Here is a 55,859-nt window from a genome sequence, read left to right as displayed (position 1 = left end):
AGGGCGTCTACGTCCGCTACCTGTCGCGCGGCCTCGCGGACCTCGGCCACGAGGTCGAGGTGTTCTCGGGCCAGCCCTACCCGGAGGAACTCGATCCCCGCGTTCGGCTGACCGAGGTGCCCAGCCTGGATCTGTACCGGGAACCCGATCCGTTCCGGATTCCGTGGCCCAACGAGATCAAGACGTCGATCGACCTGCTCGAGCTGCTGACCACGTGGACGGCGGGCTTCCCCGAACCGCGCACGTTCAGCCTGCGCGCCGCGCGGGTGCTGGCCGAACGTCGCCACGAGTTCGACGTCGTGCACGACAACCAGTGCCTGGGCACCGGGCTCCGCAAGATCGCCGGCCTCGGCCTTCCGGTGGTCGCCACCGTGCATCACCCGATCACCCGCGACAAGGTGGTCGACGTCGCGGCGGCCAAGTGGTGGCGCAAACCGCTGGTGCGACGGTGGTACGGCTTCGCCGAGATGCAGAAGCAGGTGGCCTGCGAGATCCCCGAACTGCTGACCGTGTCGTCGACGTCGGCGGCTGACATCGCCGAGGACTTCGGCGTCGCGCCCAGCCAGCTGCACGTCGTGCCGCTGGGCGTGGACACCGCGATGTTCAAGCCCGCCGAGCGACGGGTGCGCAACCGCATCATCGCGATCGCCAGCGCCGATGTTCCCCTCAAAGGCGTCAGGCACCTGCTGCACGCGGTGGCCCGGCTGCGCGTCGAACGCGATCTCGAACTGCAGCTGGTCGCCAAGCTCGAACCGAACGGTCCCACCGAGAAGCTGATCGCCGAGCTCGGCATTTCCGACATCGTGCACAGCTCCAGCGGGTTGTCCGACAGCGAGCTGGCCGACCTGCTGGCCTCGGCCGAAGTCGCTTGCATCCCATCGCTTTACGAGGGGTTCTCGTTGCCGGCGGTGGAGGCGATGGCCAGCGGCACGCCCATCGTGGCCAGCCGCGCCGGTGCGCTGCCCGAGGTGGTGGGTGCCGACGGCGATTGCGCCCGGCTGGTCAAGCCCGCCGACGTCGACGAATTGACCGCGGTGCTCGGCGAACTGCTCGACTCACCGCGTGAGCTGGCCCGCCTCGGTGCGAACGGACGCAAGCGCGCGGTGGAGGTGTTCAGCTGGCAATCGGTTGCCGCGCAGACGGTTGCGGTCTACGAGATGGCACGCGAACGGGTCGGCGCATGCTGACGGTCGACTTCGACCGGCTCGGCGTCGGCGAGGGCACGAAGGTGATCGACGTGGGTTGCGGCGCGGGCCGGCACAGCTTCGAGGCCTTCCGGCGCGGGGCGGACGTCGTCGCGTTCGACCAGAGCGCCGCCGATCTCAACGACGTCGACGAGATCCTGACAGCCATGCGCGAGCAGGGTGAGGCGCCGCCGACGGCCAAGGCGGAAGCGGTCAAGGGTGACGCGCTCAACCTGCCTTATGCCGACGGCACTTTCGATTGCGTGATCGCCTCGGAGATCCTCGAGCACGTGCCCCAGGACGAGAAGGCGATCGCCGAGCTGGTCCGGGTGCTCAAGCCCGGCGGAACGCTTGCCGTCACGGTGCCGCGGTGGCTCCCCGAGAAGCTCTGCTGGGTGCTGTCCGATGAGTACCACGCCAACGAGGGCGGGCACGTGCGGATCTATCACGCCGACCGGCTGCGCGACAAAGTGCTCGCTCACGGCCTCCGGCTCGAGCACACCCATCATGCGCACGCCTTGCACTCCCCATACTGGTGGCTCAAATGCGCGGTGGGAACCGAGAATTCGGATCACGTCGCGGTGAAGGCCTACCACCGGATGTTGGTGTGGGACATGATGAGCCGCCCGTGGCTGACCAAGACGGCCGAGTCGCTGCTCAACCCGCTGATCGGCAAGAGCGTCGCGTTGTACTTCACGAAACCGGTGGGTGCCGGTGCTGACGCCTAAACTCGACGGCGTCCCAGGCGTTCCCGGGGTGCTGACACCCGAACAGTGCCGTCAGACCGCGAAATCGATTGCCGCTACCCAGGAGTCCTCGGGTGCGCTGCCGTGGTTCGACGGTGGCCACACCGATCCGTGGGATCACATCGAGAACGCGATGGCGCTGACGGTCGCCGGGTTGCTGGAGTCGGCACGCGCGGCGTTCGAGTGGTCGCGCACGCACCAGCGCCGCGACGGATCGTGGCCCATCCAGTTGCGCAACGGTGTCATCGAGGACGCCAACAGCGACAGCAACTTCTGCGCCTACATCGCCACCGGCGTCTGGCACCACGTGCTGGTCACCGGTGACCGCCGTTTCGCGGAGACGATGTGGCCGGTGGTCACCAAGGCGATCGACTTCGTGCTCGGCATGCAGCTCAGTGGCGGTGAGATCGCCTGGGCGAGAAGCCCTTCGGCCATCGAACCCGAGGCCCTGCTGACGGGGTGCGCGAGCATCTACCACAGCATCCGGTGCGCGCTGGCGCTCGCGGACTACTTCGACGACCCGCAGCCGGAATGGGAGGTCGCGGTCGGCAGGCTCGGCCATGCGATCGCCCACCATCCCGAGGCGTTCACGGTGAAGGACCGCTGGTCGATGGAGTGGTACTACCCGGTGCTCACCGGCGCGGTGCGCGGTCCCGCGGCGCGGATGCGGATCGACGAGCGGTGGAACGACTTCGTGGTTCCCGGTCTGGGTATCCGGTGCGTCGACGACCGGCCGTGGGTGACCGGGGCCGAAACCTGTGAACTGGTACTGGCTTTGGATGCGATGGGTGACACGGTGCGGGCCAGGGAGCAGTTCGCAGCGATGCACCATCTGCGTGAGGACGACGGCTCCTACTGGACGGGTCTGGTGTTCGCCGACGGCAAGCGTTGGCCGGAGGAACGTACGACGTGGACCGGCGCGGCGATGATTCTGGCCGCAGACGCGCTGTCGTCGACGTCGGCCGCCAGTAGGATCTTCCGGGGCGCGGACCTTCCGCGCGGGCTCGAAGGCGAGTACGACTGCGAGTGCGCGACCAGCGACCGCTAGTCCAGCGGCTCGCCGGCGACGCCGTCCGTGCGCTCGAGCACCCGCATGGATCCGGTTGCCGAGACCTCGCGAAAATGGTTGGTGTTCAACGCCCGCTGGTAGATGTGGAACGGCGCCTGCCCACCCTCGTCAGGGTTGGGGAACACGTCGTGGATGACGAGCGCCGCGCCCACCTCCACCCATCTGGCCCAGCCGTCGAAATCGCGCTGTGCGGCTTCCTCGGTGTGGCCGCCGTCGATGAACAGGAAGCGCAACGGAGTTCGCCACCCCCGCGCCACCACCGGTGACCGGCCGACGATCGCGACGACGTGGTCGTTGAGGCCCGCGGCGTCGAGCGTGTGCCGAGCCGTCGGCAACGTGTCGAACAGGCCGGTGACGGGATCGACCATCGACTCGTCGTGGTACTCCCAGCCCGGCTGGTGTTCTTCTGAGCCGTGGTGGTGGTCGACGGTGTAGATCACGCCGCCGGTCTGCTGTGCGGCGGCGCCCAGCAGCACGGTGGACTTGCCGCAGTACGTGCCGATCTCGACGCCGATGCCGTCGCCGAGATACTTCACGGCCGCGTCGAACAGGGCCCGGCCCTCGTCGGCGGGCATGAATCCGATGACCTTCTCGGCAAGGGCGAAGAGTTCGTCTGTGGTGCGCATCGGTGACTCAATCTAGTCGCAGCGGATCATTGCTGGTGCAGGGGTGTTGTAGTAGCGTCCGGACATGTGTCCGACACGGCCCTGGAGTCGACTCGGCGCCGTCTGACCGCCAAGCAAGCGGACACCGTCGACCGCCTCGGCCGCGCCGCGGTCGAGCTCCTCAACCGCGAGGGCTTCGCCGGCCTCACGGTGCGACGGGTGGCCGCCGATGCCGGCGTCGGGGCGGCCACCGCCTATACCTACTTCTCCTCGAAGGAACACCTTGTCGCCGAGGTGTTCTGGCGCAGGCTCGCGGCATCTCCACCGGCGGCACACGAGTCCGAGGACCCCGCCGCACGGGTCATCGAGGTGCTGCGCCACATCGCCTTGCTGGTCGCCGACGAGCCCACGTTCGCCGGTGCGGTGACGACGGCGCTGCTGGGTCGCGACCCCGACGTCGAGGTGCTGCGGCTGCGCATCGGCCGCGAGATCCGAGACCGGCTGGCCGCGGCCTTGGGCGCCGACACGGATCCCGACGTCATCGACACGCTGGAGATGCTGTACTCCGGTGCGCTGGTGCGCGCGGGCATGGGATATGCGTCGTACACCGAAATCGCGGAGCGACTGGAGAAATCGGCGCGGCTGATTCTGAACTGACCCTCAGCGCGAGCCGAGGATCGCCACCGACGCGGTGATCGCCGGCTCGATGATGCCGCCCAGGTCGTGGCCGTCCTCGACGAAGAGGGCGGTCAGCTCGCGCAGGCCGCCAAGGATGATGAGCGCCAACGGACGCGATATCGGAGTCAGCGAAGCGCGTTCGAAGCCCGGCGTGCTGCTGATGTCGACCAGCATGTCGGTGAAATTCTCCATGGCCTCGCGATGCAGCGGATGTGCGACAGCGCCCAGTGCCGGCGCCTCGCGAATCCACGCCAGCGTGATGGCCGGTCGCGCCGCGATGTGGTCGACGTAGGCGGTCACCGCCGAGCGGATCTGGGCGCGCCAGTCGGCATCGGGGTCCGCCGCTGCGCGCACCCCGGCGATCATCGTCTCGTTGTTGCGCCGCAGCAGCTCGATCAAACACTCCTCTTTGCTCGCGAACTGTTCGTAGAACGTGCGCTTGGAGGTTCTCGCCTGCCGCACGATGTCGGCGACGGTGGTGTCGCGATAGCCGCGTTCGGTGATCGAGGCGGCCATACCGTCGAGCAGACGGTCGCGGAACGCGCCGTCGGCCACGGTATGCGCGCCGTTGTCCAGCGCAGTGGTCATACCGCCTCCTCGACAGCCTTGCGCCTGCTGGTACCAAGCGGTACCGTACTACACGAACCTACGGTACATCGTAGTACCGGGGAACAGGCTGGGAGCGTCATGAGCGAAGCTTTGGTCGTCGATAAGCCCACACCCGCAGCGGCGTCGCCTGCCGCGGTCAACCTGCCGCCGAAGGCGCGGATTCCCAAGCCGCTGCTGGGTCTCGCGTTCGCGGTTTCCCGGCGCTGGACCGTCGCCCAGTTCGCCCGCCTCCATGGCCCGGTCTTCACCATGAACGTCCCGGTCTTCGGCCGCACGGTCGTCGTCGGCGACCCGCAGCTGGCCAAGCAGATGTTCATGGCCAACACCGACGACGTCGGCAACATCCAACCCAACCTGTCGCGCGTGCTGGGCCCCGGTTCGGTGTTCGCGCTCGACGGGTCCGAACACCGGCGCCGGCGGCGGCTGCTGACACCACCGTTCCACGGCAAGAGCGTCAAGAACTACGAGGCGATCTTCGAAGAGGAGACCCTGCGCGAATCGGCGAACTGGCCCGAGGGTCAGGCGTTTCCGACCCTGGAACCGATGATGCGTATCACCCTCAATGCCATCCTGCGTGCGGTGTTCGGCGCCGATGGTGAGCAGTTGGACGACCTGCGGCGCATCATCCCGCCGTGGGTGACGCTCGGTTCGCGGCTGGCGTCGTTGCCCGCACCGTCACGTACATACGGAAGGTTCAGTCCGTGGGGGCGGCTGGCCGAGTACCGCAGGCGATACGACGAGGCCATCGACAAGCTGATCGACCGGGTCACGGCCGACCCAGGGTTCGACGAGCGGACCGACGTTCTTGCGCTGTTGCTCGGCAGCACCTATGAGGACGGTAGCGCCATGTCCCGCAAGGACATCGGCGACGAACTGCTGACCCTCCTTGCGGCCGGACACGAGACCACGGCCTCGACCCTGGCCTGGGCGTTCGAGCGGATCACCCGCCATCCCGACGTCCTTGCCAAGCTGGTGTCCGAGGCGGAGACCGACGGCAACGATTATCGGCAGGCCGTGCTCGCGGAGGTGCAGCGGTCGCGCACGGTGATCGACTTCGCGGGTAGACACGTCTACTCGCCCACCTTCGAGCTGGGTGAATGGGTTGTCCCACAGGGCTATACGATGCTGGCGAGCATCTCGCTGATGCACGACAGGGCCGCTGAGTTTCCCGACCCCGAGCGCTTCGACCCCCAGCGCTTCCTCGACGAGCGACCGCCGACCTTCGCCTTCATCCCGTTCGGCGGAGGCACCCGCCGCTGCGTCGGCGCCGTGTTCGCCAACGTCGAGATGGATGTGGTGCTGCGGACTGTATTGCGCCAGTTTGTGATCGACACCACCGCGGCGCCTGCGGAGAAGACGCACTCGCGCGGCGTGGCTTACACCCCGAAGGACGGCGGCCGCATCGTGGTGCACCGCCGCAAGACACCGCTCGCGCAGGAGGAGTGAAGGAACCGATGACCAACGCCACCGCCGCCGACCAGCAAGCACCGGTCACGCCAGGCAAGTTGCCGCCGGCGGTACCGCTGCCCAAACCCGTTCAGATGGTGCTGATGGCGGGATTCCGCCGCTGGTTTCTCGGCAAAGCGCTTCAGCGATACGGTCCGGTGTTCGCGATCAACGTGCCGTTCTTCGGTCGCAGTGTGGTGATCGCCGATCCGGCGCTGATCCGCACCGTGTACCTGGCGAGCACCGACGACCTGATCAACGTGCAGCCGAACCTGTCCCGGATCTTCGGCCCCGGTTCGGTTTTCGCGCTCGACGGCGTCGAGCACCGCAAGCGCCGCAAGCTGCTCGCACCGCCGTTTCACGGCCAGAGCATCAAGAACTACGAGAAGATCATCGAGGAGGAGACGCTCCGCGAGACCGCGACCTGGCCAGAGGGCGTCGAGTTCGCGACGCTCGAACCGATGAACCGGATCACGCTGAATGTCATTCTGCGCACCGTGTTCGGGGCCGATGGCGCCGAACTGGACTATCTGCGCGAGATCATCCCGCCGTGGGCCAAACTCGGTTCGCGCATGGCGACGTTGCCCGAGCCGCCGTTCAAGACCGGTCCCTACAGCCCGTGGGGCCGACTGGAGACGTTCCGGCGCAACTTCGACCGGACCGTGTTCGCGTTGATCGACAAAGCCGAGGCCGACCCCGCCCGCGAGGAGCGCACCGACATCCTGGCGCTGCTACTGGGCAGCACCTACGAGGACGGCACCCCGATGTCGCACCAGGACATCTCCGACGAGCTGATCACCCTCCTGGGTGCCGGCCACGAAACGACCGCGTCGACGCTGGGTTGGGCATTCGAACGGTTGCGCCGCCATCCCGCGGTGCTGGCCAAACTGGTCGAGGAGAACGACGCCGGCGGCAACGAGTACCGCCAGGCCTTCATCAACGAGTTGCAGCGCAACCGGACCGTCATCGACTTCTCCGGACGCCACGTGCTGGCACCGCATTTCGACGCCGGCGAGTGGCGGATCCCCCACGGCTACACCGTGATGGTCGCGCTGGCGAACATGCACGTCAACCCGGACGTGTTCCCCGACCCCGAACGCTTCGATCCCGACCGGTTCCTGGGTAAGCGTCCGCCGACGGCGTGGGTGCCGTTCGGCGGCGGGACGCGCCGGTGCATCGGTGCCGCGTTCGCCAACGTCGAGATGGACGTCGTCCTGCGAACGATCTTGCGCCACTTCGTGATCGAGACCGACGACGCACCCGACGAGAAGGTGCACTTCCGCGGGATCGCGTTCACCCCGAAGGACGGCGGCCGCGTCGTGGTGCGCCACCGCAGCTAGCGCGCTACTGGTTGGCCGTTTCGCGCTTGGGCAGTTTCCAGCCCGGGCGCGGGAAGTGGCAGGTGTAGCCGCTCGGGTACCGCTCCAGGTAATCCTGGTGCTCGGGCTCGGCCTCCCAGAAGTCGGCGGCCGGAGTCACCTCGGTGACGACCTTGCCGGGCCACAGTCCTGACGCGTCGACATCGGCGATGGTGTCCAGCGCGACGCGCTTCTGCTCGTCGTCGAGGTAGAAGATCGCCGACCGGTAGCTGGTGCCGACATCGTTGCCCTGGCGGTTCTTCGTGGTCGGATCGTGGATCTGGAAGAAGAACTCCAGCAGCGTGCGGTAGTCGGTTCGCGCCGGGTCGTAGACGATCTCGATCGCCTCGGCGTGGCCGGGGTGGTTGCGGTATGTGGGGTTGGCGTTCTCGCCGCCGGTGTAGCCGACGCGCGTCGACACCACGCCCGGTTGCCTACGGATCAGATCCTGCATGCCCCAGAAGCAACCGCCCGCCAGGATGGCCGTCTTGTGGTCGCTCATGCTTGCGCCTCCTCATTCACGAACAGCTTCTTGTACTCGCCATACCCTTCGGCCTCGAGGTCGTCGAGGTGGATGAACCTCAGCGAAGCGGAGTTGATGCAGTAGCGCAACCCACCCTCTGCGCGGGGGCCGTCGGTGAAGACGTGGCCGAGGTGGCTGTCGCCGTGCGCCGAGCGCACCTCGGTGCGGACCGTCAGGTGCGAGAAGTCGCGCTTCTCGACGACGTTGGTCGCGTCGATCGGACGCGTGAAGCTGGGCCACCCGGTCCCGCTGTCAAACTTGTCAACCGAGGCGAACAACGGCTCGCCCGAGACCACGTCGACGTAGATGCCCGGCTCGTGGTTGTCCCAGTACTCACCGGTGAAGGGCCGCTCGGTGCCGTTTTTCTGCGTGACCTGGTACTGCTCCGGCGACAACGCGTTCACCGCGGCCGGATTCTTGTTGTATTGCTTTGCCATAGTGCCTGTATAACCACCGAACCGACCGCCATGTTCCAGCCGGCGATTACGGTTGTGTGATGCGCTTGTTCCTCGCTGTGATGGCCGCTGCGTTGGCCCTGTGGGCGGCCCCGGCGGCATCGGCGGAGACGGCGGTGCTGCCCGAACGGCCTGGCTATCCGGGCCTGCTGTTCATCGACAATCCCGCGATCGTCGACCCGCACCCGATGCGCGCCGAGTCATACAACCGTGTCGCGGGCGACCGCGCCGTCGGGGTGCATTTCACCACCGGCACACCGCAGTGTTACGGCGTGCACGCGACCGTGCAGGAGACACCCGAAACCGTCACCGTCGAACTCGTCGGCGGCGCGCTTCCCGAAGCCGCGGGCCGGCCCTGCATCATGATCGCGGTGTCGGGGATCCTCGACGTCCCGCTGCAGAATCCGCTGGGCAGCCGCCAGGTGCTGACCGCGTTCTGACCCTCGACAAGCTCGGTAGAACGTGTTCTAGTTCTGGTGTGACGGGCAGCACCTTCAGCCGCGACGAATTGGCCGCGGCATTCGAACAGTTCGAGGCGACGGTCGACCGCGCCGCACAGACCCGCGACTGGGATCCCTGGGTCGACCAGTACACCGACGACGTCATCTACGTCGAGCACGCGGCGGGCACCATGCGCGGCCGCGAACAGGTGCGCCCCTGGATCTGGAAGACGATGGAGTCGTTTCCCGGTAGCTACATGACGTCGTTCCCGTCGCGGTGGACCGTGATCGACGAGCCGACCGGCCGCATCATCTGCGAGCTGGACAACCCGATGCGCGACCCCGGCGACGGCACCGTCATCAGCGCCACCAACATCTCGATCGTCACCTACGCCGGCGACGGACTGTGGCGACGGCAAGAGGACATCTACAACCCGTTGCGGTTCGTCAAGGCGACGGTCAAATGGTGCCGTAAGGCCGCCGAACTCGGCACCTTGCCGCCTGAGGCCGAGGAGTGGATGAAGCAGTACGGAGGAGGCAAGTGAGCAAGCTGGTCATCGGGGCGAACGGTTTCCTGGGATCCCATGTCACCCGGCAGCTGGTGGCCGCCGGTCACGACGTCCGCGTCATGGTCCGCCCGAACGCGAACACCAAGAGCATTGACGATCTGCCCGTGCAGCGTTTCCTCGGCGACATCTGGTACAACGACACGCTGCGCGCGGCGATGACCGGAGTCGACGACGTGTACTACTGCGTCGTGGACACGCGCGGCTGGCTCAAGGACCCCACGCCGCTGTTCTATACGAACGTCGAAGGCACCCGGAACGTGCTCGAGGTCGCCAAGGACATGCGTCTGCGGCGGTTCGTCTACACCAGCAGCTATGTGACGGTCGGCCGCAGGCGTGGGCACGTGGCGACCGAGGACGACGTGATCGTGGACAAAGGTCTGACGCCGTATGTGCGGTCGCGGGTACAGGCCGAGACGCTGGTGCTGCAATATGCGCGCGAGCACGGCGTGCCCGCAGTGGCGATGTGCGTGTCGACCACCTACGGCGGCGGCGACTGGGGACGCACCCCGCACGGCGCGATCATCGCCGGGGCGGCGTTCGGCAAGCTGCCGTTCGTGATGCGCGGCATCGAGTTGGAGGCCGTGGGTGTCGACGACGCGGCGCGCGCCATGATCCTTGCCGCCGAGCACGGTCGAGTCGGCGAGCGGTACCTGATCTCGGAGAAGATGATCAGCAATGCGGAGGTGGTGCGCATCGCGGCCGAAGCCGCGGGGATGCCTGCGCCGACGAAGTCGCTCCCGCTGCCGGTCTCCTACGCGATGGCCGCCCTGGGCACCGCCAAGGCGCGGGTGACCGGCAAGGACGAGAAGTTCTCGCTCGGCTCGCTGCGGCTGATGCGTGCGGAAGCGCCAGTGGATTGCAGCAAGGCCCGACGCGAATTACGTTGGAGTCCAAGGCCTGTCGAGGAGTCCATCCGCGAGGCCGCCAGGTTCTGGGCGGGGTTGCGGGACGCGCGGCGTACGAGCAAGGCAGGCTAGCCCGCGAGTAGAGATGCCCGACAAGCTTTCCGTCGATTTGTCCGGTGCGCCGCAGACCATGCTTGCGACGTTCTACGCCAAGGCGCTCGACGCCGACCTGCCGAACTCGATCCTGGGTGACCGGTTCGCCAAGGACATCGTTGAGCGCATCGACTATGACTGGTCGAAAACGACGATCACACCGGCCAATTCGGCATCGGTGACCACCCGCAGCGCGCACTTCGACAGGTGGACGCGCCAGTTCCTGGCCGTGCACCCGCGGGCGGTCGTGCTGCACCTGGGATGCGGGCTGGACGCGCGGGCGTTTCGGGTGGACGCCGGTCCCGGGGTCGACTGGTTCGACATCGACTATCCGGAGGTCGCGAGTCTGCGCACGCGACTCTATCCGGACCGCGACCACTACCGGGTGATCGGCGCCTCGGTCACGGATGCCTCGTGGTTGCCCGAAATCCCCTCGGACCGGCCGACTTTGATGATCGCCGAGGGCCTCACCATGTATCTGACGGAATCCGATGGTGCGACGCTGCTGCGGCGGGTGGTCGACGGGTTTCCCTCCGGGGAACTGCAATTCGACGCGTTCAGCCGGCTCGGCATCCGGTCGCAGGTCCTGAACGCGGTGGTGCGGCGCTCGGGGGCGACGCTGCAGTGGGGGGTCGACGGTCCGGACGATATCGCCGAGGCGGTGCCCGGTGTGCGGTTGCTGGCGTGGGTGTCACCGTTCGATTCGCCGACATTCCGCGACGTCGCCTGGTATTACCGGGCGATGGGGCGGGCGATGTCGGCGCTGCCGGCGTTGCGGTACATGGCGCAGTATCACCGCTGGGCGTTCTGAGGAGTTGCACTCGAAACTGAAGCTATGCATGGAAAATGCCGGAAACATCGTGCAGATGTTCAGTTCGGCGGCTAGCGCACCTTGAGTTCGGCGATCACTTCGGCGTACAAGCGTGCCTTGATCGTGCCGAACACCGCGCCGGCTTTGGCGGCCAGCGCATCGGCGCGGGCGACCGCTGCGTCGAGGACGTCACCCTCCCCGGCGGTGGCGGCGACGATTCCGGCCGCGCGGGCGTCCTCGCCGCCGTACCGCCGCGCCGTGGTCATCGCCTCGTGCGCGGTCGCGATCGGCAGGCGGGACCGGATGAGCGCGTTCATCCCGGCGGTGAACGGGATACCGAGGTCGACCTCGGGCAGGCAGAAGAAGCCGCGATCGGCGCGCATGACGATCTGGTCGTGGGCCAGCGCCAGCATCGCTCCGGCAGCGAAGGCGTGCCCTTGCACCGCGGCGATGATCGGCGCCGGGAACGCCAGCACGCGCGCCAACAGCGCGTGCACGTCGGCGAGGTTGGCCTCGGCCGCATCTGGATTGGCAGCCATGAAGTCCAGATCGAGCCCGTTGGAGTAGAACTTGCCGCTGCCTGTGGTGACGACGGCCTTCGGCCCGTCGGCGCCCTCCACCTCGTCGAGTGCCGAGTTCATCGCGGTCAGCCGGTCGGGGTGGAAGCGGTTCTCGTCCTCGCCGAGGGGCAACACGTACACCGCGCCGTGCCGTTCAAGTTGTGCCATCAGCCGATTACACCACCTACTTCGGAACGGACGGCGTACTACCTGAATAAGGCCGACCCGTCGTTGACACACATCGCGGTAGCGGCGCGGTTCGGCGACCGACCGCACTAGCCGGCGTCGGCTCTTAGAACGGTGCAGGATCGACATTACGCGCCCGCTCAGCTTTGATGCGTGCGGCGAATTCGGCCGCGCGAGTGCGTCTTCGCTTCGGCATCTTTGCTTCTCGATCAGGTGCGGGTGGTGGAATATCCGGTGGCGGTGGCAAGTTGGCCGTGGTCGTGTCCCATTCGAAGAACAGCTTGCTACCGGGGTAGGTCGTATAGGTGTGGCCGCTCGGTGCGGTCCAGATGACAGTCCCATCCGGAAGCTGTATGTCGCGCCATCCGTCAGGGCCGCCGCAGAATGTCTTCATCATGTGGTTCTTACGGCACAGGCATTTGAGGTTCGACGGATGCGTGGGTCCCAGGGGCCACGGGGTCGTGTGGTCGAGATCGCAGAGGTCGGCGGGCACGTCGCATCCCGGTGCGCGACAGTACATATCACGCATGCGCACGAATTCGGCCAGCGCCGCTGACGGCTGATACCGCGACTCGGCTTTCGACCCCGGCATTTTTATCGGGCGCACCTTCGCCCCGCGGCTGATCAGCCAGGGCAGTAGGAACGTGGGCAACGCCCCGTGGCCCAGCAGTACTGCAGTGCCACGTTTCTTGGGGCGTAACGCGTCCCCACGGGGTGAGGCGGTGCCGCCTGTGTCGCGGAAGGCAGTGCTGACCGCGTCGCATTCGGTAGCGGGAGCGGCCTCGCCTTCGGTTGTGGCAGCGGCCTCGCCTTTGGTTATGCGAGTGGCATCGTCGATCGCGGCTTGATCGGCGATCACGTGTATGAGGACATTCGACGCCTGCACACCGGCAGCGGCGCATGTCGGCGATCCGCACGCACAAGCCAATTGGTCATGGCCGGCCGCCAACGCACCGACAGCGTCGGCGCGCCGCTCGCCCATACTGCGCGGATCGTCGTCGCACAGCCCCTTCATCATCTCGGCGACGCGCCGTTTGAGGGCGGCCGCGTCCGTGGCCAACAACCGGCCCCACACCGAAGTGGTGCCGGCCGCGTCGTCTTCGTCCCCGAAGTGGAAGTCCCGGGTGCGGGCCGTAGTTTTTGATTTCCGCACGGCGAGCGGGTCGAACCGGTGGACGAGCGCGTCGACCGCATCGTCGAGTCGCCGCTCCGACAGCGGACTCAACCGCGACGCCCGTTGGGCGAGTGCGGTGTCGATGAGTGCCAACGCCTCACGATCCTCGATCAGCGTGGTGCGCCAGGTGATCGTCGAGACGATCCGCGCACTGATACCGCCCTGCTCGAACAAAGCGGCAACCTGTGGCAGCCGCTCGCGCAGCGCCTGCGCGATGCGCATCTGCCCCGAAGCGCGCCGATGACCGACCGTCATCGCCGCGGCCACCTCGGCGGCGACGGCATCCCACGGATCGAACGAGGACCGCTGCCGCTCGTCGTCATCGCAGACCTTGCGCCGGACCAACTCTGCAATGGCCGCGAGCCGGCGTGCGGCGGCTTGCGCCTCCGCACGTGCACCCTCCGCGATGGCGGCGACCACAGCGGCGTCGTCGGCCGCTGCGAAGTCCGATCCGAACATGTGTTCGACTATGCCACCACCCCCCGACACGTCCGGAATTCCGACCGGCACCTCGTGCGTTGGCCATGACATGAGCGATCGACCCGTACTCGAGCCCACCGCGGAGCACCCGATCACCGTCGAGCCGACCGGCAGACACGTCACAGTCCGGGTGAACGGCGAGATCGTCGCCGACACAGATCGGGCGTTGACGCTGCGGGAGTCGACCTATCCGGCGGTGCAGTACATCCCGCACAACGACGTCATCCAAGACAAACTCAGGCCCAGCGACACCCAGACGTACTGCCCGTTCAAGGGCGACGCCAGCTACTACGACCTGGTGACCGGCAGCGGCGCGGTCGTCGAGGACGCCATCTGGACCTACGAGAAGCCCTACCCCGCCGTCGCCCCCATCGCCGGTCACGTCGCGTTCTACCCGGACAAGGCTGAGGTCACCGTCGTTCACGCATAACGCGTAGGCCCGGCATAACCTTGGCCGGTGCACACCTCGGTCAGGGTCGTCTTCGACGGCCCGGTCAGCCCCGCGTTGACCTTGGCGCCGCTGCGGCGTGGCCGAAAGGACCCCTGCTACTTCGACGCCCCCGACGGCGCGATCTGGCGCACCAGCCTGATGCGTAGCGGCCCGGTCACCGCGCGCCTCACCAAATCGGCACCCGACACCGTCGACTGCGAAGCGTGGGGTGACGGCGCGACCGAATTCGCCGAGACCCTGCCCGCCCAACTCGGCGCGTACGACGACAGCGTCGGCTTCGCGCCCACGGAACCGACCATCGCCGCCGCACATCGACGCGTGCGGCATCTTCGGCTGGGCCGCACCGACCGGGTGCTCGAAGCCCTGATTCCCGCGGTGCTCGAACAGCGGGTCTACGGCAAGGACGCGCGCCGCGCGTGGCGGCTGCTGGTCACCAAGTACGGCGCCCCCGCACCCGGACCGGCGCCCGCGCACATGCGGGTGCCACCGCCCGGTGACGTCTGGCGCCGCATCCCGTCGTGGGAGTTCCACCGCGCCAACGTCGATCCGCGCCGCGCGCGCACCGTCGTCGTGTGCGCTCAGCGCGCCGACTCGCTGGAACGACTGGGCGCCCGGTCACCGGCCAGGGCGCGTGCCGCCATGGCGTCGCTTCCGGGGGTCGGTGAGTGGACCGCCGCCGAGACGAGTCAGCGCGCGTTCGGTGACGCGGATGCGCTCTCGGTCGGCGACTACCACCTGGCGAAGATGGTCGGGTGGAGCCTGCTGGGCCATCCGATCGACGATCCCGCGATGGTCGAGTTGCTCGAACCGCTTCGCCCGCACCGTCACCGCGCTGTGCGCTTGTTGGAAGTGAGCGGTCTCGCGGTACTTCCGCGGTTCGGCCCGCGCATGGCGATTCCGAATCTGATCGAGATGTGACGCCTGTGACGTGGTGATTACCTCGCCGACGCAGCGGGTAGTCGAAGCCTCGACACCGTATGCGTGCAAAGGAGCTTTCCCATGCCTAAGTCTCAGTACACCGTTCCGGGTATGACCGACAAAGACGCGGCCAAGATGGCCGAGCTGCTGCAGAAGCAGCTGAGCCGGTACAACGATCTGCACCTGACCCTCAAGCACATTCACTGGAATGTGGTGGGCCCGAACTTCATCGGAGTCCACGAGATGATCGACCCGCAGGTCGAGTTGGTGCGTGGCTACGCCGACGAGGTCGCCGAGCGCATCGCGACTCTGGGGTACTCGCCGAAGGGCACGCCGGGCGCGATCATCGGCGACCGCTCCTGGGATGACTACTCGCTGGACCGCGACACCGTGCAGGCACACTTGGCCGCACTCGATCTCGTCTACGACGGAGTCATCGAGGACACCCGAAAGAACATCGAGGACGCCGAGGATTCCGATCCGGTCACCGAGGACATGCTGATCGGCCATGCCGCGGAGCTGGAGAAGTTCCAGTGGTTCGTGCGTGCGCACCTGGAGAATTCCGGTGGCCAGTTGGCCAACAAGGGCGCGTCGACGGAGAAGGACGCCGCCAGCCAGGCCAAGAAGAAGGCGCCGGTCAAGTAGTCGTTTCGGGCGGAGGTGGCCGGCGTCCGTCGGCGCCACGCGCGGCGTCGGCGGCGTCCCGGTCGAGGCGCTGCGCGCGGTAGATCGAGACGTCGGTGCGCGACATCAACATGTAGGCGATACCGACGGCGACCATCGCGCACGGGATCACCGAGAACGAGCCGGTCATCTCCGCCACCATGATCATCACGGCCAGCGGCGCGTGCGCGACACTGCCGAAGCACGCCATCATGCCGACGACGACGAAGGTGGCGGGGCTGTCGGGGATTCCAGGGGCGTCGACCAGATCGCCCAGTCGCCACAGCGCGGCGCCGACGAAGGCGCCTACCACGACACCCGGCCCGAAGATGCCGCCCGAACCGCCGGTGCCGATCGACAACGACGTCGCCACGATCTTGGCGAGCGGCAGGAGCAGCACGATCCACAGCGGTATCGCCATCAGTGTGTCGGTGGCCGTGGCCTTCTGCGCCCATCCGTATCCGCTGGCCAGAACCTGCGGGATCGCCAGGCCCAGCAGTCCCACCGCCAGCCCGCCGACCGCGGGTTTGAGCACCTTGTGGCCGGGCAGCCGACCGGTCAGTGCGACGGTTCCGTAGAAGATGCGCGCGTAGAGGTAGCCGACGCCGGCCGCGACGACTCCGAGCACGACGAACCAGCCCAGATCGAGCGGGCTGTCGAAGCGGTAGTCGGCGGCGACGAATCCGAACAGCGGGTCGAAGCCGAGGATCGAACCCAGTACCGAGTAGGCGGTCGCCGAGGTGATGAATCCCGGTATCAACGCCCGGTAGTCGAAATCTCGGCGGTACACGATCGAGGCCGCAAGCACCGCGCCGCCGAGCGGGGCGCCGAAGATCGCCCCGATACCCGACCCGATGCCGAGCGACACCGCGATCCGCCCGTCCTCGTCGGACAGGTTCAGCCAGCGGGTCAGCATGGATCCGAAGCCCGCGGAGATCTGCGCGGCGGGGCCTTCGCGGCCGCCGGAGCCGCCCGACCCGATGGTCAGGGCGCTGGCGATGGTCTTGATGACGATGGCTCGTCCCCGGATGGCGCGGGGGTCGGTGTGCACGGCTTCGATCGCGCTGTCGGTGCCGTGCCCTTCGGCCTCGGGTGCGAACTTCGCGACCAGCCACGCCGATACGAGAGCGCCGCCGCAGACCACCAGTGGGATGGCCCACGGCCGGTCGAAGCCCGCCGAGCCGGGATCGCCGCCGTCGCCGACCGGTTTGGGGATCCGGTAGCCGGCCAGGTCACCGAGCAGGAAGTCGCCCGCATAGTCGAGCGCCAGATAGAACACCACCGCGCCGAGGCCGGCGATGACGCCGATCGCGATCCCGAGAATCAGCCACTTACGGATGTAGCCGGAGCGTCGAACGAATCCCCCGAGGCCGCCGCCGGTTTCACGGGTCTCGGCCATGGTCTCCAGATGCTAGTGCGCAGATCAGCGGTATGCGGTCAGTCTGGCGAGGATCGCCACACCTCCACCGGGGCCGACGGCTTGCCCCTCGGCGACGCCCGTCCGGCGCCCGATGCGCAAAGCGGTTCCCACATAACGAGATTCGGGCCCACTGTGGAAGGGCCGCATGAAGTTGACCCGCAACGACGCGGTCCGCAGCGGCCGGTCTGAACCATCGGTGTCGAGTGCCGCCGACGCCACCAGTTCCAGCGCCATGGCGGTCACCCCGCCGTGCACGATGCCGATCGCGTTGTTCAAGACGGGGTCCTCGTCCTGCAGCAGAACCCGCCCCGCGCCGCCGCTCTCGGCGACGCGAACCGCCATCCGGTCGGCGAGCGTGCCCGGCGGCAGCGGGCCGGACGGACCGTCGGGAAACGGTGCGATGTCGGCGGGTGAGTGGATGTAGAACGAACGCACGGTGGCCGTGGCGAGCACAGTGTCGCGGTGAGTCAGCTCGCACAACGCCAACGCGACGTCGCTCTTGGCGCCGAACGGTCGGGCGGTCGCGACCACCGGTACATCCGGGGTGCCCGCGATGATTTCGGCGGCGTCGGGATCGGCTTCCAGAGACAGCTCGCTGGACACCGTCCACTCATCGTCGGCGCGGCGCCGGTGGTTGACCAGGCCGCACGCGTGGTCGACGAGCATCGCCATGGGCGCGATCGTCGGGGCGCCCGTCAGCGGGTTCACCATGCCGCCCACCGGGATCGAGGCCACGCACTCACCGGGCGCGTCCGTGGACGTCACGATGCCGAACCGGCCCAGCGGAGTGTTCAGTGGATGCGACATCGAGGTACAGCGTGACCGAACAAGCCCTGGCCATATACCCCTAGGGGGTATAGCATGGCCGCTATGACGCACGCCGGCCATGGCGCCCAGCACCCAGACACGGCCGCGGTCGGTCATTCGGGGCACGACCATCCGCAGGGCCAAGACCACTCGGGCGGCCACGATCATTCTGGCCACGTCGCCGAGTTCCGGCGCCTGTTCTGGACCATGCTCGTGCTCGCCGTGCCCACGGTCACGCTGTCGGGGATGTTCTCGATGATCCTCGGCTACTCGCTGCCCGACATCCCCGGGGTCCGATGGGTGCCGCCGGTGCTCGGCACCGTGATGTACGTCTGGGGCGGGCGGCCCTTCCTGTCCGGGGCCGTCAATGAAATCCGTTCCCGCGCACCGGGAATGATGCTGCTGATCGGGCTGGCTATCACGGTCGCGTTCCTGTCGTCCTGGGGTGCGAGCCTCGGTGTCTTGCACCACGAGCTGGACTTCTGGTGGGAACTGGCACTGCTGATCGTGATCATGCTGCTCGGGCACTGGATCGAGATGCGCTCGCTCGCGCAGACCACATCGGCGCTCGACTCCCTGGCGGCGCTGCTGCCCGACGAGGCCGAGCGGGTCGTCGACGGCGGCACGGAAATCGTCGCACCGGCCGAGTTGCGTGTGGGCGACGTCGTGCTGGTACGCCCCGGAGGCAACATCCCGGCCGACGGCGAGATCATCGCCGGTACGGCGGACGTCGACGAGTCGATGGTCACCGGCGAATCGCGGCCGGTTCGCCGCGAGGCGGGCGACCACGTCGTGGCCGGCACGGTGGCCACCGACTCAGGGCTGCGGGTGCAGGTCAGCGCGGTCGGCGACGACACGACGCTGGCCGGTATCCAGCGGTTGGTGACCGAAGCGCAGAACTCGTCGTCGCGGGCGCAGCGCCTGGCCGACAAGGCGGCGGGTTGGCTGTTCTGGTTCGCGCTGTCGGCGGCGATCGTTACGACCGTGGTGTGGTCGTTCGTGGGTTTGCCCGCCGCGGCCGTCATCAGGACCATTACCGTCCTGGTGATCGCCTGCCCGCACGCTCTGGGGCTGGCGATACCGCTGGTGGTCTCGATCGCCACCGAACGCGCCGCACGCGGAGGCGTTCTGATCAAGGACCGGCTGGCGCTGGAGAGCATGCGGACCGTCGAAGCCGTGCTGTTCGACAAGACGGGCACGCTGACCAAGGGCGAGCCGACGGTCACCGCGGTCGCGACCGCACCCGGCCGTTCCGCCGAGGATGTCCTGACGTGGGCGGCGGCGGCCGAGGCGTACTCCGAGCATCCGCTGGCCGAGGCGATCGTCGCGGCCGCGCGCGACCGCTCGCTGAACCTGCCGCCGACCACCGACTTCAGCTCGTCCCCGGCGGTGGGCGTCAAGGCCATGGTCGAGGGCAGCACCGTTCAGGTCGGCGGGCCGCGGATGCTGGCCGAAGCGGGGCTCGCCGACCTGCCCGAAACGGGGCAGTGGCGGGACGAAGGGGCGATCATCCTGCACGTCGTGGTCGACGGTGAGGCCGCCGGTGCGATCAAGCTGGCTGACGAGGTGCGACCGGAGTCCCGCCAGGTGGTCGAGGCGCTGACCAAGCTGGGCATCGAAGTGGTGATGATCACCGGCGACGCGGAGGCCGTCGCGCAGTCGGTGGCCGCCGACTTGGGGATCGAGCGGGTGTTCGCCGGGGTACGACCGGAGGACAAGGCGGCAAAGGTGGCCCAGTTGCAGCGCGACGGGCGCAAGGTGGCGATGGTGGGGGACGGCGTCAACGACGCCCCCGCGCTTGCCCAGGCCGATGTCGGCATCGCGATCGGCGCGGGAACCGACGTGGCGATCGGCTCGGCCGGGGTGATCCTGGCCGGCTCGGATCCGCGCTCGGTGCTGTCGGTGCTGCAGCTCTCTCGGGCCGCATACCGCAAGATGCAGCAAAACCTTTGGTGGGCAGCGGGATACAACCTGGTGTCGCTGCCGCTGGCCGCGGGGGTGCTGGCGCCGGTCGGCTTCATCCTGCCGATGTCCGTCGGCGCGATCTTGATGTCGGCGTCGACGGTCGTGGTGGCGCTCAACGCTCAACTGCTGCGACGGCTGAACCTCACCCCCGAAGCCAGCCTGAAAGCGCTTTCTTAAGAATCTGGCTAGGCTTTTCGCAAACCCGTACGCAGCGGTCTAAGCTGGAAAAAGCGCCGAAAAAGCGCCCTTCAGCAAACGCCAGGCGGCGTCGGGAGGCAAGTGTGACGTGTACCGCACCACGCTGGAGAATCGCTGATCGCCTTGAAAATCCCAGGGCCGCAACGATGTTGGGTGCAAAACCGAGTGGTGGCAAGCGAGACGGCCGCACCGTCCCGCCGATGTAGTTAGGGTCTACTAAGTTGGCATGTCACCCGGTGTTTGTCATATCGTTTTCTCCACTCGGGGCAAGTGGATACAGGCCGGCGTTCGATGCTGCACGAAGGCACTCCATGGCCGGACCGGCTAACCGCCGCTGTCTACGGCTGTCAGGCAGAAGCTTCATAAGACGTGCAGGAAAAGGGTAGGTGCGAATGGCGCCCAGGATGCAAGGGCTGTACAACCCCGCGTTCGAGCACGATGCGTGCGGCGTCGCGATGGTGGCCGATATGCACGGCCGCCGCAGTCGCGACATCGTCGACAAGGCGATCACCGCCCTGGTGAACCTGGAGCACCGCGGCGCGCAGGGTGCCGAGCCGAACACCGGCGATGGTGCGGGCATCATGTTGCAGGTTCCCGACGCGTTCCTGCGCGAGGTGGTCGACTTCGAGCTGCCGGAGCCGGGTAGCTACGCCACCGGAATCGCGTTCCTGCCACAGTCGTCGAAGGATGCGGCGACCGCGTGTGAGGCCGTCGAGAAGATCGCCGAGGCCGAAGGGCTCGAGGTCCTGGGCTGGCGCGAGGTGCCGATCGACGACTCGCCGCTGGGCGCGCTGGCCCGCGACGCGATGCCGACATTCCGGCAGGTGTTCATGGGCGGTGCGTCGGGCATGGATTTAGAGCGTCGCGCGTACGTGGTGCGCAAGCGCGCCGAGCACGAGCTGGGCACCAAGGGCCCGGGCCAGGACGGGCCCGGGCGTGAAACCGTCTACTTCCCAAGCCTTTCCGGGCAGACCTTCGTCTACAAGGGCATGCTGACCACCCCGCAGCTCAAGGCCTTCTACCTCGACCTGCAGGACGACCGCCTCACCAGTGCGCTGGGCATCGTGCACTCACGCTTCTCGACCAACACGTTCCCGTCGTGGCCGTTGGCCCACCCGTTCCGGCGCATCGCCCACAACGGCGAGATCAACACCGTCACCGGCAACGAGAACTGGATGCGCGCACGAGAGGCGCTCATCAAGACCGACGTGTTCGGCCCGAATCAGGATCTCGACAAGATCACCCCGGTGTGCACCCCCGGGGCGTCGGACACCGCCCGGTTCGACGAGGTGCTCGAACTCCTGCACCTGGGCGGGCGAAGCCTGCCGCACGCGATGCTGATGATGATCCCGGAGGCGTGGGAGCGACACGAGTCGATGGACCCGGCGCGCCGGGCGTTCTACGAGTTCCACGACTCGCTGATGGAGCCGTGGGACGGCCCGGCATCGGTCTGCTTCACCGACGGCACGGTGATCGGCGCCGTGCTCGACCGCAACGGCCTGCGTCCGTCGCGGATCTGGGTCACCGCCGACGGCCTGGTGGTGATGGCGTCGGAGGCAGGCGTGCTCGAACTCGACCCGTCGACCGTCGTCAAGCGGATGCGTCTGCAGCCCGGCCGCATGTTCCTGGTCGACACCTCCAAGGGCCGCATCGTCTCCGATGAGGAGATCAAGGCCGAGCTCGCCGCCGAGCACCCTTACCAGGAGTGGCTCGACGCCGGCCTGTTCGACCTCGATGAGCTGCCGCCGGGCGACTATGTGCGGATGCCGCACCACCGGGTCGTGCTGCGCCAGCAGATCTTCGGCTTCACCTACGAGGAGCTCAACCTGTTGGTCGCGCCGATGGCGCGCTCCGGCGCCGAGGCGCTGGGCTCGATGGGCACCGACACTCCGGTCGCGGTGCTCTCGCAACGCCCGCGGATGCTCTACGACTACTTCCAGCAGCTGTTCGCCCAGGTGACCAACCCACCGCTGGACGCCATCCGGGAAGAAGTCGTCACCAGCCTGCAGGGCGCAGTCGGACCGGAGGGCGACTTGCTCAACCCGGGTCCGGAATCCTGCAGACAGATCGTGCTCTCGCAGCCGATCCTGCGCAACGCCGACCTGTCCAAGTTGATCTGCGTCGACCCCGACCACGAGATCCGCGGGCGTAAGCACGGCATGCGCGCGGCCGTCATCCGCTGCCTGTATCCGGTCAACCGAGGCGGGCAGGGTCTCAAGGAGGCGCTGGACAACGTGCGCGCCAAGGTGTCGACCGCGATTCGCGAGGGAGCCCGCATCATCGTGCTCTCGGATCGCGAATCCAACGAGCAGATGGCGCCGATCCCGTCGCTGCTGTCGGTCTCGGCCGTGCACCACCACCTCGTCCGGGAACGCACCCGCACAAAGGTCGGGCTGGTCGTGGAGGCCGGCGACGCCCGCGAGGTGCACCACATGGCTATGCTGTGCGGCTTCGGCGCGGCTGCGATCAACCCATACATGGCCTTCGAGTCGATCGAGGACATGGTCGACCGCGGCGTGATCACCGGCATCTCCAGCGACCAGGCCAAGGCCAACTACGTCAAGGCCGCGGGCAAGGGCGTGCTGAAGGTGATGTCGAAGATGGGCATCTCGACGCTGGCCTCCTACACCGGCGCCCAGCTGTTCCAGGCCATCGGCATCAACCAGCAGGTGCTCGACGAGTACTTCACCGGATTGACCTGTCCCGTCGGCGGAATCGACCTCAACGACATCGCCGACGATGTCGCCGCCCGGCACGCGTTGGCTTATCTCGACCGGCCCGACGAGTGGGCGCACCGCGAACTCGAGGTCGGCGGCGAGTACCAGTGGCGCCGGGAGGGTGAGTACCACCTGTTCAACCCGGACACGGTGTTCAAGCTGCAACATTCCACTCGCACCGGCCAGTACGAGATCTTCAAGGAATACACCAAGCTCGTCGACGATCAGAGCGAGCGGATGGCCTCGCTGCGCGGCCTGCTCAAGTTCCGCGACGGGTTGCGCCCGCCGGTGCCGCTCGAGGAGGTGGAGCCGGCCAGCGAGATCGTCAAGCGGTTCTCGACCGGCGCGATGAGTTACGGCTCGATCTCCGCCGAGGCGCACGAGACGTTGGCTATCGCGATGAACCGCCTTGGCGGACGATCGAATTCGGGCGAAGGCGGCGAGGCGGTGTCGCGTTTCGACCGCGACGAGAACGGCGACTGGCGCCGCAGCGCGATCAAGCAGGTGGCCTCGGGGCGGTTCGGCGTGACGAGCCACTACCTGAGCAACTGCACCGACATCCAGATCAAGATGGCTCAGGGCGCGAAACCCGGTGAGGGCGGCCAGCTTCCGGGCGGCAAGGTCTACCCGTGGGTCGCCGAGGTCCGGCACTCGACGCCCGGCGTCGGGCTGATCTCCCCGCCGCCGCACCACGACATCTACTCGATCGAGGATCTCGCGCAGCTGATCCACGACTTGAAGAACGCCAACCCGCAGGCGCGCGTGCACGTCAAGCTGGTATCCGAGAACGGCGTCGGAACGGTTGCCGCCGGTGTGTCCAAGGCGCATGCCGACGTCGTGCTGATCTCCGGCCACGACGGCGGTACCGGCGCGACCCCGCTGACGTCGATGAAGCACGCCGGCGCCCCGTGGGAACTCGGCCTGGCCGAAACCCAGCAGACGTTGCTGCTCAACGGTCTTCGCGACCGCATCGTCGTCCAGGTCGACGGTCAGCTCAAGACGGGCCGCGACGTCGTGGTCGCCGCACTGCTCGGCGCCGAGGAGTTCGGCTTCGCCACCGCGCCGCTGGTGGTCTCGGGTTGCATCATGATGCGCGTCTGCCACCTCGATACCTGTCCGGTGGGCGTGGCCACCCAGAATCCGGTGCTGCGCGAGCGGTTCACCGGAAAGCCCGAATTCGTCGAGAACTTCTTCATGTTCATCGCCGAAGAGGTGCGGGAGATGATGGCCCAGTTGGGCTTCCGCACCGTCAACGAGATGGTGGGGCAAGTCGGCGCGCTGGACACCACGAAGGCCGCCGAGCACTGGAAGGCCTACAAGCTCGACCTGACGCCGGTTCTACACGAGCCCGAGTCGGCGTTCATGAACCAGGACCTGTATTGCAGTTCGCGTCAGGACCACGGCCTTGACAAGGCGCTCGACCAGCAACTGATCGTGATGTGCCGCGAAGCGCTGGATTCACAGACGCCGGTGCGCTTCTCGACGACGATCGCCAACGTCAACCGGACAGTCGGCACGATGCTCGGTCATGAGGTGACCAAAGCCTATGGCGGGCAGGGCCTTCCGGACGGCACCATCGACATCACCTTCGACGGTTCGGCGGGCAACAGCTTCGGGGCGTTCGTGCCGAAGGGCATCACGCTCCGGGTCTACGGCGACGCCAACGACTATGTCGGCAAGGGGCTCTCGGGTGGACGGATCGTGGTGCGGCCATCGGACAGCGCACCCGAGGACTACGTCGCCGAGGACAACATCATCGCGGGCAACGTGATCCTGTTCGGTGCGACGAGCGGCCAGGTGTTCATCCGCGGCCAGGTCGGCGAGCGGTTCGCGGTGCGCAACTCCGGTGCGCACGCGGTGGTCGAAGGTGTGGGCGACCACGGTTGTGAGTACATGACCGGCGGCAAGATCGCAATCCTCGGTCCGACGGGGCGCAACTTCGCCGCGGGCATGTCCGGTGGCATCGCCTACGTCTACGACCCCGACGGCGCGCTACCGGACAACCTCAACGCCGAGATGGTGGAACTGGAGGGCCTCGACGAGGAGGACCTCGAATGGCTTGCGGGCATGATCCAGGCCCACGTCGACGCCACCGATTCCGCTGTCGGAGCACGGATACTCAACGACTGGGACAACAACGTGAAGCACTTCACCAAGGTGATGCCCCGCGATTTCAAACGGGTGCTCGAGGCGATCGCCGAGGCAGAACGCACCGGCGCCGACGTCAACGAGGCGATAATGGCGGCCGCCAGTGGCTGATCCCCGCGGTTTCCTCAAATACACCCAGCGCGAGACGCCGCAGCGGCGGCCCGTGCCGATTCGCCTGCGCGACTGGAAAGAGGTCTACGAGGACTTCTCCCACGACACCCTGCGTGAGCAGGCAACCCGCTGTATGGACTGCGGGATTCCGTTCTGCCACAACGGTTGTCCGCTGGGAAACCTGATCCCCGAGTGGAACGACCTGGTGCGCAACGACCGCTGGCGCGACGCCATCGAACGGCTGCATGCGACGAACAACTTCCCGGAGTTCACCGGCCGGCTGTGCCCCGCGCCGTGCGAGGGTTCCTGCGTTCTGGGCATCAACCAGGATCCGGTCACGATCAAACAGGTCGAGGTCGAGATCATCGACAAGGCCTTCGACGAGGGTTGGGTGACGCCGCTGCCGCCGGAGGTCAAGACCGGCAAGAAGGTCGCCGTCGTCGGCTCGGGCCCGGCCGGGCTGGCCGCCGCCCAGCAGCTGACCCGCGCCGGGCACAGCGTCACGCTGTTCGAGCGCGACGACCGCATCGGCGGGCTGCTGCGTTACGGCATCCCCGAGTTCAAGATGGAAAAGCGCCACATCGACCGTCGTCTGGAGCAGATGGCGGCCGAGGGCACCGAGTTCTGCACCGGGGTCAACGTCGGCATTGATATAACAGCGCAGCAGCTTCGCAAGGAGTTCGATGCGGTGGTGCTCGCCGGCGGCGCGACGGAGCGGCGCGACCTGCCGATCCCGGGTCGCGAGCTCGACGGCATCCACCAGGCGATGGAGTACCTGCCGTGGGCCAACCGCGTGCAGTTCGGCGACCCCGTCACCGACGAGAACGGCCTGCCGCCGATCCACGCGAAAGACAAGAAGGTCATCATCATCGGCGGTGGTGACACCGGCGCCGACTGTCTGGGCACCGCGCACCGCCAGGGCGCGGCCAGCGTGCACCAGTTCGAGATCATGCCGCGGCCGCCGGAGACACGCGCCGACTCGACGCCGTGGCCGGTCTACCCATTGATGTTTCGGGTGTCCTCGGCGCACGAGGAAGGCGGCGAGCGCGTCTACTCGGTCAACACCGAGGAGTTCATCGGCCGCGACGGGCATGTCACCGGACTGCGCGGCCACGAGGTCAAGATGAACGCGGGCAAGTTCGAGAAGGTCGAGGGCACCGAGTTCGAGATGGAAGCCGATCTCGTGCTGCTCGCGATGGGCTTCACCGGTCCCGAGCGCAAAGGCCTGCTGACCGACCTCGGCGTCGAGATCAACGAGCGGGGCAATGTCAGCCGAGACGCCGACTTCGCCTCCTCGGTGCCCGGCGTCTTCGTCGCGGGCGACATGGGGCGCGGGCAGTCGCTGATCGTGTGGGCCATCGCGGAGGGCCGCGCGGCCGCGGCGGGTGTGGACCGCTACCTGATGGGCCGGTCGGCGCTTCCGGCGCCGATCAAGCCGACCGCCGTACCGCAGCGGTAGGTCCCGGTAGGTTCCGACGCGACACGCCGCGCAATGTGCGGCTTTTGCGCCTGAGCGCGCGACAGTAAGGGCGGTGATCGGCCGCTCCCCAACCGCCGGCGCCGGGCTGAGACTCAACCGGCGCAACTTCGTCGCGGCCCTGTCCGTCGCCACCCTCGGCGCAGTGGGCCTGAGCCGCTGCGCGACCGCGGCACAACCGCGAGTCGCTGGTGTGGCCGCGCAGGTCCCGCCCGCACCCTCGGTCGGCCTGTTGCCGCCGCCTCCGAAGTCGGCGCGCATCGCGCTACCCGGTGGGGTGCTGAGCACCCTGCCCGGCCAGGGAGACCTGTTGGCACTGACCGTCGACGACGGGGTCAGCAGTGAGGTCGTGCGCGCCTACACCCAATTCGCCAAGGACACCGGGATACGGCTGACCTACTTCGTCAACGGGATTTACCGGTCATGGACCGATCACGCCGACCTGTTGAGGCCGTTGGTCGACGACGGTCAGATCCAACTGGCCAACCACACGTGGTCGCATCCCGACCTCACCAAGCTGCCGCTCATCGACGTGGCCGAGCAGTTCCGGCGCAACCACGACTTCCTGTGGAAGACGTACGGCGTCGACGCACGCCCGTACTTCCGGCCGCCCTACGGCGCGACCAGCCCGCACGTCGACAAGGTGTCGGCCGATCTGGGCTACACCGTCGACACGTTGTGGTCGGGCACGCTGGAAGACCACGTGTGGATCCCTGCCGCCGAGGTCGTCGCGATGGCCGACAAACACTTCACCGCGCAGACGATCGTGATCGGCCACCTCAACCACCGACCCGTCACCGAGGTCTTCGGGCAGTTGGTCGACATCGTCCGGGCGCGCGGACTGCGCACCGTGACGTTGGATGACGTGTTCCTCAGGCCATGACCGCGGCGGCACGGATGCGAGTCACATCTGTCACTTCAGCAACTCTAAAAACATCAGACGATTTACCGGCGCGCCTACCACAGTTTGCCGACGGTCGGGTTCTAATGACTTCATGGGGGCACTGCGGTAAGGTTGGGCCCCGGTCAGCTATCGGTTTCGACACAGGAGTCAGTTCCGTGTATGTCAACCCGCTATCCCGGTCTCGGGTCAGCCGAATCGCCTGGTCACTCCTCCGTCACCCGCTGAAGAGCCGCGAGTTCCCGGCCAAGGCCGAGCGTCTCATCACTGCCGACGAGCTTCGTCTCTACGGCGTCTAGCGAACCGGGAAGCGCGAACTCCCTCGCGCTGAAGCCCTCCGGCCGCGCGTTTGCCAAATCGTTATATTTTCGTGACCGTCAGAAACGGCGGCTAACTCCGTAGGTCCGATGCGGCGATCGCGTCGGCCAGCGGTTCGAGCACCGCGGGATTGTGCGGCGGCGGGAGATAGATGATCGCCAGATCCAGACCCTCCTGTCCCAGGGCCGCGGCTTCGGACAACGTCTTGTCGTAGTTGAGGTCGGGGTCCAGTCGGACGTGGGCCGACAGCATGATCTCGGCCGGATCGCGTCCGATGTCGGCGCAGTGGCCGGCCAGCACGTCGCGCTTGCGCGCGAATTCCTCCGGCGTTCCGCCGACGAAGTTCCAGTGCTGGGCGTATCGGGCGGTGATCCGCAGCGTGCGCTTCTCGCCATTGCCGCCGATGCAGATCGGGGGATGCGGCCGTTGCGGGCCCTTCGGCTCGTTGCGCGCGTCCTTCAGTTGGTAGAACGTGCCGTCGAACGACGTGGTCTCCTGGCTGAGCAGGCTGGTGAGCACCTCGCACGCCTCCTCGAAGCGGTCGAACCGCTCACGGATGGAACCCAACTCGATGCCGTACGCCTCGGACTCCTCCTCGTTCCAGCCCGCGCCGATACCGAGCTCGAGTCGACCGTTGGACACGATGTCCAACGCGGAGGCCATGTTGGCCAGCACCGCGGGATGGCGGTAGTGGATGCCGGTGACGAGCACCCCGACACGCAACCGCTGGGTCGCCTGCGCCAGCGCGGTGAGCGTCACCCAGCCCTCCAGGCACGGGCCGGTGGAGTCGGAGAAGATCGGATAGAAGTGGTCGAACGTCCAGCCGGATTCGAACACGTCGATCTGGTCGGCGGCCTTCCACACCGCGAGCATGTCGGCCCACGTCGTGTTTTGCGGCGATGTCTTGAAAGCGAACTTCATTGAACCGAGGCTAGCCCCGAGTGGCCGGCAGCGAGCTGTGAGCCGAGTCCGCTGCGCGGTTAGTCGGTTTCGCCGAATTCGTCGAACCAGTACGCGAGCTTGCCACGACGGCTCACCGCGCGCAGCCGGCGTTCGGCCAAGGCGCGCGTCTTGGTGGTGGTGACGATCAGCAGCTCGTCACCGATCGCGATGCGGGTGTCGGGCTGCGGGACGAAGGTGCGCCCGTCGCGGATGATCAACGTGATCACGCTCGGATCGGGCAGCCGCAGTTCCAGCACCGTGACGTTGTGCAACCGCGACGGCGCCTGCACCCTCATGGTCAGAAGTTCTGCGTCCAGCACGTCAAGGGGAGCCGACTCCACCTGGATCTCTCGCGTCGCCTCCTTCTTGATCAGCCCCAGCCGATGCGCGACGAAGCGCAGGCTGGGACCCTGCACCAGCGTGAACACCACCACCAGGATGAACACGATGTTGAGGAGGCGGACACTGTCGGGCACCCCGCCCACGATGGGGAAGGTCGCCAACACGATCGGGACGGCACCGCGAAGACCCGCCCAGGAAACGAAAACCTGTTCGCGCCAGGGGATTCGGAACCACACCAGGGAGACGAACACCGACAGCGGCCTGGCGACCAACAGCAACACCAGACCCGTCACGATGCCGGGGATCACCTCCGCGGCCAGGTCACTGGGGTCGACGAGCAAGCCGAGCAGGACGAACAGGCCGATCTGAGCGAGCCAGCCGAGACCCTCGGCGAACGACCGCGTCGCCGAACGGTGCGGCAGGCCGGTGTTGGCGAGCACGACCGCGGCCACATACGCGGCGAGGAATCCGCTGGCGTGTGCGGTGCCGCCCGCCGCGAACGCGACCATGCCGAGCCCGAATGTTGCCAGCGGATAGAGTCCCGACGCCGGAAGCGCGATGCGGCGCAACGCCATCGAGCCCAGATAGCCGACGCCGATACCGATCGCCGCACCAACCACCAGCTCGTAGACCAGTTCGGTGAGCGCGTGCACGGGCGACAGCTCGAGTGGCGCCACGCTGAACATCAGCACGAGGATGACGGCTGGGGCGTCGTTGAAACCGGACTCGGCTTCCAGCAAGCCCGCCACCCGGCGGGGCAGGGGCACCACGCGCAGCACCGAGAACACCGCCGCGGCATCGGTGACGGACACGACCGCGCCGAGCAGCAGCGACAGCTGCCAGTTGATTCCCAGCAGCAGGTGCGCCCCGGCCGCGGTGATGAGCATGCTGACCGCGACGCCGAGTGTCGCGAGCACACCCGCAGGCGCCAGCACACGCCGGATGTCGGAGAACCGGGTCGTCAGGCCGCCTTCGACGAGGATCACGGCCAACGCCACCGTGCCCAGGTGGTCGGCGAGCAGGTAGTTGTCGAAGTCCAGCCCCAGCCCGTCTTCGCCGACGATGACGCCGACGAAGAGGAAGAGCAGCAGGCTGGGCAGCCCGACACGGCTGGCGGCCCTGGTGGCGACGATGCTCGCCAGCAGCACCACCCCAGCGATCAGCAGCACAAGATAGAGCTGCTCGAGGGTCATTGCATCCCCGTTCGGGACCGGATGGGCGGTGTGAGAGGCAGTAAAACACCTACCACGGGCGGTGGCCGGGCAGTCTGACCCGGTAGCTGCGCCCAAAACCGCCGCGATGGTTAAGTATGAGTGTGTGATACGGCTCCGCTGGCGGCTCCTTGACGCATCGCAGCGCGTCGAGGCGCGGACGATGATGCGGGTCGGCATTGCCGGTGCCGGGGCAGTCGGCCGGTCGGTGGCGCAGGAACTGATCGACTACGGCCACAAGGTGTTGTTGATCGAACACGACGTGCGGCACTACGAGCCGCGGACGGTCCCGGAGGCCGAATGGCTCCTCGCCGATGCGTGCGAGTTGTCCTCGCTCGAAGAGTCCGGGCTGCAGATGTGCGACGTGGTGATCGCTGCGACCGGCGACGACAAGGTGAACCTGGCCGCCGCGTTGTTGGCGAAGACGGAGTTCGGCGTGGCCCGGGTGGTGGCCCGGGTCAACGACCTGCGCAACGAGTGGTTGTTCACCGAGGCGTGGGGTGTCGACGTCGCGGTCTCCGCACCAAGCGCGCTGGTGGCGGCGATCGAGGGCGCCATCGACATCGGCCACGTGGTGCGGCTGATGCAGCTACGGCACGGGCAGGTCAGCCTGGCGAAACTGACACTGCCCGAGGGTGATCCGCTCGTCGGGCAGCGGATGCGCGACCTGCCGCTGCTGGAGAACACCGCGCTGGCGATCATCATCCGCGCGAGCGGGATCGTCTTGCCCCGGCCCGACGACGTGCTGGAAGCCGGTGACGAGATGCTGTTTCTGGCCGGCGGCTCCACCCACGGCGAGGTGGCCGCGCTCGTGCACGGTGCGATCAATCCGACGAGCGTGAGGGCGTCAGACGGGTGACGTGGGTTCGGGCGTGATCGATCGCCTCGTCAAGTGAGTCCATCAAGTGGTTCTCGTGGCGCAGTGAGTCGAATACGCCGACATTGGTGAGCAAGCTCATGTGTTCCGGGCGAACACCTTTGATGATCACCGTGATACCGCGCGCTTCCAGTTCGGTGGCGATCTGCGCCAACGAATTTGCGCCGGTGGCGTCGAGCATGCCCAGCTGGCTGAGTCGGATGATCACCACCGACGTCTGCGGATGGTCGGTGTCGGTGATCTCGTTCGAAATACGCTCGGCCACACCGAAGAACATCGCTCCGTCCAGGCGCAGCAGCGCGATCCGCTCGTCGCCGGGCCTGCGAGGTCCTGGGAGATCTTCTCGAGTGACGCTGCTGCGACGAGCCACTGTGCGCAGCGCGAAGAACGCCGCGACGACGACCCCGATCTGCACGGCCTCGATGAGGTCGAAGCACACCGTGATGGCGGCGGTGAGCGCGAACGTCACAGCGTCCGAACGGGTGGACCGCAGAATCTTGCGGATGGTGGACAACGAGATCATCCGGAACGAGGTCACCATGAGAACACCCGCCAAGGCCGACAAGGGTATTGCGGAAACGGGCCCCGTGGCCAGGTACACGACTGCGAGCAGGACCAGCGAATGCACGATGGCCGCGACCCGGGTACGCGCCCCGGAACGAACGTTGACGGCGGTACGGGCGATGGCCCCCGTCGCGGGCATGCCACCGAAGGCGCCCGATGCGACCGAAGCAAGGCCCTGTCCGACCAGTTCGCGGTCGGGGTCGTACGGTCCCGTCGGCGCCATGCTGGCGGCGACGCGCGCCGACAGGAGGGACTCGATGGCGGCCAGGGCCGCGATCGCCAAGGCGGCGCCGACGAGGGTCCGCATTGCGCCGACATCCACGTGGGGAATGACGGGGGTGGGGAGGTGGGACGGTAGCTCACCGATGCTTGTGATCGGGATGTCAAGAGCCACAACCATTACCGTGACGACTATCACGGCTGTCAGCGATTCCGGGATTCCGCGGTGCAGGCGTGGCAGAGTCGTCATCAGAATTGCGACCACCGCCACCACGGTCAGTGTCTTCGCAGCCGATGGCCAATCTGCCTGTCTGACAACGTTCCACGCGACCGACAAGGTTCGTCCGCCCGCTGGGCTGTCTTGGCCGAATGCGGCGGGTACCTGTTGAAGGAAGATGATGGCGGCGATGCCCAGGGTGAAGCCCTCGATGACCGGCCAGGGGATGAAGGTGACCGCGCGGCCCAGGCCGGTGACTCCCGCGGCGAGCACGAGCAGACCGGCCAGCACCGTGACGAGGGCGATGCTGCCGAGACCGTAGTGCGCCACGATCGGCGCGAGCACGACGGCCATCGCGCCGGTCGGCCCGGACACCTGAACATGCGACCCGCCGAAGACGGCAGCCACCAATCCAGCGACCACCGCGGTGATGAGTCCGGCAGCGGCACCCACACCCGAACTGATACCGAACGCCAGGGCCAGCGGTAGAGCGACGACACCGACCGTGATCCCGGCCAGGATGTCGCGCCGCCACGATCGGGGCAGTTCGGTGTAGTCCCGGCGGTTCGGGAGCAGTCGGGCGAGGTTCACTTGTCGTGTCCCAGCGGAGGCAGCGTCTTGAACGCCTCCAACCGGTCCCGGTTGGTTCCGAGGACGTCGGCGAGAAAGGCTCTGGCGATGACCAGGAGTTCGGAGATCTTCGGATGGGCGAGTTCGTAGAGGACTGAGTTGCCGACTCGTTGTGCCGAGACCACGTGATGACGCTTGAGCACCGCCAGGTGCTGGGACAGCAGCGTGGGCTCGAGGTCGGTTTCGGCGAGGATCTCGCTGACCGAGGTCGGACCGGCGTTGGCTGACAGGATCTCGAGGACACGGATGCGCGCCGGGTGGGCCAGCGCCTTGAACAGGTTGGCCTTGATCTCGTAGAGCGGCAGCTCGGGGCTACCGAGGAATCGGTGCGGCATCGGTTCCAAGACTTGATGGATTGAACATATTCGCAAGCCACTATATCCGCATCATGCTGGGGTGTGCAAAGCGGGCACACTGGAGTGATGGACCCCGTCATCGCCCTGCGGCAGATCGCCTACTACAAGGACCGTGCGCGCGAGGACCCGCGCCGGGTGATGGCCTACCGTAACGCCGCCGACATCGTCGAAGCCCTCTCCGACGCCGAACGCGACCGCCACGGCACCGCCAACAGCTGGCAGTCGCTGCCCGGCATCGGCCCCAAGACCGCGAAGGTCATCGCGCAGGCATGGGCCGGCCGCGAACCCGAGGTGCTGACCGAACTGCGTTCCAACGCAAAGGATCTCGGAGGCGGCGACATCCGCGCGGCACTGCGTGGCGATCTGCACGTGCATTCGAACTGGTCCGACGGCTCGGCCCCCATCGAGGAAATGATGTCGGCGGCAAGGGATCTGGGTCATGAGTACTGTGCGCTGACCGACCATTCGCCGCGGCTTCGGATCGCCAACGGCCTGTCACCCGAGCGGTTGCGCCAACAACTCGACGTCATCGACGAGTTACGTGACAAGGTCGCCCCGCTGCGGATTCTGACCGGCATCGAGGTCGACATCCTCGAGGACGGCTCCCTCGACCAGGAGGACGAACTGCTCGAACGGCTCGACATCGTGGTGGCCAGCGTGCATTCGAAGCTGGCGATGGACGCCCCGTCGATGACACGCCGGATGCTCAAGGCGGTCACCAACCCGCACACCGATGTGCTGGGCCACTGCACCGGCCGCCTTGTCACCGGTGGCCGTGGGATGCGACCGGAATCGAAATTCGACGCCGAGAAGGTGTTCACGGCATGTCGGGACCACGGAACGGCCGTCGAGATCAACTCCCGACCCGAGCGGCGTGACCCCCCGACCCGCCTGCTCAAACTCGCGCTGGAGACCGGGTGCCTGTTCTCGATCGACACCGATTCGCATGCCCCCGGGCAGCTGGAGTTCCTCGGTTACGGAGCGCAACGCGCGCTCGATGCCGAGGTGCCCGTCGACCGCATCGTCAACACCTGGCCCGCCGAGGAATTGCTGGCGTGGGCGGGATCATGAGAATCGCCCGCGGTTAACTGCCCCGAAGGGGGTACAGGGTCACTGTGAGAAAAATTATCGGTGAGACGGCCGCGGCGCTCGGCGCGCGTGCCGCAGAGCTCGCTAACGCTGCGGGCGAGACGGCCGGACGCCTCGTGCGACGCGTCAGCGGCGAGCCCGAAGACCGGGCCGAGCAGATCGAACCGCCGTCGGCGCCACCGTCGTCGGCTGCACCGAAGAAGGCACCGAAAAAGCCACCGGCCAAGAAGGCGCCCGCCAAGAAGGCACCGGCCAAGAAGCCGCCCGCGACGAAGGTCGCCAAGGCGCCCGCCAAGAAGGTGACCAAGGTGCCCGCCAAGAAGGCGACGACCAAGGCACCGGTGAAGAAGGCGCCGGCCAAGAAGACGGCCGCGAAGAAGACGGCCGCCAAGGCTCCCGCCAAGAAGACACCGGCGAAAAAGGCTGTGCCGCCCATGAAGTCGGCGAAGACGGAAGCGGCCAACCCACCGCCGACACCGGGCCGGGCGGCCAAGAAGGCGCAACCCGCCAAGCGGGCGAAGGCCCAGCCGCGCAAAGGCACTTCCGGCTCAGTCGGGTAGCTGCGGCATCTCCAGTCCCGGGTCGCGGCCCAGTAGCACGCCGCGCGTCACCGCCGAATTGCCGTACCGCTGACGCACTTGATCGACCGCTTCGTCGACCGCCGTCGTGTCGTGGCTCTCCTCGAACGGCAGCTCGAGCTGTTGGGCACCGTCGCGATCGATGTTGGACACGGCGAACCCGACGAGGGTGAGACCGCGCTCGGCGATCAGCGGCGCCGCCGCGGCGACGAGACCTCGGGCGGCGTGCAGAATCACCTCGGTCGATGCGGTCGCCCGTGGCATCGTGTGCGACCGGGTGGCGCGGCCGAAGTCGTCGAAGCGCAACCGCAGGACCACGGTGCGACCGGTCCGGCCTGCCTTGCGCATCCGTCGGGTGATGCGGTCGATCAGGTTCACGACGACGGCGTCGATCTCCTGCTCCGACATCGTGTTGCCACGCCGGCCCAACGCGCGCTGCGCGCCGACCGAGCGCCGGCGCACGCCGGTGACCACCCGACGGCGATCGATGTTGCGCGACAGCGCGAACAACCGGCTGCCCATCGCCGACCCGACCAGGGACCCGAGGGTGGACTCGCTGAGCTCGGCGACGTCGGCCACGGTCTCGATGCCGTAGGTGTGCAGCTTGTCGGCGGTCTTGGCGCCGACACCCCACAATCGCCGAACCGGCAACGGGTGCAGAAACGCCAGCTCACGATCGGGCGGGACGAGCAGCAGCCCATCGGGTTTGGCCTCCTGGCTGGCGACCTTGGCCAGGAACTTGGTGCGCGCGATCCCCACGGTGATGGGTAGCCCGACCTCTTCGCGGACCCGTGCCCGCAGCCTGGCGGCGATCTCGACCGGGGTGCCTGACACCCGCCGTAGCCCCGACACATCGAGGAACGCCTCGTCGACCGACAGCGGTTCGACCACCGGCGTCGTGTCGTGGAAGACCTCGAAGACGTCACGGCTGGCCTGTGAATACGCCGCCATGCGCGGAGGCACGACAATCGCGTGCGGACAGAGGCGGCGTGCTTCTCGTCCGCCCATCGCGGTTCGCACACCGTATGCCTTGGCCTCGTAGCTTGCGGCGAGCACCACACCTGCCCCGACGATGACCGGCCGGCCGCGCAGCGACGGCTCGTCACGCTGTTCGACCGAGGCGTAGAACGAATCGAGGTCGGCGTGCAGGATGCTCGCCGCCGCTGCCCCGGAACCAGTGGACACGAACATATGTTCGCATCGACATCCGACTAGTGGCGAGTGGTGCCGTAGATGCTGGTGACCCAGATGTGGGCGAGGGTGTCGACGAGTTGGTCCGGGCTGACCGCGGGCTGCTCGGAGGCGAAGGCCGCGAGCATCGTGCGCTCGTTCATCAGGTTGAGCGACGTCGCGAGGTCCTGCGCCGGGATCGTCTCGGGCGCCTCACCCCGTGCGCGTTCGTTCTCGATCGACGCGGTGGTGTGGTCGATCCACTTCTGCATGAAGCGTGACCACAGTGCGCGTACGTCGGGATTGGTGGGCCGGGCGGCGGCGCCAGCAAGGGTCACGGCGCGGTGCGAACCGAACGTCCTGAACAACGCGTTGATGGCCTTCCAGACTCCGGTCGGATCCACCGCCGGATCCATGCCGCCCATCGCGTCGTCGGCATTGCCGTCGGCCTCAGCGATGACCTGCTCGACGAGCGCGCGAAGCACCGCGTCCTTGGAGGGGAAGTAGAAGTAGAACGTGGGACGGGAGATGCCTGCGCCTTTGGCCAGGTCGTCCACGGAGATGTCGGACAGCGAGCGCTCCTCGAGCAGCGCCTCGAGTGTCGAGAGAATCGCGTGTTCGCGGTCGTCGCCGGAGGGGCGACCGGAGCGGCGTCCCCGTGGACCGCGGGACGGGCTGACGGTGGTCACATCGATTGACTTTACACGGTGTTGAGTTTATCGACACCCCGTTGACTAACTCGACATACCGTTGATACGCTCCGGTACCATGAGCGAACACCTCGACGTCGTCATCGTGGGCGCCGGTATCTCCGGCATCAGCGCCGCCTGGCATCTGCAGGACCGCTGCCCGGGCAAGACCTACGCCATCCTGGAGCGCCGGGAGAACCTCGGCGGTACCTGGGACCTTTTCAAGTATCCCGGCATCCGCTCGGACTCGGACATGTTCACGCTCGGCTTCCGGTTCAAGCCGTGGACCTCGGAGAAGGCGATCGCCGACGGGCCGTCGATCATGGCCTACCTCAAGGAGACCGTGGCCGAGTACGGCATCGACAAGCACATCCGCTATCGCCATCGCGTGCTGTCGGCGGACTGGTCGGATGAGAAGAACCACTGGATCGTGCGCGTCGAGCGCGACGGTGAGGAAGCCCAGATCACCGCGTCGTTCCTGTTCGCCGCGAGCGGCTACTACAACTACGACGAGGGCTACACCCCCGAGTTCGTCGGCCGTGACGACTTCGAGGGCACCGTCATTCATCCGCAGCACTGGCCCGAAGACCTCGACTACCAAGGCAAGAAGATCGTCGTGATCGGCAGCGGCGCGACCGCGGTCACCCTGATTCCGGCGTTGGCCAACTCCGGTGCCGGGCACGTCACGATGCTGCAGCGCTCACCGACCTATGTCGGTTCGCTGCCCGACGTGGATCCGTTCGCCGTTCGGACGAAAAAGACGCTGCCGGAAAAACCCGCGTATGTGCTCAACCGCTGGAAGAGCATCATCTTCCAGTCCGCGCAGTACCAGATCAGCAGGCGCTTCCCGAACTTCATGCGCAAGCAGCTGATGACCATGGCGCAGCGCCGGCTGCCCGAGGGCTACGACGTGCAAAAGCACTTCGGGCCCCACTACAACCCGTGGGACGAACGGCTGTGCCTGGCGCCCAACGGCGATCTGTTCCGGACGATCCGCCACGGCAAGGCCGATGTCGTCACCGACACCATCGAGCGGTTCACCAAGACGGGCATCAAGCTCGCCTCCGGCGAGGAGCTCGAAGCCGACATCATCATCACCGCAACCGGTTTGAACCTGCAGCTGTTCGGCGGCGCGGCGATCATGCGCAACGGCGAGCCGATCGAGCTGAACGAGACCATGGCCTACAAGGGCATGATGCTGACCCACATGCCGAACATGGCGTTCACCATCGGTTACACCAACGCGTCATGGACGCTGAAGGCCGACCTGGTCTCCGAGTTCTTCTGCCGGGTGCTCAACTACATGGACGCCGAGGGATTCGACCGCTTCGAACCGATGCATCCCGGCAACAGCGTCGACGAACGCCCCCTGATGGATTTCACCCCCGGTTACGTCCTGCGCGCGCTCGACTACCTGCCGAAGGCCGGACATGTCCCGCCGTGGCGGCTCAAGCAGAACTACCTGCTCGACCTGCGGCTGATTCGTCGCGGCAAAGTCGACGACGAGGCCCTGGAATTCACCAAACATCGAGCGTCGGTGAAGGCTTCGGCCTAACTTCGTTCGCGAGATGTACACCAGGGCTGTGATTCCACAATATTGACGACCCTGGTGTACGGTTCGCGATCAGTCCGGTTCGGCGACCACGACGATGCCGTCGTCGTCGCTGAAAGCGATGTGGCCCGGCTGGAACACGACACCGCCGAACTCGACCGCGATATCGCGTTCTCCGGCACCGGTTTTCGTGCTCTTGCGCGGATTGGTCCCCAGCGCCTTGATGCCGATGTCGAGGGTGCGCAACATCGCGGAGTCACGGACCGCGCCGTTGATGATCAGACCGGCCCAGTCGTTTTCGACGCCGAGCCCGGCGATGACGTCGCCGACCAACGCCGAGTGCAGCGACCCGTCGCCGTCGATCACCAGCACGCCGCCGTCACCCGGCTCGGACAGCACGGACTTCAGCAAGGCGTTGTCCTGGAAGCACTTCACCGTGACGATCGGCCCTGCGAACTGCGCACGCCCGCCGAACTGGCGCAGCTGCAGATCGCAGCTGCGCACGTCGGGGCCGATGTCATCGACAAGGTCGGCGGTGGGGCGGGGCTCGATGCTCACCGGTCGATGTTAAGCGAGTCGGTCTTGACGCGGGCCAGCGCATAAGTGATCGCCTCGTCCATGGTCATCCGCTTGCCCTCGGAATGGAGTTCGCGTGCGCGCTTCTCACCCAGCGTTGCCGCGACGATCCGGCCGGTTTCGTGCATAGCGGTGATGACGAAGTTTGCATTCGGACCCGTCGCGGCGGGAGTGCGTCCCCCTGCGGTCCTCGATTCGGCCGCTGCGCGTTGGAATGTCGCGTAAGCGGCGCCCGCAAGGACACCGGCAGCTTCGGGCTCTCGCTCAGCCAGGGCGCGTCCGTACATCGCTAGACAGGGAGCCACCTGCAAGGGCGCCATCACCCAGCGCTCCATCTGCATCGAACGGACACCGAGCTTCAGCGCGAGATCCCAGTCGCCGAGCCGGCCGGCTACCAGCGCCGCCGTGAGAACCCCTGACGGACTCGCTTCACCCGGATCTACACAGCGCCCAACACTTTCCTCGAGCAGGACTGCGGCCCGTTCCGGATCCGAATCGGCCAGCGCGAGTGCGAGGGAGTTGAGGCTCACCACGATGGCCGCGTGCATCCCCGACCGCCTGGCCAGCCGGAGCGCCTCCTCGGCCCGCGCCACTTCGTCAGTCGCCTCGCTGCCGCCGAGCATCGACGCATTGACCGATACCGCCAGGGCGACGGCGGCCAGAGCCGGATACCCGTCTGCCGCAGCCATTTCGGCAGCTCGGCGATACGCCGAAACGGCGCCCGAGTAGTCGCCGGACGCGAGCGCCGCCATCGCAATCAGATTGCACGCGTCCATCTCCACCCGCGGTCGGTGCCGGGTGTCCGGGTGGCGCGCGTCGGCTTCGACCGCCTTTCTTCGCCACTCGTCAGCAAGGTCGAAGTCACCCCGGAGGTATGCGTGCCAGGCCGCCGCCATCAGCACGCGAGGATAGTCGGGCTGCTGGCTGGCGCCTGGGAGATCGATCACCCGCGCGGACGGTATCCGGATCTCGAAAACCTCGCCGGTCCCGCCGTAGCCGTGGTGGTGAGGATGGTCGGCGACCAGCTGAACAGCCAACTGCGCGTAGCCGTTGTCTATGGTCGTGGCAAGCGCTGTGCGGATGTTCTCGCGCTCGAGATTTATTCGTCTAGCCCAAGGTATCTGTTCGGGCCCGTAGTAGTGTTCTGCCGCCCGCGCCGACAGATCCGCGTAGAAGTGTGCGTGTTTGAGTAGCAGCTCGTTGGTCTCGCCCCACTCGGCCAGCTTTTCCTCTCCGTACTGACGAATGGTCTCGAGCATGCGGAAGCGGGTGCCCGAGGTGCTGTCCTCGGCTACGACGAGCGATCGGGCCACCAATGTCGTTACGAGGTCCAGCACATCCTCGGTATGCAACAGAGCATCACTGCAGACCTTTTCGATGGCGTCCAGGGTGCAGCCGGCCGAGAAGATGGCCAGGCGGCCCAGCAGCCGTTGTTCGTTCGAGTTCAAGAGCTCGAAGGACCAATCAATGGCCGCGCGGAGCGTCGCGTGTCGTTCGACCGCACCCCGGCGTCCACCGGCAAGCACCTGAAATCGGCGGTCCAGGCGCTGGGCAAGCTCGGCGGGACTCAACGCGATGACGCGGGCGGCCGCGAGTTCGACCGCGAGGGGCACACCGTCGAGCCGTTGACAGATCTCCACCACCGCGCGGGCGTTCCGGTCGGTCAATGCGAAATCCGCGTTCACGGCGCGGGCGCGCTCGGCGAAAAGCTTGACCGCGTCGGTCGTCAACAAGGTCTCGAGGGCATCGCCCGTCGCCCCTGCGTTCATCGGCGGCAACGCGACCAGTTGTTCGCCGTCGACCGCCAACCCTTCGCGGCTGGTGGCCAGGACGACGACGGCCGGACACGCTCGCTCGATGCGTGTTACCAGGTGGGCGGCCGACGCGATCAGGTGCTCGCAGTTGTCGAGCACCAACAGCAATTGCTTACCTTCGAGCATTTCCAGGAGGAGTTCGTCGAGCGGTTGTCCGCTCCGACTCGACAGCCGGAACGCCGCCGCCACCGCCGCCGCGACGCCGTCCGGATCCCGTACCGGCGCCAAGTCCACCAGCCACGCCCCATCGCGATAGCGCGGCAGGACGTCGGCAGCGACCTGCAACGCCAAGCGGGTCTTGCCGACTCCGCCGACGCCGGTGATGGTCACCACCCGCGATGCCTCGAGAGCCGATGCGACCCGTGCTACCTCGGTCTCCCGCCCGATGAACGAACTGACCTGTGCGGGAAGGTTTCCGGGGAATGAGTCAAGCGTACGGAGCGGCGGGAAGCCCTCATGACCACCGTTGCGCTTGATCTCGAAAATCTTCATCGGTCGACCGAGGTCGCGCAGTCGATGCTCACCATGGTCGGCAAGTTGGCATCCGACGGGAAGTTCGTCGCGCACAAGTGGTTCCGTGGCGCCCGAAAGCAGGATCTGTCCGCCGTGGGCGGCGGACATCAGTCGAGAGCAGCGGTTGACGGGCTCGCTGAGGTAATTCCCGTCAACGACGACCGCCTCATCGGTGTGCAACCCTGTCCGCGCACGAAGAGGATTGGGAGTGTGCCAGGGCTCCTCGGTGAGCGAACTGCGGAATACTGTTGCCGCGCGCACGGCATCACCCGCTGTGGGGAACGCTGCGGCCATCCCGTCACCCATTCGAGAGAAGACATGGCCACCATGATTCTCGATCGCCTTCTCCAGCAATTCGTCGTGACGAACCATGGCAGCCTTCATCGCCTCGGGGTCCTGCTCCCACATGCGGGTGGACCCTTCGAGGTCGGTCATCAGGAACGTCACCGTGCCCGACGGCGGTTGCCCAGTCATGCCCCCAACCCCGTTGACGGCGGGGTACCGGAAGCGTAACTGCGTGAAGTCGCCTGCGGATCCAGTTGATCAGCTAGGAGAGCTGGCCACGATGATGTCGTACACAAACTGCGCGAGCCCCGGCTCGACGTCGTCGTAGTACCGGGTGAACCGCTCGTCGGCCAGATACATCTCGGCCAGGCGCACGTGCATGTCGTGATCGCAGTCGTAAAAGCGCTCGATGTTTTCGCGATGCCAGGCGGCCAGCTCGTTCGCACGCTCTGTGCCGGGTACGACGTCGTCGCGGTGAGCCTCGGCCAGCGACGTCAACAGCGCATCATTGTCGGCCTTGAACGCGATCCAGTCCTGCTTGGTCATCCGCGCCGTGCGCTGCTGCGACTGCTTCCACGCGTCGGTGCGACCCCACCGCTCCTCGGATTCGGCGGCGTACTCATCGAACACCGCGCTGCCGAAGATCTCGACCTGCTCGTCGGCGGTCAGTTGTATGCCACTGCGGTGTGAGCTCATCAGTTCCTCCACTGCCTTGATCGTGTGCTGCAGCCGGTCCGCCCGGTCCAGCAACAGCCGGTGCTGGCGCTCGAGGCGGTCGAGCACATCCCCGTCCCCATCCAGCAGGGCGCGGATCTCCTCGAGGGGCATGTCGACCGACCGGTACACCAGCACCACGTGCAGCCGTTCGATGTCGGCGTCGGTGTAGCCGCGGTAGCCGGCTTCGGTGCGCACACTCGGCACCACTAGACCGATGTGGTCGTAATGGTGCAAGGTGCGTACCGAGACACCCGTCAGGGTGGCCACCGCGCCGACGGTCATGGTGTCCATAGCGCCACTATCGACCCTGACGCAGCGTGAGGGTCAAGCGTTTTTCGTCAGTCCTCGTCGTTTCCCCGGCGGATCAGCAGCACGACGATGATCGCCAGCACACCCGCAGCGATCGCCGCCGCAACCGGCAGCCGCGACGGTTCGGGCCCGATCAACGGCGTCGGCGGCGGCCCGGCAACCGGATTGCTGGCGGCGGCGACCGTCGACTTTGCCTGCGCAGCAGTCACTTTCGCCGCAGAATTAACATCATTGCCGGTAGCGGCAGGTTCAGTCGCGGGCGCTTTCTTCGCCGGCGCCTGTTGCACCGGACCCTTCTTGGCGGGTGCTTTCTTGGCGGGCGCCTTCTTCGCCGGTGCGGCCTTCTTCACCGCCTTCTTCGCGGGAGTCTTCTTGGCGGCCTTCTTGGCGGGAGTTTTCTTGGCGGGCGTCTTCTTCGCCGGCGGGGGAGGGATCAGCGGGTCGGGGGAGACGCTCGCCGACTCCGCGGCGGCGGGCTGCGGGGTCGACTGATCCGCCGGTGGTGTGCTGTGCGGCTGTTCGTCGGGTCGGCCCTGCTGGTCTGCCATCGGGCTGCTCCTTTGCAGTGTCTGGTCGCCAGGCCGGCCGAGCGTGCGGCCGGAAGTCGATCGGTCCATCATGCCAGGTCGGCTATGGCGCTACCCCGTGACGGCCAGACCAGCGGCCAGGACCAGCGCGACGAGCATCACCGCGGTTTCGACGTGCGCCCGGGTTCGGGAAACCACCGCCGTGGCGCGATGCGACCGTGCGGCGGGCAGCCACATCGTGCGGTTTCGCCAGCCGAGGACGACGAGCGCGACCGTCACCGCGATCTTGGCCGACACCAGCCGCCCGTAACCGGTCGCGTACAACTCGGCCGGTGCGCCCAACCGGAGAGCGGCGCCGGCGACCCCGCCGACCAGCAGCACCACCACACAGATCAGCGACAGTGCGGAGAAGCGCGGCAGCATCCGAGCCCACTGTCCGCGGTGGTCGACGGTCAGCACCAGCGCCGCCAGCGCCCCGACCCACAACGCGGCCGCAAGGGTGTGCACTGTGACCGCCACACCACCCAACGGGCTGTTCGCGAAGTGCCCGGTCAGCTGGCGCGCGACGACTCCGACCGCCGCGGCGCCGATCACCGCGACATTCCACGACGCCGTCCGCGGTGCGACGAGCGCCGCCACGGCTATGGCGGTCGCGGCGGCGACCGCGAGCATGCCCGCCCGGCCCGCCGCGGTGGTGGTGGCGAAGTCGGCGGTGGTCTGCACGCCGAGGCGGAACACCGGTAGTGAGGCGGTCTGTGCGGCCGCGACGATCAGCCGGGTCAATTCGGCGAGCAGCCACAGCACCGAGGCGACTGCCAGCGGCCGCGTCGAGCGGACCAACAACTCGCCTCGGTGCCGCTCACCGTCGAGAACCGGCACCACCGCCAAACCCAGCGTGACGACACCTGCGCAGTCGGCCACGACCCGCACCGCCGTCACACCCAGCGACCCTTGCGGGTAGGCCAGCGCCCAGGTCAGGCCGGTCGCTGCGGTCGCGAGCACCACCCCGACGACCACGGTGCGTCGACGGGTCACGCGCGGCGCCGCACCGCCCATATCGCGCCTGCGCCGATGATGACGACCGCTCCGGCGAAGAACGGCCACACAGGGATGCCGTCATCGGCCGGGGCCTGGGCCGGTGCGGCCGCCGACGGGCCCGGTGTCCCGGTGCCCGGCACGCTCAGCTCGAACGACCAGGACCCGTTGACCACGTGTCCGTCCGCCGACGTCGCGCGGTAGTTCACGGTGTACCGCCCGGAGGGTCCGAGGGGGCGCACACCGACGCTGAGGACGGCGCCCTGGACCTGCGGTTCGCCGGTCGACCACAGGTTGCCGTCGGGGCCGACGACGGTCATCGCCGCGAACTGCGGCTGCAGTGCCTCGCTGAACGTGGCGGACACCGTTTCAGGAGCCTCCGTCAGTCGGCCGTTCTCGGCAGGGTCCGACGCGATGCGGGTCGCATGTGCGGACGCGGTGCCCGCTGTGGCCAGCATCCCGATCGTCAGCCAGAGGAGCACGACCGCACCGGCGGCCACAATGGTGAGGGCGCGACGGGGCACCCTGGTGATGGTTCTCATCGAATGTGTCTTTCTCAAGCCGTTGGTATGTCGATCAGTGCGCGGGTCTGACCGGGGGCCCGCGATGAGACATCGAAGCGGCGAGAAGCAGCGCAGAACGAAGCGGTTGTTCGGCACGCCGAACGATGGGACGACCCTGCGGTGCGACCGGCGGACACACCACGCGCACCGCGACGCGCACCACGCGCGACAGGGCGCGGCACAACCGGTCGCCGGCCGCGATCAGCACCGCCCCCACGCCGACCGCCACCGCATGGGCGGCGACCATCGTCGCGGTCTGCGGCGCATGGATATGCCCGGAGGCCCCCAGCACGATGTGGCCGACGATCTGACCGCACGCCAGAATCGCAAGCAGGACAGGTGTTTTCGAAGTGGCAGAAAGTGTGGCGGTCAATGTGCCGACGGTCGCGGCGACGATGACCAGCGCCACGATCGCGGCACCGCCCGACGGCTCGGGGCCGCCGTAACCGTGCGCGGCCACGGCGAGCGTCGCCGTCAGCAGCCCCGAAGCCGCGCCACGAAGGCGGGCTGCGAAGCCGGACGGCGACACTTTCAGCTCAACTCACGCCGAGCCGAGCCATCAGGTCGGCATCGATTCCGTCGAGTTGCCGTTCGATGGCGGCGTGCGCAGAGCGACGCCGCGACGGCGGCATGTGCTCGGCGGCGGCGATCGCGGCCGACAGGTCCCCGAGACGCTCGGCGATCGCCCCGACGAACTGTTTGGTCTCGGCGTCCTTCGGCTTCTTCTCGGAGACGAGCCGCAAGGACTGTTCGGCACCGGAGATGCGCGCCGACAACTGGGCGCCGTGGCCGTTGAACTGGCCAACCTGGCTGAGCGGAACACCGAGCCGGTCCGCCCGACGTTGGTCGGCATAGCCGCGCGCGGCGATGGCCGCGCGGTAGCCGACGGGCACCACGATCGGCGCGAGCAGGCGGATGACGGTCAGCACGCGACGGATCCGGCCGGGGGCGAACAGCTTGCCTTCGCGGGCGGCCTTCAGCTGTGTCTCGGCCACCTTCAGGGCTGCGCGGTCACTGTCGCGCTGGGCCTTGAGCTGCGCCTTGAGCGCCCTGGCCTCGGCCCGGTGGGCGGACTTGATGCGACGGGCTTCGTTCTTGGCGGCCAGCTTGGCCTCCAATTTCGCCTTCGCCTTGATCGCACGGGCCTCGGCCCTGCGGGTGGCGCGGGTTTTGCGTCGCTTGAACGGGCTCATCCCGGCTGCCTCCCGGTGGTTTTCTCGAATGCTGACGTCATGGCTGTGCAGGTTGTCGGTGCAGCACAACCCTATCGTTCACAGCGTTCGGCCTGCGGGCGGCTCGGCGCCGACGAGAGGGCGCCGGATCCGTCTTGGCTGCATGGCGTATTGAGGGCATGCTTATACAGACCGCAACGTTCGCGAACTGACTGAAGAAGCCGCCCATGAAGACGGCGGACAGCGCATAGTGAACTGGTCGGAAGGGGGATCCATGCCAGCTAACCGCCGTGTCACCCGCGCGGTCGGGGCCGTGCTCGAACTGGCGCCGCGCCAGGGGGAGGTGTCGCTGACCCGACTCGTCGAGGCCGTCAGCGAAGACCGCAAACGACCCATCGAGCTCAAGATGGCCGAGCTGCCGCCCGGTGTCTGCGGACAGTGGCGCCAGTACAACGACCACGACGTGTTCCTGATCCAGAAGGGCCTGCCCGCGTGGGACCGCACCCTGGCCCACGAGCTGGGACATCTGGTGTTGGGCCACGACGGTATTCCCGTCGCGCAGGCCGCCGAAGAGAGCACCGAGTTCGCCAGCTCCGATCTGATCAGCTACATGCTCAACCAACGGACCGGTTGTATGGGTCCGGCCGGCGAGGAGGCCGAGCAGGAGGCGGAGGATTTTGCGGCTCTGCTGCTGTACCGGTTGGGCAGGCTTCCGTCGGACCGTTCGTCGATCGTCCAGGTGCGGCTCGGAGAGGCGTTTGGTTGATCGTCTGGGTGATCGCCGGTCTGCTCGGACTGGCCACCGGACTACGCATCGGATGGGCGCTGGTCAATAAGCAGAGCCTGGTGAGCACCGCGATGATCGTCGCGCTGGCGAGCCTGGCGTTGATCGCCGCGTTGAACTGGCAACCCCTGACACTGCTCATCGACCGGTTGCTGCGCTGGCCCAACATCTCGCTGGGCCTGTCCCAGCTGGCGCTCGTCGCATGCGCCGCGGGCAGCTGCGTGATGATCACGACCGTGTCGTCGGTGCGCAAACCGGCGACCATCCGCAAGATCGCGTTCGCGCAGTACGGCGTCGCGGCGGTGATCGCCGTGGTGACCGCGGTGGCCTTCTTCTCCGCGGGCCGTCAGCCCGAGATGTCGCCCCAGGACTACCTGCAGCGCAACCTCAGCGGCGGTGGGAACACGCTGCCGTGGCTGCTGCCGCTGCTCTACGTGCTGCTCGCGTTGTCGCTGGTCTCGTGGGCGGGGCTGCGCTATTCGAACCGTAGCCGCCGGGGACGCGCGCTGTTCGTGTTCACGATCGGCATCGTGCTGATCGTGGTGGCGTCGGCCTTCTTCTTCCTACGCGCCCTCGACAGTGACGGACCGGTCGGCGTCGGCGCCGCAGCGACGCTGCTGGGCTGCGCGATGCTGGTTGTCGCCGCGGGATCGCTGCTGCCCAGCATCGAGGACTGGTTCGGCGCCAGGCGCGAACTGCGGGCGATCCAGCCGATCCTGACCGAGCTGGGCCGCAGGCACCCCGACATCGGTATCGGTGTCCGGCCGCGCGGACCGCTCGTCTTCCGGGTCGCAGAACGGATGTCGTTGATCTCCGACGCGCTCTACCTGGAAGCCACGGCCGCCGAACACCGGCGCAAACTCCGGGTCGACCCGCGCGGCGCGGTGTCCGGTGATGACGCCGAGCCGGACGAGACAGTCCTCGAATCCCCGCCGGTTCCGCCGCAGGAACAGGCCCGGGCGATCGCCGAGTGGATCTACTCCGGGACCGAGAGCGCTTCGGAGGACAGGCGCGTCGATTTTCCCGGACTGGGGTGGCTGAACCAGCCCAGCGAGTATTCAGACCGTGAATGGATCCTGGAGATCGCCGAGCAGTACAGAGCACTGATCCGTCGCGACGGCGCGACGGGTCAAGCGGCGTAGCTGGTAGCGCGACCCCACTTCGCCAGCTATGGGGCGGAAGGCCGCACCGGGCTAATCGTCGAGATGCTCGCGGCGGCGCAGCTCATCGACCTTTAGGGCGATGTCCTGCTGGGCCTCCGGCGACAAGCCGACGGTGCGTGCGGCAATACGGCGGACGCCCTCGTCGCGCATGCTTGCGAGCCAGGTCAGCTCCTTGTCGAGCTTCTCGTAGTACTCGTCGTCGGTGAAGTAGGCCGGCTTGATCCGGAAGAAGTTGGCAAGAGCGGCCATGGTGGTGGCAGAGGGGTTGGTGCGGTTGCCCGAGCGCAGCTGCGAGAGGTACGGAGCGGACATGGTGACGCCCTCGGCCTTCAGTGCCGCGATCACCTCGGCCGAGGTGTGCGGGCCGCGTCCCGGCGGGTAGACCGTGTCAAACAGCCGGTTCAGGCGAGCGGCGAACGTCGTGCTCATCGATATGACCTCCACATGCATTGGACGAGCGGTGTACGAGCGGCGTATTTGCTGATCATCGTAGCGAGTGTTGTGGCCACAACCAAGTGCAAACCCGGGAAAAGTTGATCCGCCCCCGCGCTTGACGCCCGCTACTGTGCCGGCTGCGACGCATTCCGCGTGCGCCGACGCCTCTACCATACGGTGCGACGAAGCAAACAACGGCGGCTTTGTCGAGCTAGTTTTGCTCAGAAATCGGACAGCGCGTCCACAGGGGACCCGACGACCGCCGCCGGCAACATCAGTTGCATGCATTCTGGCGCAACGCCGGGTTTGCCACATACCGCACGGATGGTCGCGGAGCGCCCAGTGTCGGACCGTCGAAGGCGCAGGTCGAGGTCAGGACCCCTGGGTGGAGGGCTGGGATGTCTCGTCAGGCACGGGTGCCCTGCGGCGGCGGATGAGCCAGACCATCAGCACCGAGACGGTGACGGAAGCGGTGACCGCCACGGCCACCCACCGCAAACCCAGCGCACTGTCGAACAGCAGCCACAGGCCGAAAAGAAGGAACAGGACGCTGGCCAGGCCGTGCAGGAACCGTTCCGGAAGCCTGCGGTGCATTAGCCTGCCCGCAGCGATCGCGGCGCCGTCGGCCAGAACCATGCCCGCGGTCGCACCGATCCACACCCCCGCCCAATTGTGTTCGCTGGCCAGGGCGACGGTGGCCAGCATCGTCTTGTCGCCGAGTTCGGCCAGCACGAACGACGACACGATCGCGGGGACGACGAATCGCGGCTCGGCGATCCGAATCTCGTCGTCGTGCCCGCTTTCGCGCCACGTCCACACCGCGAACAACAGGAATGCGATGGCGGCGACGAACGCGATCGGGCGTTCGGGCAGCGTCACCCCGAGAAAGTGTCCGACCGCGACGGACAGGCCGTGAACCAGCATCGCGGCGATCCCGACCCCGGAGAGCACGACCCACCATCGGTGCCGCAGCGAGTAGGTCATGGTGATCAGCTGCGACTTGTCGCCGAGTTCGGCGACGAAAACCACGGCCAGACTGACCACGATGGCGGCGAGCATTCAGACGACCCTTTCGACGCGTCGCCGACATAGCGATGTTCATGCCCCGTCGGCTTCGGTCGAAGGTCTCGCCCACCACACCTTCGGATGTGTGGTTCGCCGGCCGGGCTTGCGCCAGTATGTCGACACGACGATTGGGGGCTACTCCCCTTCGCTTACTGATCCGACCATAGCTTCGGTAGCGCGGATGTGCCAGTGCCACGTAGGGTTTCGGGCACCCGAATCCACCGTTCAGGCACCCGAATCAAATGCTTCGAAAGCCCTTATGCCGCAAGCAGCATCGCGAGAATCGCAGTGTCCGGGTGGCTGATCGGGTCCAGGCCGACGCGGCTCACCATGGAGGTCACTGTTCCGTCGGATTCGGCTTCCACCCATGCTGCGCGGTGCTCGAGACCGAGATGGGGCAGGCCGGGCAGCAACACGCATCCGGACGCCGCCCCGCTGCACTCCGGCAGCGACGGTGTGGTTTCCGACGGGGGGTGCAGCATCAACAGGGCCGGCGGCTGGTGCTCGGCGAAATAACCTGGCGGTACCGCTGATTCGCCGACCACCGGGCCCTCGGCAAGGACGAGGCCGACCGTATTGGGCTCAGGCTCGTCGGGCAGCTCTTCACGGGCACCGAAAATCGTTGTCGTGGACAACAACCCGGGAAGCGATGCCACGCGCACGGCGACCATCAGCAACTGAGCCCACTCTTTGGTCGAATCCGGCCAGCGACCCGAGATGACGAATCCCTTGAGTGAACCGCGTGAATGAAAGGGGGCGATCTCGATCGCCTTGCCCGACTCCCTCTCCATATCGCCTCCGCGCCATCGGTGTTGGGACGCCGGCCTCTAGCCGACTGATGGCCCGACACGCCAGTGGGTCGATTTGCTCAGCATGCGGCAGAACTCGGCTGGCACGCAAGTCGACACGACTGCTAATCACCGGATTTAGCCCGCGCAGTCCACAGCACGCGATACGAACCGGCCGCCGGGACCCAACCGAATTCGTGGGAGTCGACGGCGCCGGGGGCGCCCGGATTGTCCGAGCGCGCTTCAAAGATCACGTCGCGACCGTCGGCGTAGACATCGCCGACCCGCTTGACGAGCCACCGTGTCGAGCGCCGCGGATCCTGGAACACCCGAAGCTGCCCGCGCTGAATGCTCCCGCCCCGCAGGGCCAATAGGCCATCCCCTGGGCCGACCGTCGGGCGCATCGAGTCGTCGACCACTCGGAACAACCGCAGAGGCCAGCGTCGCGGTGTCTGGTTGCGGCGCACCTCCAAAGGGTAAGTTAGGAACATGCTGCATCGATTGTTGAACCACGCGACCCCCGCCCATGCCCACTGCGATCTCTACTGCGGCGTCTATGACCCCGCGCAGGCCAAAATCGAGGCGCTCTCGTGCCTCAAGACGATCCAGAAGTACCACGACTCAGACGATGAGCACTTCCGCGCGCGCTGCATCATCATCAAGGAGCGGCAAGCCGAGGAGGTCAAACATCACCTGATGGTGCTGTGGGCCGACTTCTTCGCCAAGGATCACTTCGAGCAGTTCCCCAACCTGCATCAGCTGTTCTGGGACGGCGTGCACGGCGCGGGCGACGTCAAGAAGTCGCTCGATGTCGCCGTCGCCGAGAAGCTGCTCAAGACGATCGACGAGATCGCCGACATCTTCTGGCAGACCGACAAGGGCAAGCAGATGGGTGTCTATCCGCCCGCCTGAGAGCCTTATCGACAACAAGAAGCCGCCGAGTCATTGACCCGGCGGCTTTGTCGTATTTCGCGAGGAAGTCGTACTTCGCGACGAAGTCGGCGGCTCGTCGTCAGAACAGGACGATCAGGGCCAGCACGACCAGGAGCACCAGCGCGATCACGCCGGCGCGCAGTAACGCCATCAGCTGACTGCGGTTGTAGGCGGCGGGCGTCGAGGCCTGCCACTTCGTGGGGGGCATAGCCGAACCCGATCCCATCGAAGATGTCATGAACCCCTCCTGACCTGCATGTTTTACATTCCCCCCGGGTGAGATCTATCACAACCGCTGGTTGTGACGCCGATCATAGCCCCTTGCGTCGAACCGGAAAAATCGGCTCGCGCGCAGCACGGATTGCGGGTACGGCCGGCTCAAGTCGCGGTTAGCGGGACTAGGGATTTCGCTCGCCGCCCGAGCGCCTGTTGATGGGAGCGCCCAAACGCCGACCGCTTATCCACAGCGATCCTCAGGAAAAACACAGATTCAGCGGCTCAAGGCGGGTTCTCCGATGTCGCGGCTTGTGGATGAACCTGTGGAAATTGTGGATAGGTGGTCATTGCTGTCGCCGCAAGCCGGCCGGCGGCATGTCAGCATTGAGGCATGAACGAGGCTGAAATCGCGCAGGTCGACGTCGCCGATGTGCCGACGACCTTCGGCTCCGGTGAGATCCTGCTCGACGTACGCGAAGACGATGAGTGGGCACGCGGGCATGCCCCGGATGCACGGCACATCCCGATGGGACAGGTCCCTGCGCGTCTGGCGGAAATCGACGTCGACGCGCAGGTGTTTGTGATCTGCGCAGCCGGTGGGCGGTCGCAGAGCGTCGCGCAGTACCTGGCCGAGAACGGCTATTCACCGGTCAACGTCAGCGGCGGCATGTTCGCATGGGCCGGTGCCGGCCGACCCGTGGTGACCGACGACGGCGGGCCGGGTGTGGTCTGACGCATCGTCGCTACGCTGGTCGAATGGTCGGGCGAGGAGTGAAGTGATTCCGCGCGCGCGAGGAGCGACATGATTCAGGTGTGTTCCCAATGCGGAACCCGGTGGAACGTGCGCGACCGGCGCCGGACGTGGTGTCCGCGGTGCCACGGATCGCTGATGCCGCCATCGGCGTCTGCGCCGGACACCGTGAGCGCCCAGTGGAGCGCACGGTCCGCGGCCGCAGCGCCAGGCCCGCGGCCGCAGCTGCCACCGGGATACCGCTGGATCGCCGTACGGCCGGGCGCACCGCCGCATCCGCGGCGCCCGAAGCGCGCGCTCGGCCCGACGCCCCGCTACGCGACCATCCCGCGATGGGGACTTGTCGAGCAGCCCGCGCCGGTCGACCAACAGCAGCAGGCGCCGCGCCGCGGCCCGTCGCCGGGCATGGTGACGGGCACGCTGCTGCTGACGATGGCGGTGCTGGGCGCTGCGGCACTGATCCACCTCGCGCGCTACGTGCTGCTCATCATCAACCGGTCGGTGTTGCTGCCCCCGTGGATCGCCGCGATCGCGACCTGGTTCGGTGTCGTACTCAGCGTCGTCGCCGCGTTCATGGTGGTGGCCAGCCTCATCGTGCTGACGAACTGGCTCATCGCCAGGCGGGCCGCCGCCTATACCCACCGGGGAACGACGGACCCTCGACCCTCCTGGCGACTCCAGGCCGGCTGCCTGCTCCCGTTCGTCAATCTGTTCTGGGCGCCGGTGTTCGTCCTCGAACTGGCGGGCGTCGAGGAGCGGCTCAGCTATCTGCGCAGGCCGATCGCGGTGTGGTGGCTTGCGTGGGTAGCCAGCTACGCGGTGTCGATCTGGTCGATCGCGACCAGCTTCACCCGCGATGCGCAGGGAATCGCCGACAACACGATGACCACGATGATCGCCTATCTGCTGGCGCTGACCACCCTGCTGCTCGCCATGAAGGTCGTTTCCGGTTTCGAACGGCAGCCGGTCGAGCGCCCGAGCAAGCGCTGGGTGATCGTCCCCGACGACAGCACGCCGGCGGAGGATCGACCCGGCCCCGAGGCTCCGGTTGAGTCGCACGGGCAGGACCCGGCAGCATAGGCCCTATGACAGGCGACTCCGAAGCCGCCGAGAACGCGACTTCCGGACCGACGCCCGGGGGCCATCCCTTCGTCGTGGCGCACCGCGGCGCGTCGGCCGATCGTCCCGAGCACACGCTCGCGGCATACGAGCTTGCACTGCAGCAGGGCGCCGACGGCGTCGAATGCGATGTGCGGCTCACCCGCGACGGCCACCTGGTGTGTGTGCACGACCGCAGGGTCGACCGCACTTCGAACGGAACGGGGCTCGTCAGCGACATGACGCTCGCCCAGCTGCGCGAGCTCGACTACGGCGGTTGGCATCCAAGCCGCAATGCCGTTGAGGCACAAGGTGATACGGGCTTGCTGACACTCGAAGCGCTGATCTCACTTGTGCTCGATTGGAACCGGCCGGTCAAGGTATTCATCGAGACCAAGCACCCTGTCCGGTTCGGTGGGCTGGTGGAGAGCAAGGTGCTGGCGCTGCTGCACCGGTTCGGGATCGCCTCTCCGGCATCGGCGGACCTGTCGCGCGCCGTGGTGATGTCGTTCTCGGCGGCCGCGGTGTGGCGAATCCGGCGCGCGGCCCCGATGTTGCCGACGGTGTTGCTCGGCGAGACGTCGCGCTACCTCGGTGGCAGCGCCGCCACGACCGTCGGCGCCACCGCGGTTGGGCCGTCGATCGCCACACTGAGGGAGCATCCGGAGTTGGTCGACCGAGCGGCCGCGCAAGGCCGCGCGCTGTACTGCTGGACCGTCGATTATTTCGAGGACGTGCAGTACTGCCGCGACCTCGGTGTGGCATGGGTTGCGACCAACCACCCCGGCCGCACCAAGGACTGGCTGCAGAACGGTCTGGCCGGCGCCGCCGGTCGCGATTAGCCGCGCTCAGATCCGCGCGGACGCCTAGAGGCTGCCGCCTGCGACCTTCGGCGCGCCGACGTCCTTCGACGTCGAACCCAGCTCGCGCGCTACGAAGTCCTCCAGGCGAAAGAGGTCGTCGCCGGCCCGGTCGGCGATGCGCACCAACGTCGTCATCTGCGCGACTTCCTCGACCTGCTCACCGAGGAACCACTGCATGAACTGCTCTCCGAGGTAGTCGCCCTCGTCGCGGGCCACGCCGGCCAGCCGGCCGATCTGCTCGGTGACGGTGCGCTCCAGATCGAGGGCCAGCACGAGGGCGTCGCGCGGAGCATCGAAGGTGTTGCGCACCGCGTCGACCCCGGGAATCTCGAATTCGACGTCGCGGTCGAGGAGGTACTGGACCAGCATCATGGCGTGATTGCGCTCTTCGACCGACTGCCGGTAGAAGTGCTTGGCCAGCTGCGGAAGGTCGGCTCCGTCGAAGTAAACGGCGATGGCGAGGTATTGCTGCGCGGCACCGAACTCGTTGCGCATCTGCTCTTGCAGCAGGGCATGGAATTTGGTGTCGCAAGCTTCAGCAGTGGTCATGAACGCCACGATATCCCAGCTCAGAGGCTGTTGTCAGCGAAGGTTGACCTAACAGAGGTCAGGTTCACCTTAATGAGTCGACCCTTTGTGATGGCGGTTACACGTTCGGATAAATGTTTGCTGAAGGGCGCGTCAGGGCTGCGCGTCGAGAACGTCCTGCGGTACCGGGGAGTCGGTCCGCAGCGCCGTGAACAGTTGGCTTGCCAGGGCGTCGTCCCAGACCACGACCGAGCCGGCGTCGCCGCTGGAGTACTCCCCGATGGGGACGGTGGTGGTGAGGACGTCTCCGTGCATCGCCCAGGCGAGCCGGGCCAGGTTCCACACGTGATCGTCCTCGTTGACGGTGAAGGTGCGGCCGGCGGCTTTGGCCATCGGATACCAGCGCAGCGGGTTGAGCAGCACCGACGGGCTGGTCGCGCGGTGCAGCAGCGCGGACATGAACTCCTGCTGGTGAACCATGCGGTCGAGGTCCGCGCGCGGGGTGGCCCTGGTGCGGACGAACCCCAGCGCGCTGCGGCCGTCGAGCTTCTGGCATCCGGCCGGCAGGTCGATGCCGGCAAGGGGATCGCTGATGGGCTCGGCGGGACACATCGTCACACCGCCGACCGCGTCGACCATCGTCGCGAATCCGTCGAAGCCGATCTCGGCGTAGCGGTCGATCCGCAGGCCCGTCGCCTCCTCGACCGTCTGGGCGAGCAACTGCGGGCCGCCCACCGAGTACGCGGCATTGATCTTGTCGCTGCCGTAGCCCGGGATCGACACGTAGGAGTCACGAGGTATCGACACCATCGTCGTGTCGGTGCTCGAGGCGATGCCGGGGATGTGCACCAGCAGGATCGTGTCGGTGCGGCCGTTGCCCATGTCTCCGCCGGTGGTCAGCTGCGCCTGTTGTTCAGGGGTCAGGTTCTGACGGCTGTCCGATCCGACGAGCAGCCACGTGGTGCCCGCGCCTGCGGCGGGCCGGCCGGCGTAATCGGCCAGTGCGGGGATGCGCTGCAGTGACGAGTCCATCCAGATGCCACCGGCCACGACCGCCGTCACGGCCAGCAACAGCACCACCAACAGCAATCGGCCCCAATGCCGTTTGCGCCGAGTGCGTTTCGGCTTCGTCGGGGCTGCAGGCGGCGGTGGCGGTTGGGGTCGTGGTGCCGGTCCGCGGGCAACCGTGGCGCGGGCGCCCGCCCGAGGTGGCGGCGGAGGCGGTGTGGGGCTGTGGGGTTTAAACATGGGGCGCTGGCGACGAGTAGGCTTGTGTAGATGTCGGGGGGGGGCGGATAATTTA

56 protein-coding genes (1 of these 56 running past the window's edge) are annotated in these 55,859 nt (G+C 67.1%); 27 read left to right on the top strand and 29 right to left on the bottom strand.

The features are described 5' to 3' along the window. The 3 genes in view from A5790_RS06225 to A5790_RS06215 are tightly spaced (each overlapping or abutting the next) and all read left to right on the top strand, a layout consistent with a single transcriptional unit that may run on beyond the window. Nucleotides 1-1,187, top strand: partial view of a glycosyltransferase family 4 protein gene (locus A5790_RS06225; RefSeq protein WP_066841919.1) — the 3' portion only. It extends 49 nt beyond the left edge of the window; the window shows 1,187 of its 1,236 coding nt (coding positions 50-1,236); its start codon lies beyond the left edge, outside the window; the stop codon is at nt 1,185-1,187. Beyond that, nucleotides 1,181-1,912 (top strand): class I SAM-dependent methyltransferase, encoded by a 732-nt coding sequence (locus A5790_RS06220; RefSeq protein WP_066841915.1) that lies wholly within the window; start codon nt 1,181-1,183, stop codon nt 1,910-1,912. Before A5790_RS06225 ends, A5790_RS06220 begins: the two co-directional genes overlap by 7 nt. Beyond that, complete coding sequence (locus tag A5790_RS06215) at nt 1,899-2,978, top strand: prenyltransferase (RefSeq protein ID WP_066842045.1); 1,080 nt, start codon at nt 1,899-1,901, stop codon at nt 2,976-2,978. Before A5790_RS06220 ends, A5790_RS06215 begins: the two co-directional genes overlap by 14 nt. On the opposite strand, the gene A5790_RS06210 is transcribed toward A5790_RS06215, so the two are convergent. Beyond that, nucleotides 2,975-3,625 (bottom strand): class I SAM-dependent methyltransferase, encoded by a 651-nt coding sequence (locus A5790_RS06210; protein ID WP_066841913.1) that lies wholly within the window; start codon nt 3,623-3,625, stop codon nt 2,975-2,977. The genes A5790_RS06215 and A5790_RS06210 overlap by 4 nt on opposite strands. A gap of 66 nt (nt 3,626-3,691) precedes the next feature. Here A5790_RS06210 and A5790_RS06205 point away from each other — a divergent pair, with 66 nt between their 5' ends. Further along, complete coding sequence (locus tag A5790_RS06205; protein ID WP_066841911.1) at nt 3,692-4,261, top strand: TetR/AcrR family transcriptional regulator; 570 nt, start codon at nt 3,692-3,694, stop codon at nt 4,259-4,261. 3 nt (nt 4,262-4,264) lie between these two features. On the opposite strand, the gene A5790_RS06200 is transcribed toward A5790_RS06205, so the two are convergent. After that, nucleotides 4,265-4,870, bottom strand: a complete 606-nt coding sequence (locus A5790_RS06200) for a TetR/AcrR family transcriptional regulator (RefSeq protein ID WP_066841909.1) — start codon at nt 4,868-4,870, stop codon at nt 4,265-4,267. A 99-nt stretch (nt 4,871-4,969) separates the two neighbouring features. On the opposite strand from A5790_RS06200, the gene A5790_RS06195 reads away from it, so the two are divergent. Both A5790_RS06195 and A5790_RS06190 read left to right on the top strand, forming a co-directional pair. Continuing rightward, nucleotides 4,970-6,337 carry a cytochrome P450 gene (locus A5790_RS06195; RefSeq protein WP_066841907.1) on the top strand — a complete coding sequence of 456 codons (1,368 nt, stop codon included), beginning with the start codon at nt 4,970-4,972 and terminating at the stop codon, nt 6,335-6,337. 8 nt (nt 6,338-6,345) lie between these two features. Continuing rightward, nucleotides 6,346-7,677 (top strand): cytochrome P450, encoded by a 1,332-nt coding sequence (locus A5790_RS06190; protein WP_066842043.1) that lies wholly within the window; start codon nt 6,346-6,348, stop codon nt 7,675-7,677. A 4-nt stretch (nt 7,678-7,681) separates the two neighbouring features. Here the strand turns inward: A5790_RS06190 and msrA are convergent, their stop codons facing one another. After that, the gene (gene msrA / locus A5790_RS06185; RefSeq protein ID WP_066841905.1) at nt 7,682-8,197 is read right to left on the bottom strand and encodes a peptide-methionine (S)-S-oxide reductase MsrA; all 516 of its coding nucleotides are present in this window, start codon (nt 8,195-8,197) and stop codon (nt 7,682-7,684) included. Beyond that, nucleotides 8,194-8,655 (bottom strand): peptide-methionine (R)-S-oxide reductase MsrB, encoded by a 462-nt coding sequence (gene msrB / locus A5790_RS06180; protein ID WP_066841903.1) that lies wholly within the window; start codon nt 8,653-8,655, stop codon nt 8,194-8,196. The genes msrA and msrB overlap by 4 nt, the downstream gene beginning before the upstream one ends. A 59-nt stretch (nt 8,656-8,714) precedes the next feature. Here msrB and A5790_RS06175 point away from each other — a divergent pair, with 59 nt between their 5' ends. From A5790_RS06175 to A5790_RS06160, 4 genes are read left to right on the top strand one after another with little or no spacing between them, the layout of a single operon-like run. Beyond that, on the top strand, nt 8,715-9,113 hold the full coding sequence (locus tag A5790_RS06175) for a hypothetical protein (RefSeq protein ID WP_066841901.1): 399 nt from the start codon (nt 8,715-8,717) through the stop codon (nt 9,111-9,113). Between the two features lie 38 nt (nt 9,114-9,151). Next, entirely contained in the window at nt 9,152-9,658 is a 507-nt protein-coding gene (locus tag A5790_RS06170) for a nuclear transport factor 2 family protein (RefSeq protein WP_066841899.1), read from the top strand. Next, a complete protein-coding gene (locus tag A5790_RS06165; RefSeq protein ID WP_066841897.1) occupies nt 9,655-10,659 on the top strand; it encodes an NAD-dependent epimerase/dehydratase family protein in 1,005 nt (334 codons plus the stop codon). The genes A5790_RS06170 and A5790_RS06165 overlap by 4 nt, the downstream gene beginning before the upstream one ends. Nucleotides 10,660-10,672: 13 nt before the next feature. After that, nucleotides 10,673-11,491 carry a class I SAM-dependent methyltransferase gene (locus A5790_RS06160; RefSeq protein ID WP_066841895.1) on the top strand — a complete coding sequence of 273 codons (819 nt, stop codon included), beginning with the start codon at nt 10,673-10,675 and terminating at the stop codon, nt 11,489-11,491. Nucleotides 11,492-11,562: 71 nt separating this feature from the next. Here A5790_RS06160 and A5790_RS06155 read toward each other — a convergent pair whose 3' ends face one another. After that, nucleotides 11,563-12,219: an enoyl-CoA hydratase-related protein gene (locus A5790_RS06155; protein ID WP_066841894.1), complete on the bottom strand. Its 657-nt coding sequence runs from the start codon at nt 12,217-12,219 to the stop codon at nt 11,563-11,565. A gap of 124 nt (nt 12,220-12,343) precedes the next feature. After that, nucleotides 12,344-13,870, bottom strand: a complete 1,527-nt coding sequence (locus tag A5790_RS06150) for an HNH endonuclease signature motif containing protein (RefSeq protein WP_066842041.1) — start codon at nt 13,868-13,870, stop codon at nt 12,344-12,346. Nucleotides 13,871-13,940: 70 nt separating this feature from the next. Here A5790_RS06150 and A5790_RS06145 point away from each other — a divergent pair, with 70 nt between their 5' ends. The 3 genes from A5790_RS06145 (at nt 13,941) to A5790_RS06135 (ending at nt 15,905) form a co-directional block, all read left to right on the top strand. Beyond that, nucleotides 13,941-14,321: a DUF427 domain-containing protein gene (locus A5790_RS06145; protein WP_064418168.1), complete on the top strand. Its 381-nt coding sequence runs from the start codon at nt 13,941-13,943 to the stop codon at nt 14,319-14,321. 27 nt (nt 14,322-14,348) lie between these two features. After that, nucleotides 14,349-15,260, top strand: a complete 912-nt coding sequence (locus A5790_RS06140) for a DNA-3-methyladenine glycosylase (RefSeq protein ID WP_064395048.1) — start codon at nt 14,349-14,351, stop codon at nt 15,258-15,260. An 81-nt stretch (nt 15,261-15,341) separates the two neighbouring features. Beyond that, entirely contained in the window at nt 15,342-15,905 is a 564-nt protein-coding gene (locus A5790_RS06135; protein ID WP_064418170.1) for a Dps family protein, read from the top strand. Here A5790_RS06135 and A5790_RS06130 read toward each other — a convergent pair. Beyond that, nucleotides 15,898-17,322, bottom strand: a complete 1,425-nt coding sequence (locus A5790_RS06130) for a chloride channel protein (RefSeq protein WP_066841893.1) — start codon at nt 17,320-17,322, stop codon at nt 15,898-15,900. The genes A5790_RS06135 and A5790_RS06130 overlap by 8 nt on opposite strands. A gap of 24 nt (nt 17,323-17,346) precedes the next feature. Then, nucleotides 17,347-18,150 (bottom strand): PaaI family thioesterase, encoded by an 804-nt coding sequence (locus tag A5790_RS06125; RefSeq protein WP_066841892.1) that lies wholly within the window; start codon nt 18,148-18,150, stop codon nt 17,347-17,349. A gap of 63 nt (nt 18,151-18,213) precedes the next feature. Between A5790_RS06125 and A5790_RS06120 the strand changes: the two genes are divergently transcribed. The 4 genes from A5790_RS06120 (at nt 18,214) to A5790_RS06105 (ending at nt 27,649) form a co-directional block, all read left to right on the top strand. After that, entirely contained in the window at nt 18,214-20,292 is a 2,079-nt protein-coding gene (locus tag A5790_RS06120) for a heavy metal translocating P-type ATPase (RefSeq protein ID WP_066842039.1), read from the top strand. 413 nt (nt 20,293-20,705) lie between these two features. Continuing rightward, complete coding sequence (gltB, locus tag A5790_RS06115) at nt 20,706-25,289, top strand: glutamate synthase large subunit (RefSeq protein WP_064418173.1); 4,584 nt, start codon at nt 20,706-20,708, stop codon at nt 25,287-25,289. After that, a complete protein-coding gene (locus A5790_RS06110; protein ID WP_064395053.1) occupies nt 25,282-26,748 on the top strand; it encodes a glutamate synthase subunit beta in 1,467 nt (488 codons plus the stop codon). The genes gltB and A5790_RS06110 overlap by 8 nt, the downstream gene beginning before the upstream one ends. A gap of 73 nt (nt 26,749-26,821) precedes the next feature. Continuing rightward, nucleotides 26,822-27,649 carry a polysaccharide deacetylase family protein gene (locus tag A5790_RS06105; protein ID WP_082961606.1) on the top strand — a complete coding sequence of 276 codons (828 nt, stop codon included), beginning with the start codon at nt 26,822-26,824 and terminating at the stop codon, nt 27,647-27,649. Nucleotides 27,650-28,057: 408 nt separating this feature from the next. On the opposite strand, the gene A5790_RS06100 is transcribed toward A5790_RS06105, so the two are convergent. Both A5790_RS06100 and A5790_RS06095 read right to left on the bottom strand, forming a co-directional pair. Next, entirely contained in the window at nt 28,058-28,906 is an 849-nt protein-coding gene (locus A5790_RS06100) for an LLM class F420-dependent oxidoreductase (RefSeq protein WP_066841890.1), read from the bottom strand. 59 nt (nt 28,907-28,965) lie between these two features. Then, nucleotides 28,966-30,462: a potassium/proton antiporter gene (locus A5790_RS06095; protein ID WP_066841888.1), complete on the bottom strand. Its 1,497-nt coding sequence runs from the start codon at nt 30,460-30,462 to the stop codon at nt 28,966-28,968. A gap of 184 nt (nt 30,463-30,646) precedes the next feature. On the opposite strand from A5790_RS06095, the gene A5790_RS06090 reads away from it, so the two are divergent. After that, nucleotides 30,647-31,339, top strand: a complete 693-nt coding sequence (locus A5790_RS06090; RefSeq protein ID WP_066842035.1) for a TrkA family potassium uptake protein — start codon at nt 30,647-30,649, stop codon at nt 31,337-31,339. On the opposite strand, the gene A5790_RS06085 is transcribed toward A5790_RS06090, so the two are convergent. Beyond that, nucleotides 31,305-32,948, bottom strand: a complete 1,644-nt coding sequence (locus A5790_RS06085) for a SulP family inorganic anion transporter (RefSeq protein WP_066841886.1) — start codon at nt 32,946-32,948, stop codon at nt 31,305-31,307. The genes A5790_RS06090 and A5790_RS06085 overlap by 35 nt on opposite strands. Further along, nucleotides 32,945-33,322, bottom strand: a complete 378-nt coding sequence (locus A5790_RS06080) for a helix-turn-helix transcriptional regulator (protein ID WP_066841884.1) — start codon at nt 33,320-33,322, stop codon at nt 32,945-32,947. Before A5790_RS06080 ends, A5790_RS06085 begins: the two co-directional genes overlap by 4 nt. An 87-nt stretch (nt 33,323-33,409) precedes the next feature. Between A5790_RS06080 and A5790_RS06075 the strand changes: the two genes are divergently transcribed. Continuing rightward, the gene (locus A5790_RS06075; RefSeq protein ID WP_066841882.1) at nt 33,410-34,414 is read left to right on the top strand and encodes a PHP domain-containing protein; all 1,005 of its coding nucleotides are present in this window, start codon (nt 33,410-33,412) and stop codon (nt 34,412-34,414) included. Between the two features lie 44 nt (nt 34,415-34,458). After that, on the top strand, nt 34,459-34,992 hold the full coding sequence (locus tag A5790_RS25940) for a hypothetical protein (protein ID WP_066841880.1): 534 nt from the start codon (nt 34,459-34,461) through the stop codon (nt 34,990-34,992). Here A5790_RS25940 and dinB read toward each other — a convergent pair. After that, entirely contained in the window at nt 34,981-36,201 is a 1,221-nt protein-coding gene (dinB, locus tag A5790_RS06065) for a DNA polymerase IV (protein ID WP_066841879.1), read from the bottom strand. The two genes, A5790_RS25940 and dinB, sit on opposite strands and share 12 nt — an antisense overlap. A gap of 20 nt (nt 36,202-36,221) precedes the next feature. After that, nucleotides 36,222-36,869 (bottom strand): TetR/AcrR family transcriptional regulator, encoded by a 648-nt coding sequence (locus tag A5790_RS06060; RefSeq protein ID WP_066841877.1) that lies wholly within the window; start codon nt 36,867-36,869, stop codon nt 36,222-36,224. Nucleotides 36,870-36,948: 79 nt separating this feature from the next. Here A5790_RS06060 and A5790_RS06055 point away from each other — a divergent pair, with 79 nt between their 5' ends. Next, nucleotides 36,949-38,424 carry an NAD(P)/FAD-dependent oxidoreductase gene (locus tag A5790_RS06055; protein ID WP_066841876.1) on the top strand — a complete coding sequence of 492 codons (1,476 nt, stop codon included), beginning with the start codon at nt 36,949-36,951 and terminating at the stop codon, nt 38,422-38,424. 69 nt (nt 38,425-38,493) lie between these two features. Here A5790_RS06055 and rraA read toward each other — a convergent pair whose 3' ends face one another. The 8 genes from rraA to A5790_RS06015 form a co-directional block, all read right to left on the bottom strand. After that, on the bottom strand, nt 38,494-38,979 hold the full coding sequence (rraA, locus tag A5790_RS06050) for a ribonuclease E activity regulator RraA (RefSeq protein ID WP_066841875.1): 486 nt from the start codon (nt 38,977-38,979) through the stop codon (nt 38,494-38,496). Then, nucleotides 38,976-41,798, bottom strand: a complete 2,823-nt coding sequence (locus A5790_RS06045; RefSeq protein WP_066841874.1) for an adenylate/guanylate cyclase domain-containing protein — start codon at nt 41,796-41,798, stop codon at nt 38,976-38,978. The genes rraA and A5790_RS06045 overlap by 4 nt, the downstream gene beginning before the upstream one ends. 69 nt (nt 41,799-41,867) lie before the next feature. Beyond that, the gene (locus A5790_RS06040; RefSeq protein WP_066841873.1) at nt 41,868-42,617 is read right to left on the bottom strand and encodes a MerR family transcriptional regulator; all 750 of its coding nucleotides are present in this window, start codon (nt 42,615-42,617) and stop codon (nt 41,868-41,870) included. Between the two features lie 47 nt (nt 42,618-42,664). Continuing rightward, the gene (locus A5790_RS06035; RefSeq protein WP_066841872.1) at nt 42,665-43,183 is read right to left on the bottom strand and encodes a hypothetical protein; all 519 of its coding nucleotides are present in this window, start codon (nt 43,181-43,183) and stop codon (nt 42,665-42,667) included. 90 nt (nt 43,184-43,273) lie between these two features. Further along, entirely contained in the window at nt 43,274-44,218 is a 945-nt protein-coding gene (locus A5790_RS06030; RefSeq protein ID WP_066841871.1) for a CopD family protein, read from the bottom strand. Further along, nucleotides 44,194-44,655 (bottom strand): copper resistance protein CopC, encoded by a 462-nt coding sequence (locus tag A5790_RS06025; protein WP_369829768.1) that lies wholly within the window; start codon nt 44,653-44,655, stop codon nt 44,194-44,196. Before A5790_RS06025 ends, A5790_RS06030 begins: the two co-directional genes overlap by 25 nt. A 118-nt stretch (nt 44,656-44,773) precedes the next feature. Then, on the bottom strand, nt 44,774-45,289 hold the full coding sequence (locus tag A5790_RS06020; RefSeq protein WP_066841869.1) for a hypothetical protein: 516 nt from the start codon (nt 45,287-45,289) through the stop codon (nt 44,774-44,776). A gap of 7 nt (nt 45,290-45,296) precedes the next feature. Further along, entirely contained in the window at nt 45,297-45,953 is a 657-nt protein-coding gene (locus tag A5790_RS06015) for a DUF6474 family protein (protein ID WP_066841868.1), read from the bottom strand. A 253-nt stretch (nt 45,954-46,206) separates the two neighbouring features. Between A5790_RS06015 and A5790_RS06010 the strand changes: the two genes are divergently transcribed. Further along, nucleotides 46,207-46,698: an ImmA/IrrE family metallo-endopeptidase gene (locus A5790_RS06010; protein WP_064418186.1), complete on the top strand. Its 492-nt coding sequence runs from the start codon at nt 46,207-46,209 to the stop codon at nt 46,696-46,698. Then, nucleotides 46,695-47,858, top strand: coding sequence for a hypothetical protein (locus tag A5790_RS06005; RefSeq protein ID WP_066841867.1), 1,164 nt, complete (start codon nt 46,695-46,697; stop codon nt 47,856-47,858). Before A5790_RS06010 ends, A5790_RS06005 begins: the two co-directional genes overlap by 4 nt. A gap of 51 nt (nt 47,859-47,909) precedes the next feature. Here the strand turns inward: A5790_RS06005 and A5790_RS06000 are convergent, their stop codons facing one another. From A5790_RS06000 to A5790_RS05985, 4 genes are all read right to left on the bottom strand, one after another. Continuing rightward, nucleotides 47,910-48,308, bottom strand: a complete 399-nt coding sequence (locus A5790_RS06000; RefSeq protein WP_064418199.1) for a helix-turn-helix transcriptional regulator — start codon at nt 48,306-48,308, stop codon at nt 47,910-47,912. 378 nt (nt 48,309-48,686) lie between these two features. Beyond that, the gene (locus tag A5790_RS05995; protein WP_066841866.1) at nt 48,687-49,373 is read right to left on the bottom strand and encodes a TMEM165/GDT1 family protein; all 687 of its coding nucleotides are present in this window, start codon (nt 49,371-49,373) and stop codon (nt 48,687-48,689) included. 263 nt (nt 49,374-49,636) lie between these two features. Further along, complete coding sequence (locus tag A5790_RS05990) at nt 49,637-50,170, bottom strand: peptidase (RefSeq protein WP_066841865.1); 534 nt, start codon at nt 50,168-50,170, stop codon at nt 49,637-49,639. Nucleotides 50,171-50,292: 122 nt separating this feature from the next. Further along, nucleotides 50,293-50,571 carry a S26 family signal peptidase gene (locus A5790_RS05985; RefSeq protein ID WP_231987620.1) on the bottom strand — a complete coding sequence of 93 codons (279 nt, stop codon included), beginning with the start codon at nt 50,569-50,571 and terminating at the stop codon, nt 50,293-50,295. 85 nt (nt 50,572-50,656) lie between these two features. On the opposite strand from A5790_RS05985, the gene sodN reads away from it, so the two are divergent. Continuing rightward, on the top strand, nt 50,657-51,079 hold the full coding sequence (gene sodN, locus A5790_RS05980) for a superoxide dismutase, Ni (RefSeq protein WP_064395071.1): 423 nt from the start codon (nt 50,657-50,659) through the stop codon (nt 51,077-51,079). A gap of 100 nt (nt 51,080-51,179) precedes the next feature. Here sodN and A5790_RS25715 read toward each other — a convergent pair whose 3' ends face one another. After that, nucleotides 51,180-51,338, bottom strand: a complete 159-nt coding sequence (locus A5790_RS25715) for a hypothetical protein (protein WP_156656313.1) — start codon at nt 51,336-51,338, stop codon at nt 51,180-51,182. A 369-nt stretch (nt 51,339-51,707) separates the two neighbouring features. On the opposite strand from A5790_RS25715, the gene A5790_RS05975 reads away from it, so the two are divergent. The 3 genes from A5790_RS05975 to A5790_RS05965 all read left to right on the top strand — a co-directional run bounded on the left by A5790_RS05975 (nt 51,708) and on the right by A5790_RS05965 (nt 54,007). Then, nucleotides 51,708-52,049: a rhodanese-like domain-containing protein gene (locus tag A5790_RS05975; protein ID WP_066841864.1), complete on the top strand. Its 342-nt coding sequence runs from the start codon at nt 51,708-51,710 to the stop codon at nt 52,047-52,049. 69 nt (nt 52,050-52,118) lie between these two features. Beyond that, on the top strand, nt 52,119-53,147 hold the full coding sequence (locus A5790_RS05970; RefSeq protein WP_066841863.1) for a DUF4328 domain-containing protein: 1,029 nt from the start codon (nt 52,119-52,121) through the stop codon (nt 53,145-53,147). Nucleotides 53,148-53,152: 5 nt separating this feature from the next. Then, the gene (locus A5790_RS05965; RefSeq protein WP_066841862.1) at nt 53,153-54,007 is read left to right on the top strand and encodes a glycerophosphodiester phosphodiesterase; all 855 of its coding nucleotides are present in this window, start codon (nt 53,153-53,155) and stop codon (nt 54,005-54,007) included. 24 nt (nt 54,008-54,031) lie between these two features. Here A5790_RS05965 and A5790_RS05960 read toward each other — a convergent pair whose 3' ends face one another. Both A5790_RS05960 and A5790_RS05955 read right to left on the bottom strand, forming a co-directional pair. Then, the gene (locus tag A5790_RS05960) at nt 54,032-54,577 is read right to left on the bottom strand and encodes a ferritin (protein WP_066842031.1); all 546 of its coding nucleotides are present in this window, start codon (nt 54,575-54,577) and stop codon (nt 54,032-54,034) included. 132 nt (nt 54,578-54,709) lie between these two features. Further along, nucleotides 54,710-55,588 carry an LCP family protein gene (locus tag A5790_RS05955; RefSeq protein WP_369829767.1) on the bottom strand — a complete coding sequence of 293 codons (879 nt, stop codon included), beginning with the start codon at nt 55,586-55,588 and terminating at the stop codon, nt 54,710-54,712. Between the last annotated feature and the right edge of the window lie 271 nt (nt 55,589-55,859).

The sequence above is a fragment of the Mycobacterium sp. 852002-51152_SCH6134967 genome (genome assembly GCF_001667105.1).
Classification (GTDB): Bacteria; Actinomycetota; Actinomycetes; order Mycobacteriales; family Mycobacteriaceae; genus Mycobacterium; species Mycobacterium neumannii_A.
Note: the sequence above shows the minus strand (reverse complement) of the source record. Positions and strands in the feature narration are given on the sequence as shown.

Excerpts from the sequence above, each read along its gene's own strand:
- A5790_RS05995 (WP_066841866.1), bottom strand. The coding sequence starts at position 49,373 with ATGCTCGCCGCCATCGTGGTCAGTCTGGCCGTGGTTTTCGTCGCCGAA.
- A5790_RS06030 (WP_066841871.1), bottom strand. The coding sequence starts at position 44,218 with ATGGGCGGTGCGGCGCCGCGCGTGACCCGTCGACGCACCGTGGTCGTC.
- A5790_RS06125 (WP_066841892.1), bottom strand. The coding sequence starts at position 18,150 with ATGTCGCATCCACTGAACACTCCGCTGGGCCGGTTCGGCATCGTGACG.
- msrA (WP_066841905.1), bottom strand. The coding sequence starts at position 8,197 with ATGAGCGACCACAAGACGGCCATCCTGGCGGGCGGTTGCTTCTGGGGC.
- A5790_RS06095 (WP_066841888.1), bottom strand. The coding sequence starts at position 30,462 with ATGACCCTCGAGCAGCTCTATCTTGTGCTGCTGATCGCTGGGGTGGTG.
- A5790_RS06220 (WP_066841915.1), top strand. The coding sequence starts at position 1,181 with ATGCTGACGGTCGACTTCGACCGGCTCGGCGTCGGCGAGGGCACGAAG.
- A5790_RS06210 (WP_066841913.1), bottom strand. The coding sequence starts at position 3,625 with ATGCGCACCACAGACGAACTCTTCGCCCTTGCCGAGAAGGTCATCGGA.
- A5790_RS06090 (WP_066842035.1), top strand. The coding sequence starts at position 30,647 with ATGCGGGTCGGCATTGCCGGTGCCGGGGCAGTCGGCCGGTCGGTGGCG.
- A5790_RS06200 (WP_066841909.1), bottom strand. The coding sequence starts at position 4,870 with ATGACCACTGCGCTGGACAACGGCGCGCATACCGTGGCCGACGGCGCG.
- A5790_RS06015 (WP_066841868.1), bottom strand. The coding sequence starts at position 45,953 with ATGAGCCCGTTCAAGCGACGCAAAACCCGCGCCACCCGCAGGGCCGAG.
- gltB (WP_064418173.1), top strand. The coding sequence starts at position 20,706 with ATGGCGCCCAGGATGCAAGGGCTGTACAACCCCGCGTTCGAGCACGAT.
- A5790_RS05990 (WP_066841865.1), bottom strand. The coding sequence starts at position 50,170 with ATGGAGAGGGAGTCGGGCAAGGCGATCGAGATCGCCCCCTTTCATTCA.
- A5790_RS05985 (WP_231987620.1), bottom strand. The coding sequence starts at position 50,571 with ATGCGCCCGACGGTCGGCCCAGGGGATGGCCTATTGGCCCTGCGGGGC.
- A5790_RS05960 (WP_066842031.1), bottom strand. The coding sequence starts at position 54,577 with ATGACCACTGCTGAAGCTTGCGACACCAAATTCCATGCCCTGCTGCAA.
- A5790_RS06195 (WP_066841907.1), top strand. The coding sequence starts at position 4,970 with ATGAGCGAAGCTTTGGTCGTCGATAAGCCCACACCCGCAGCGGCGTCG.
- sodN (WP_064395071.1), top strand. The coding sequence starts at position 50,657 with ATGCTGCATCGATTGTTGAACCACGCGACCCCCGCCCATGCCCACTGC.
- A5790_RS06010 (WP_064418186.1), top strand. The coding sequence starts at position 46,207 with ATGCCAGCTAACCGCCGTGTCACCCGCGCGGTCGGGGCCGTGCTCGAA.
- A5790_RS06075 (WP_066841882.1), top strand. The coding sequence starts at position 33,410 with ATGGACCCCGTCATCGCCCTGCGGCAGATCGCCTACTACAAGGACCGT.
- A5790_RS06040 (WP_066841873.1), bottom strand. The coding sequence starts at position 42,617 with ATGGACACCATGACCGTCGGCGCGGTGGCCACCCTGACGGGTGTCTCG.
- A5790_RS05955 (WP_369829767.1), bottom strand. The coding sequence starts at position 55,588 with ATGGACTCGTCACTGCAGCGCATCCCCGCACTGGCCGATTACGCCGGC.
- A5790_RS06190 (WP_066842043.1), top strand. The coding sequence starts at position 6,346 with ATGACCAACGCCACCGCCGCCGACCAGCAAGCACCGGTCACGCCAGGC.
- A5790_RS06135 (WP_064418170.1), top strand. The coding sequence starts at position 15,342 with ATGCCTAAGTCTCAGTACACCGTTCCGGGTATGACCGACAAAGACGCG.
- A5790_RS06150 (WP_066842041.1), bottom strand. The coding sequence starts at position 13,870 with ATGTTCGGATCGGACTTCGCAGCGGCCGACGACGCCGCTGTGGTCGCC.
- A5790_RS06025 (WP_369829768.1), bottom strand. The coding sequence starts at position 44,655 with ATGCTGGCCACAGCGGGCACCGCGTCCGCACATGCGACCCGCATCGCG.
- A5790_RS06100 (WP_066841890.1), bottom strand. The coding sequence starts at position 28,906 with ATGAAGTTCGCTTTCAAGACATCGCCGCAAAACACGACGTGGGCCGAC.
- A5790_RS06130 (WP_066841893.1), bottom strand. The coding sequence starts at position 17,322 with ATGGCCGAGACCCGTGAAACCGGCGGCGGCCTCGGGGGATTCGTTCGA.
- A5790_RS06155 (WP_066841894.1), bottom strand. The coding sequence starts at position 12,219 with ATGGCACAACTTGAACGGCACGGCGCGGTGTACGTGTTGCCCCTCGGC.
- A5790_RS06120 (WP_066842039.1), top strand. The coding sequence starts at position 18,214 with ATGACGCACGCCGGCCATGGCGCCCAGCACCCAGACACGGCCGCGGTC.
- A5790_RS06080 (WP_066841884.1), bottom strand. The coding sequence starts at position 33,322 with ATGCCGCACCGATTCCTCGGTAGCCCCGAGCTGCCGCTCTACGAGATC.
- A5790_RS05975 (WP_066841864.1), top strand. The coding sequence starts at position 51,708 with ATGAACGAGGCTGAAATCGCGCAGGTCGACGTCGCCGATGTGCCGACG.
- A5790_RS06055 (WP_066841876.1), top strand. The coding sequence starts at position 36,949 with ATGAGCGAACACCTCGACGTCGTCATCGTGGGCGCCGGTATCTCCGGC.
- A5790_RS06145 (WP_064418168.1), top strand. The coding sequence starts at position 13,941 with ATGAGCGATCGACCCGTACTCGAGCCCACCGCGGAGCACCCGATCACC.
- A5790_RS05965 (WP_066841862.1), top strand. The coding sequence starts at position 53,153 with ATGACAGGCGACTCCGAAGCCGCCGAGAACGCGACTTCCGGACCGACG.
- A5790_RS06000 (WP_064418199.1), bottom strand. The coding sequence starts at position 48,308 with ATGAGCACGACGTTCGCCGCTCGCCTGAACCGGCTGTTTGACACGGTC.
- dinB (WP_066841879.1), bottom strand. The coding sequence starts at position 36,201 with ATGTTCGTGTCCACTGGTTCCGGGGCAGCGGCGGCGAGCATCCTGCAC.
- A5790_RS06160 (WP_066841895.1), top strand. The coding sequence starts at position 10,673 with ATGCCCGACAAGCTTTCCGTCGATTTGTCCGGTGCGCCGCAGACCATG.
- A5790_RS06045 (WP_066841874.1), bottom strand. The coding sequence starts at position 41,798 with ATGACTGGGCAACCGCCGTCGGGCACGGTGACGTTCCTGATGACCGAC.
- msrB (WP_066841903.1), bottom strand. The coding sequence starts at position 8,655 with ATGGCAAAGCAATACAACAAGAATCCGGCCGCGGTGAACGCGTTGTCG.
- A5790_RS05970 (WP_066841863.1), top strand. The coding sequence starts at position 52,119 with ATGATTCAGGTGTGTTCCCAATGCGGAACCCGGTGGAACGTGCGCGAC.
- A5790_RS06035 (WP_066841872.1), bottom strand. The coding sequence starts at position 43,183 with ATGGCAGACCAGCAGGGCCGACCCGACGAACAGCCGCACAGCACACCA.
- A5790_RS25715 (WP_156656313.1), bottom strand. The coding sequence starts at position 51,338 with ATGACATCTTCGATGGGATCGGGTTCGGCTATGCCCCCCACGAAGTGG.
- A5790_RS06175 (WP_066841901.1), top strand. The coding sequence starts at position 8,715 with ATGCGCTTGTTCCTCGCTGTGATGGCCGCTGCGTTGGCCCTGTGGGCG.